This window comes from Streptosporangium sp. NPDC000396 (assembly GCF_042898655.1).
Taxonomy (GTDB): Bacteria; Actinomycetota; Actinomycetes; order Streptosporangiales; family Streptosporangiaceae; genus Streptosporangium.
This window is the reverse complement of sequence record NZ_JBIAZA010000017.1, coordinates 122,900-180,570: the sequence shown is the minus strand read 5'-3', so window position 1 is coordinate 180,570 and position 57,671 is coordinate 122,900. Positions and strand designations below refer to the sequence as shown.

The following is a 57,671-nucleotide window of genomic DNA, read 5'->3' as shown; positions in this document are numbered from 1 at the left end:
TGCGACGCGCCCTGGGTGGAGTCGTAGAGTGTCAGGCCGTCGCCGCTCCACACGGCGACCGTGGCGTGCGGCTCCATCGGGACGTTGTGCTCCGCCGGCGTGGTGTAGGTCGCCTTCACCACGACCGGGGCGGTGGCGAACGCGGCGTCCGGATCGCCCTGCTCGGTGTCGGTCGGATAGTTCGGGTTGACGTGGTCCGGCCGGTACATCTCCGGGTGGTCGGCGCGCAGCCCGACGTCGTGCGGCTCGGCGTCGTAATCCACCCGGAGCACCCGGGCCGCCTCCCTGGCGTCCTGGAGTGTCTCGGCCACCACGGCCGCGACGTACTGGCCGCGGTAGGCCACCCTCGGTGACTGCAGCACGGCCAGCTCGGCGTTTTCCGGCGGGGCCAGCACGGGCGCGTTGCCGTGCCAGATGGCGGCGATCACTCCGGGGAGCCTGAGCACGGCGTCGACGTCGACCGCGCGGATCTCGCCGCGGGCGATGGTGGCCTGCACCGGTACGGCGTAGGCCAGGTCGTCCGGGAAGTGCTCGAACGCGTATCGAGCCCGGCCCGTCACCTTCTCCATGCCCTCGACCCGATCCAACGCCGAGCCGGTGTACGGCGAAGCCGTGGTGGTCATGGCGTCTCCGCGAGGTCGACGAGGGTGCGGACCAGGACGTTGTGGACAAGGTGCACCTTGAACGCGTTCTGCCGCAGCGGGCGCGACTGGGCCAGCTCCGCGTCGGCCGCCCGCGCGAACTCCGCCGCGGTGGCCGCCGAACCGCGCAGCGCCGACTCGGCGCGCTCGGCCCGCCAGGGGATGTGCGCCACGCCGCCCAGCGCGATCCGGCAGTCCCGCACCACACCGCCTTCCACGTCGAGCGCCGCCGCCACCGACACCACCGCGAACGCGAACGACGCCCGATCCCGCACCTTGCGGTAGCGCGACCGGGTCGCGAACGGCAGCGCGGGCACCTCGACCGCGGTGATCAGGTCGCCCGGTTCCAGCACGGTGTCGCGCTCCGGCTCGTCGCCCGGCAGCCGGTGCAGTCCCGGCATCGGCACGGTGCGAGGCCCGCGTGCCCCCTCCACGTGGACGACCGCCCCGAGCGCGGCCAGCGCGACGGCCATGTCCGACGGGTGGGTGGCCACGCAGCTGCCGGAGTGCCCGAGGATCGCCAGGTTCCGGTGGTCACCCTCGCGGGCCGGGCAACCGGAGCCCGGTTGCCTTTTGTTGCACGGCTTGGTCACGTCCTGGAAGTAGGAGCAGCGGGTGCGCTGCAGCAGGTTGCCGCCGACCGTGGCCATGTTGCGGATCTGGCCCGAGGCTCCCGCCAGCACCGACTGGGCGAGCATCGGGTGGATCCGCCGTACCAGCGGGTCCGCGGCCAGGTCGCTGTTGCGCACGCCCGCGCCGATCATCAGGCCGCCGTCCTCGCTCTCCTCGATCGCGCCGCAGGAGATCCTGGTGACGTCCACCAGCGTCTCGGGCGAGACGACGCCGAGACGCATCAGGTCCACCAGATTCGTGCCGCCGCCGAGGTACATGGCGTCCGGCCGCCCGTCCAGGGCCGCCACCGCCGACCGCGCGTCGGTGGCTCGCCGGTAGTCGAAGGGCCTCATCGGGCCACCTGCCCTATGGCCGCGACGATGTTGACGTAGGCGCCGCAGCGGCACAGGTTGCCGCTCATCCGCTCGCGGATCTCGTCGTCGTCGAGCCAGGGCCCGGCGTTCAGATCCTCGGTGACCGCGCTGGGCCATCCCGCCGCGGCCTCGGCCAGCATGCCGACCGCCGAACAGAGCTGCCCGGGTGTGCAGTACCCGCATTGGAAGGCGTCGTGCTCGATGAACGCCGCCTGCAGGGGATGCGGTGTGTCGCCGTCGGCCAGCCCCTCGACCGTGGTGATCTCCCGATCGTCCAGGGTCACCGTCAGCGCCAGGCACGACTTCACCCGCCGGCCGTCCACCAGCACCGTGCACGCCCCGCACTGGCCGTGGTCGCAGCCTTTCTTCGCCCCGGTCAGGCCGAGCCGCTCGCGCAGCGTGTCCAGCAGTGTCTCGCGGGTGTCCACGGTGATCGGATGGCTGTCCCGGTTGACCGACAGGCGGATGTCCACCATGACCGGGACAACGGCCGGAGCGTCCGGTCCTGGGATGTTCGCTTCACCTTTCACGGGCGCTCCCCTACCCACCCGTTCGCCCGGCTTACCTCCGCGTTTGACGACAAGCGCTTGACCGTTCCCCGACCCGTTCCGGGGCCGGCCTCACGGCTTGGGGGGATGTTCACCTGCCGCGGAAGGCCGGACGTTCACGCACGGGCAGGCCCGGAGGGCAGCCTCCTCGCCCTTTGACCGAAACCATCAACAAGGTTCACTAAGTCCCGTTAGGGTTATTCCACATCCATTAAGGTCGCCCTCGATCACCATCCCCCGCCGTGGAGCTTCTCCCCCACGGCCGCCACACCGGAGCCACATCGGCCCTCGCCCCGCTCGCCTGCCTCCCCGTGCCGGCGGGGACGGCGTGGCGGTCTCCCGGCGCCGGAGCCCGAGCCGGCACGGGCGGGCGGCGAGCCCGCGAAGGGGCCTCCCCCCGCGGCCCCACCCAAGCCCGCGAGACCGGCTACGGCGATCGCCCTGCCGCCCGCATCGGACCACGCGCCCGGTTCCAGGCCTGGCGACACTCAGATAATGCGCATATAACCGCTAATTCCTAAGCCATTCAGATAAAAAACTAAGCGCTTACTTATTTCGGCTTGACATGGCGTTCCCGAGGGAAGAGTTACGCAGGTGAAGACTCCGTCAGATGATGGGCGGCTGGCCGATCAGCTGTCGATCGGCGTTCTCACATCCATCTTCCCGATGTCGCTGATCGATGAGGTCGTGCGGATCAGCGGGTGCGCGGACAGGCGGCGACGGGCACTGCCGGCTCGCCTGACGATCTACTACGTCCTGGCCCTCTGCCTGTTCTTCGACAAGAACTACGACCAGGTCATGCGCCTGCTGCTGAACGGATTGTCATGGCGCTCGCGCTGGGTCCACACGTGGGAGCCGCCCAGCGTCTCGGCGATCAGCCGGGCCCGCGCGCGGCTCGGCGCCGAGCCGTTGCGGGTCCTCTTCTGCCAGGTGGCCGGCCCCGTGGCGGAGCCTGCGGCCCCCAGATCGTGGCTGGGCGGCCTCCGGCTGGTCACGATGGACGGCACGGCGCTGGCCGTCCCGGAGACCCGTGACAACTCGGCGTTCGGCTACCCGGACGAAGCCGCCCGGTTTCCGTGCGTCCGGGTGGTGGCCGTCGCCGAGAACGGCACCCACGCGTTGATCGACGCGACGTTCGCCGGCTCGGCCGTGGAGCATCACACGCTGGCGCGGAGGCTCCTGCGCTGCCTGGAGTCGAACATGCTGCTGCTCGCCAGCTTCGGCTCCAAAGGGTTCGAGCTGTGGCACCAGGCGGTCGAGACCGGCACACACCTGCTGTGGGGAATCACCGGAGCCGACGAACTTCCCATAGGGCGCAGCTTCGGGGACGGCTCCTACCTGTCCAGGCCGGCCGGCCTGGGGGGCGCGACCCTTCGCGTCATCCCCCTTCCGGGCGCGGAGTGGCTGATCACAACGCTGATCGATCCGGGGCAGGCGTCCGCGTCCGAACTGGCGGCGCGATACGCGGAGCGATGGGCCATGGACAGCGCGCTGGCCTGGCTGCGATCCGACCGGCATGGTCCCGTGGCGGCGCTGCGATCCCGGAGCCCGGAGATGGTGGCGCAGGAGGTCTGGGCCCTGCTCTGCACCTACCAGGCCATCCGCGCGCTGACGTGCCAGGCCACGGGCCGCGTGGAGGTCTCGTGCGCCTGCGCCTGGCGCGGCCGTCACAGCCCCTGCGCCAGGTCCGCGCCCCGGCGCTGAAACCGGATGCGCCGTCCGCCCCGAGACGGCGCGCTCCCCCACCGGTCCGGAGCGGACGCCACCGGTTCGGAGCGGACGCCACCGGTCCGGAGCGGACGCCACCGGTTCGGAGCGGACGCCGTTGGCAGCCCGTACGGCCCGCAGACGCCGAGACCCGCCTCCCCGGGTGTGCGCCGGAGAGGCGGGCCTGCTCCCTGATGAGCGCGGGAGCCTTTTCAGGAGGTTCCTTCGGGATGTGATCCTCAGGAGGTGACGTGGAGCTTCTGGTTGTAGACGCCCGAGTTCGCGGTGGTCTCGCCCAGAATCTGGAAGGTGGCGCTGAAGGTGGCCGAGCCGGGGCAAAGGAAGCTGCCGCCGGTCTTGACGAGGCTGTAGTTGGTGGCCCTCGCCTGGGCCTGGGCTATCGAGGGAAGCGGGCGGTTGGGGTTGTCGGAGTTGAAGCCGTCCATGACGATGCTGTCTCCGGCCCCGGAACCCCGGTAGGTGCAGGTGATGGTGCCGAACCAGCCGGTGGTCACCGCCGAGACCCTGACGTTGCTGATGGTCAGGGTGCCGTCGCGCCCGCCGCTCACCGGGCCGTAGGTGACGTTGCCGCCGTTCCACGGCAGCGAGACCGCGCTCACCGTGGAGCTGCCGCCGGCGCTGTTCGGGCAGGCCGGGCCGGGAACGTTGCTGAAGCTGAAGACCGAGACGTTCAGGCCGGTGCCGTTCGACTGAACGGTGCCGTCGATGTTGCCGGTGTTGCAGGTGCCGGTGCCGAGTGACGTCGAGACCTGCACGGGGGCGATCAATGTCGCGCGGACTTTACCCGAGTAAGCGGCACCGGCCGCGTTGTCCCGGTGAATCGTGGTGGTGGCCGCCCACGCAGGCGCCGAAACGAGAGTAAATGCGACGGTGCTGACGACTGCGGCGGCGGCGGCGAGGTTTCGGATAAGTTTCATCGGCCACTCCCATGTAATTTGCCGGACATCGCGAGAGTAGATATCCGCATATTTCCAGTCAACGCCTGAGCGCCAAACATTTTTGCCGGACGGCATTTTTTCATCGCAAGCACATGAAAGCCCTGTTGAGATAAGCGCTTCATCGACGGCGGCGCCGACCTGTTGATTCCACACAATTCAGCGCCACCGGGACACAGCGCACGGAGCATCCCCAGAAGTCCGTTACTCCAGCTCAGAACATGACAACGTCGAACGCGAGAGGGATGCGGGTCAAATCCAAAATCGCGATCACAGGATCCCGCCGAACCATCCGAGGTGAAATTGACACCGACCCCGGCAAGTGCACCAGTTCGTCGACCACGGCCGGGGCAACCGGCCCACAGAATGCCGATCCCGCCATAAAAGTCTTCCAGCTCGCCGACGAAGAATGCGAACAACAAAGATCCGCTCCGGCTACATCCGAGCGCCGCCCGCCGCAAAAGAATTCCTCGGCGTAAAATGAAATCGACCAAGCGCTTGAGTCAACAGCGCTCCCTGGCGGGAAGCCGTCACCACACGGGTCCGGCGGGGGCGCCCCGGCCGGGGGCCGGGGTCACCGGCCGGGCGGGCGTCGGCAGCCCCCTTCCGAGACCGCCGCCTCCCCCTCGGGCCGGCCGGAAAGCCCTATGGGGCCGAAAATCCGAAACCCCGGCCCGGCGCGCGGCCGTACCAGCCGATCGGGACAGCACATCGTTCACCACCGGCGGAGACACGGCGGTCACCATGGAGCGCCGGGGTCATGCCGCCCATGGCCCCGGCGCGAGCTCTCGCCGCAGCCCTCGACGCGCCCACCGGCCGGTCCGCGGCGTGGGCGAAGATCCGCGAAACAGATCTAGGGCCGATTCTCGCCGTGTTCGAAGGGCTCGGAGGGACCGGCTTCCTCGAAGAGGTCGGCCTCGTCGAGCGGATCGTCCTCCGGCTCAGCCTCGTCGAAGAGATCGACGTCATCGAAGAGGTCGACGTCGTCGAAGGACTCACGGTTCTCCACCAGGTCGGCCAGCTCGATCAGCTGCCGCACGGCGGGGCTGTCCAGGAACGCGGCGAAGACGCCGGCCACTCCCTCACCCAGAGGACGGAACACCTCCACCACGGCTTGCGTCTGCGTGCCGAGACGGGCGCCGACCTCCTGCAGGAAATCCTCCACGATCTGCGGCAGAGGCGGTATCGGCAGCGAGAACTGCGGCTTCGGCGGAATCTTCTCGGGTGGTGCCCAGCGCATGGAGTCTTCGCTCATGGCGAGCCACTCGTCAACGACTCCGTCGATGGAGTCCAACACGTGATCGGGATCGCTTGGCATAGCGGCCCCCTCGTGGCTGAGGTTCTATAAGACGACGGTACCGCGCCCAGGCCGGAGAGGGGATCCCGCGCCCGCGGCGCGAGATCGTTTTACGGGCGCGGCCACCCGGGAACCCTCGGGCACCCACCCCCACCACCCGGGCAGCCCGGAATAAGCGCAGGTGAAACGGGGTAAGAGCCCTCCCGCCAGGGTCGGTAGCGGGTCAGGAGTCCGCTGCAGTCGTGCGAAAGGGATGCGCCATGGCCAGACTGCGGGCGGGATCGGGCATATTTCGCCGTAAACCCATCGAGCACATCGAAGAACCGGAAGGCGCCGTGAGCGAGCAGCTCACCCGTGCGCTGGGACTGGGGCAGCTCACCGCCATCGGGGTGGGCGGCATCATCGGCGCGGGCATCTTCGCTCTCGCCGGCGCCGTGGCCAACGGCGTGGCAGGGCCTGCCGTCGTGCTGTCGTTCCTGATCGCCGGAGTCGCGAGCGCCGCGGCGGCGTTCTCCTACGCGGAGTTCGCGGGGCTCATCCCGAAGGCCGGGTCGGCGTACACCTACGGATACGCGGTCCTCGGCGAGCTGGCGGGCTGGTTCATCGGCTGGGACCTGCTGCTGGAGTACACCGCGATCGTCGCGGTCGTCGCCATCGGCATCTCCGGCTACTTCTCGTTCCTGCTGACCAATCTGGGCATCCAGCTGCCCGCCTGGATGCTGGGGGCGCCGGGGACGGGCGAGGGGCACCGGGTGGACCTGTTCGCCGCCTTGTTGTGCCTGCTGATCGCCTATCTGCTGACTCTCGGCATCAAGAACGCGGCCCGGTTCGAGGTGACCGTCGTCACGATAAAGGTCGTCGTGGTGCTCGTGGTCATCGTCGTCGGCGCCTTCTTCATCAATCCCGGCAACTACGTCCCCTTCTTCCCCTACGGCCTCGGCGGCGCGTTCACGGGCGCGGCCACGGTCTTCTTCGCCGTCTTCGGCTACGACGCCATGAGCACCGCGGCGGAGGAGTCCAAGGACGCCAAGCGCCACATGCCGAAGGCGATCGTTTACTCGCTCGCCATCTCGATGGTGCTCTACGTCCTGGCCTGCCTGGTGCTGACGGGCATGCAGAAGTACTCGGAGATCGACAAGGAGAGCGGTTTCTCCACGGCGTTCAAGTCGGTTGGGCTGAGCGGCCTGGCGAACGTGATCGCGATCGGGGCGATCGTCGGCATCCTCACCGTCATGTTCACGTTCATGCTCGGCGTGACCCGCGTGTGGTTCTCGATGAGCCGCGACGGGCTGCTGCCGCACTGGTTCGCCAAGACGCACCCGGTACGGCACGTGCCGATACGCGTGACGTGGATCGCCGGTGTCGTCTCCGCGTTCCTCGCCGGGTTCCTTCCCATCGTCCAGGCGGCGGAGCTGACCAACATCGGCATCCTGCTCGCCTTCGTGGTCGTGTGCGCGGCGGTGATCGTTCTGCACTACCGGCAGCCCGACCTGCCGCGGACCTTCCACTGCCCCGGCAAGCCGGTCGTTCCCGCGATCGGCATCGTCTTCTCGCTCTGGCTGATCAGCTTCCTGCAGTGGCAGACCTGGGTGCGCTTCGCGGTGTGGTTCGTGATCGGCCTGATCGTGTACTTCGGATACTCCTACCGGCACTCCGCGCTGGCCGGGACGGAGGCCGGAGCGCACAGAAGGACGTCGGCGGACGAGGGCTGACGGTCAGCCGGCAGTCGGCCTGGGAGAAGACCAGCCGGGGCGGCGCTGAAGCTCAGGCCCGCCACCAGCGCCGCGGGCCCGGCCAGGCGGGTTTGACAGTGAGCCCGGCCGGGCGTGGGGCTTCCCGACCCGGCCGGGCCACTACGGTCCCGTCAGGTTCCGGCGTTCGAGTTGCCGGCCAGCTTCACACTCGCGACGTCGTGCCCCAGGATCGCGGTTTCCACCGCGGCCACCGACGAACCCGAGCTCACACCCGGCAGCGTCGCGGTGTCCACGGCGTACAGCGTGAACTCATACCTGTGCGTGGATCCGCCAGGACACGGCCCGAAGTACTGCAGGGCCTTGTTTCCGCTGCCCATCGCCTTCTGCTTGGCACCGGCCACCTCCGGCACGGTGAAGCCGAGGCCGAGCCCTTCGGGCAGTGACAGCCTGTCGGCGGGAATGTCCCAGATCACCCAGTGCTTGCCGCCGTTGGCGGTGTCGATGAACGTGATCGCGTAGCTCTGCGCGGCCGCCGGCGCCCCGGACCAGGCCAGCGGCGGCGAGATGTCGTTGCCGGACACGCCGTCCTGCGCGCAGGTGTGCCTGGCGGGGATGGTGCCGTTGCCGGCGAACGCGCCGCTGGTCAGTGAGAAGGGCTGACCGGCGAACCTCAGCCGGACGATGTCGTTGTCGATCGTCGACGGCGTTCCTCCGTTCTTGTCGTTGTTGGTCGAGGTCAGCCAGAGCCCGCCGTCGGGGGTCTTGACGACCGTGCGCAGCCTGCCCCAGCGGCCGTTGAAGAACGCCCTGGGCGTGTCGGTCGTGTTGCCGGTGATCTTCATGACCCACAGGCGCGCGCCGCGGACCGCGGCCATGTAGATCCAGTCGTTGACGATCTCGATGCCGCTCGGCGAGGCGGAGGACACGCTCCACTGCTGCACCGGGTTGACGTAGGCGCTGTTGCTGCACCGGCCCTCGCAGTTCGGCCAGCCGTAGTTCCTGCCGGCCTGGATGAGGTTCAGCTCGTCCCAGGTGCCGTCGCCGAACTCCGACGACCACAGACGGCCCTGGGAGTCCCAGGCGATGCCCTGCGGGTTGCGGTGGCCGAGACTGTAGACGCGCGGCGCGTTCGGGAACGGGTTGCCCGGCGCCCCGGCGCCGGTCGGGGTGACCCGGAGGATCTTGCCGTTGAGCGAGCCGAGGTTCTGCGCCCGGGTGCCTTCCAGCGCGTCACCGGTGGTGATGTAGAGCATCCCGTCGGGGCCGAACTTGATCCGGCCGCCGTTGTGGAACTTGGCCTTGGAGATACCGGTCACGATCGGCTCCCGGGGGCCGATCTGCCCGTTTTCGAACTTGAAGCGCACCACCCGGTTGTCGGAGGAGGACGTGTGGTAGGCGTAGACGTAGTGGTCGGCGGCGAAGTTCGGTGAGAGGGCCAGGCCCAGAAGGCCGCCCTCACCGACGGTGGTGACCGCCTCGGTGATCTTGCCGACCACGGTCTTCTGCCCGTTCAGCGTGACCCGGACGATCTCGAACCGGTCGCGTTCGGCGACCAGGGCGCTGTTGTCCGGAAGGAATGCCACGCCCCAGGGCAGGTCGAGTTTGGCGACGTCCTTGTCGTAGACCGGGTCGCCGCCGCCCGCCTGCCCGGTCGTCCTGACCGGCAGGGGCGCGCTCCTGGCCGAGGTGTTGCCGTTGGCGTCGAACGCCTCGACGGTGAACGAGTAGGCCGTGTTCGGCGTCAGCCCGTCCGCGGTGGCGGTCAGGTCCGGGACGGTCGCGAACTTCGTGCCGTCGCGATAGACGTTGTAGCCGGTCACCCCGATGTTGTCGGTGGAGGCGTTCCACGCCAGCGTCACGCTGGTCGCCGCCACGCTCACGGCCCGCAGGCCGGCCGGGACGGTCGGCGGCTGCGTGTCGTCGCTGGGCGGCGTGGTGATGTCCACGTTGTTGCTCCCCGGCGAGGCGTTTCCCGCCCCGTCGCGGGCGAGCACGCTCAGCACGTACCTGGTGTTGGGGGTGAGGTTGGTGACCTCGGCGGTGGTGACGTTGCCGCCGACCGTCTTGATCACGTTGCCGCCGTTGTAGATCTCGTACAGCGCGACGCCCACGTTGTCGGTGGACGCCTCCCACGCCAGCTCGACCGAGGTCGGTTTGACCTCGCCGACGACGCGCAGGTTCGCCGGCGTGGTGGGGGGCACGGAGTCGGCCGGCGCCGAGGCGCTCAACCGGTCGAGGTTGGGGCCGCCGTTCGCGGTGGTCGCGCCGGCCCGGACCCTGTTGGCTCCGGCGACGAGGCCCGCGGTGACGGACTTCTCCACCCAGGTGGTCCACGCGCCGGTGCCGGGGAAGGACAGCCCGGCGGAGACCGGCGTGCCGTTGACGGAGATGTCCATCGGCCGGTCGGTCGTGGTGCCGTTGGCGAAACGGAACGTCAGGCTGTAGTTGCCGGCGGTCGCGGCGTTGACGGTGAACTCGACGTAGGAGCCGGCGACGTTGTCGTAGTTGACGAATCCGGTGCCGGTGTACCCGGCGTGGTTGGACTCGACGGCCCCCTGGGAGATGGTGGCGTTCTCCGCCTGGTAGTCGCTGCTCGGCGCGGCCACCTCCACGTCGACGAAGTCGAGGTTGGGAGCGCCCCCCGCGGTCGTGGCCGTGATCCGGACGGTGTTGGATCCGGCGTTCAGCGGGGCGGTCAGGGTGGAGGTCGCCCAGGTACTCCAGGAGCCGGTGCCGTTGAAGGCCCTCCCGGCCGAGACGACGGTGCCGTTGACGGCGACGTCGGCGGGGCGGTTGATGGTCGTGCCGTTGGCGTAGCGGATGGCGACGGCGGCCGTTCCGGCGGTCGCGGCGTTGACGGTGAACTCGACGTAGGAGCCGGCGGCGTTGTCCGTGTTGACGAACCCGGTTCCGGAGAATCCCGGGTGGTTGGACTCCACCGCGCCCTGGGAGATGGTGGCGTTTTCCGCCTCGTACCGGGTGGGCGCGGCGGCGGCGGGGAGGGCCGCCAGCACGCTGAGCAGCAACCCGGCAACGAGCACGCCGGCCAGCGAGCGCGCTCGGGTAGGAGATCTCATCGATCCTCCTGCTGTCTTGGGGGGAGAGACGGGCAAGAGAGCTAGTTAGGAAGGGTTCCTAACTATGAAATTGATAGGATCATTAGATACAGTTCTTTGTCAATAGAGCCGACAGGCGATGCGGGCGCCCCAAAATCCCTCGACAGCGAGGGGATTTTCATCAGGATGAATCGCGCCCGCGCCCCTCAGCCCACGATGCCGCGTTCCAAAGATCCTACCTTTACGGCTGAGCGAGCGGACGGAGCACGGGATCGGCGTGAAGGAGCCTCACGCCTTGCCGCGGGTGGGCACCACGGCGACGGGACAGCGGGCGTGATGCAGCACCCCGTGGCTCACCGAGCCCAGAACCGCCGCGCTCAACGCTCCCAGTCCCCGGGAACCGACCACCACCAGATCCGCCGACTCCGAGGCGTCACGCAACGCGACGACCGGGTGCTCGCAGATCGCCGTCTTCTCGACCTCCACCTGCGGATACTTCTCCTGCCAGGAAGCGAGCGCCTCCTCGACCACTCTCTTGCCGGTAACGGAGATCTCCTCCACCAGCGGCGTGTAGACCGGCGCGTAGGGCCCCAGTACCGGCATCTCCCAGGCGTAAACCGCGTGCAACCGCGCCTCCCGGCGCGCCGCCTCCTCGAAGGCGTACCGCAGCACCACCGCCGAATGCGCCGACCCTTCGACCCCGACCACGACCTCCCCGTGCTCCTGCTCCAGCGCGCCCTTGACGACCACGACGGGCACCGGCACGTGACCGGCCAGCCTCAGCGGGACCGACCCCAGCAGCAACCCGGTGAACCCTCCCCGGCCGCGCCCGCCGACCACGAGCTGCTCGGCGTCCTCGGCTTCCCGCCGCAGGACCTCCACCACCCGGCCGGTCTCCAGGGAGATCTCGACCTCCAGTCCGGGGGCGCGATCGCGCACCAGATCAGCCGCCGCGTCCAGCACCCCCTGGCAGTATTCCGACACCGAGTCGCGAAACCCCGGCGGCGTCTGCAGCGGGATGTCGTAACCCAGGTCCTCGCACACGTGCACGATCCGAAGAGCACAACCACGCCGCATGGCGTCATCGGCCGCCCATTCGACGGCCGCCCGCGAGGAAGGTGAGTCGTCGGCACCCACCACCGCATGCGTCGCCATGTCATTCCCCTCCCGCTCTCACATTCGATCTGTTCCCCTCGGCGGTCACACCAGTCAAAAGATCCGGTCAGCAACGACCTTCGATCTCTTTGCCGACGGCTCCCGCGGCATGCCGGCGGCTCCTCCGGCGACGCTCCGCGAGGACACGGCGGATCGCCCGTTCCTCGGCGGGTTAGGGGCGGGCCTGGGCGGGGAGGCCCGGAAGTGATCCGAACCAGGACGCGGAAACCACCGCCTCCTCGAACCCGGCGACACTCGTCTTCCCGTTGGGAGAGCCCCATGACCGAACGCGCAGCGGCCCCGGGCGGCGGGCCGGGCCCGTGGACCTCCGGGCACGCCCGGTGATCCCCGCCGAGATGGACGCCTGGGTGGTCGCCCGCCCGGGACCGATCGGCTCGCACCCCCTGGAGCGGGTCCGGATCCCGGTCCCCGTGCCTGCCCCCGGCGAGGTGCTGGTCCAGGTCGAGGTGTGCGCCGTCTGCCGTACCGACCTCCACCTCGCCGAAGGCGACCTGTCCCCGCGGCGCCCGAGGACCGTGCCCGGTCACGAGGTCGTGGGGCGGGTGGTGGCGTGCGGCCCGGAGACGGTACGGCTCGCACCCGGCGCGCGCGTGGGCGTGGCCTGGCTCCGCTCGACCTGCGGGCGCTGCCGCTACTGCCGCCGGGGAGCGGAGAACCTCTGTCCCGCCTCCACCTACACCGGCTGGGACGCCGACGGCGGCTACGCCGAATACCTCACCGCCCGCGAGGACTACGTCTACCCGCTTCCCGAGGAGGCCCCGGCCGCGAAGCTGGCGCCTCTGCTGTGCGCCGGAATCATCGGATACCGCGCCCTGCTCCGCTGCGATCTGCCGCCCGGCGGCCGCCTGGGCATCTACGGCTTCGGCGCCTCGGCCCATCTGACCGCGCAGGTCGCCGTCGCCCAGGGCGCGAGCGTGCACGTCCTCACCCGGTCGGCCAAGGCTCGTGAGCTGGCCAGGGCGCTGGGAGCGGCCTCGACCGCGGGCGCGGCCGAGGCCCCGCCCGAACCGCTGGACGCCGCGATCCTGTTCGCGCCGGTGGGCGAGCTGGTGCCGGTCGCGTTGACCGCCCTGGACCGGGGCGGCACCCTCGCCGTGGCGGGCATCCACCTCAGCGACATCCCCGCGCTGAACTACCAGCGCCATCTGTTCCAGGAGCGGACGCTGCGCAGCGTCACCGCCAACACCCGCGCCGACGGCCGGGCATATCTGGAGTTCACCTCTGTCCATCCCCCGCGGGTCACGACCGTGCCCTACCCCTTCGAGGCGGCGGACCGGGCGCTGGACGACCTCGCCGGCGACCGCGTCGAAGGCGCCGCCGTACTCATGATCCGGCCCTGACCCCGCCGCGACCGGCGGAGGGCTCCGCACCGCCCCGGAGGCGGAATCAGGGATCGAGATCGTCCGTGGGACGCAGGAGAAGCAAGGCGATGTCGTCGCTGCGACGGCTGGTCTGCTGCGCGTGCCGGATCAAGGCGTCGGCCACCTCCTCCAGAGACCGGTCGCCGGTGCGCGCCAGCTCCGTGCCGAGGTCGGCCAGGGCGTCGTCGATGTCGATCCCGGGGGTCTCGATCAGACCGTCGGTGTAGAGAGCCAGAACGGAGCCGGCCTGGAGGGGGATCTCCGTGTGCGGATACTCGATTTCGGGGTCGATGCCCAGCAGCAGGCCGCCGGGTACGTCCAGCACCTGCACGTCACCGCCGGGGTGGCGCAGGAGAGGCTGGGGGTGACCCGCGCGAGCCATGCACGCCGTACGGCGGCGCATGTCGAGGCGGAGGTAGACGCAGCTGGCGAACATGCCGGGGTCCAGGTCCGCCAGGAGGTGGTTGGTGCGGGCCAGGACTTCGCCGGGATCGGCGCCGGCCGTGGCGTAGGCGCGCACCGCGGTGCGCAACTGGCCCATGAGGGCCGCCGCGGTGACGTTGTGCCCCTGGACGTCGCCGATCACGGCGGCGACGGTGTCGTCGTCGAGCCGGATGACGTCGTAGAAATCTCCCCCGATGTCCATGCCTTCGGTGCCGGGAAGGTAGCGGACGGCCGCGGTCAGGCCGGGCAGATGCGGAAGGGCGTGGGGCAGCAGGCCTTCCTGCAGGCCGTGGGCGAGCTCCAGCTTGGCGTCGTAGAGGCGCGCGCGTTCCAGGGCCTGGGCGATCAGGCCGCCGAGCGAGGTCAGCACGGCGCGTTCCTCGACGCTGAAGCGATGCGGCTGGGTGAAAGCGAGCACGCAGGTGCCGATGGGCCGGCCTGAGGCGATCAGCGGCAGGAACGCCCAGGCGGCCATTCCGTCGTCCGGGGCGACGGCCAAGGGGTAGACCTGGTCCATTTCCTCCCGGGACTCGAAGAAGCTCGGCACTCCGGTGACCATCGTCCGCGCGCTCGGCGTGGGCGAGGTCAGGGGAAGGCGGTCGTACTGCTTTATGACGTTGGGCGAGTAGCCCCGATGACCGACGACGCGCAGCCGGCCCTCCTCGGCCATGAGCAGGGCCAGCGCCTGCCCGCCGAAGGCCGGCATCATCTGGTCGGCGACCAGGTCCACCACGTCCTGCACTCCGGCGGCCTCGGTCAACGCGCTCGCCAGGTGCAGGACATGGTAGATCGCCCCGAGCTTGGTGGGTACCGCCGAGTCGACCGCCAACGTGGGCTGCGGGACAGTGTCGGCCTCCACCAGGGCCGGGGCGATGCGCACGGTGATGCCGGAGATCGCGGGATACAGGTTGAACGACAGCCACCGGTCCGGAGGGCGCAGCGCCACGAACGAGGTCGGCTGCTGGCTGATCATCGCCGCGCGGTAACGGTCCTCGTAGACCGGGTCGTTCAGCCAGGGCAGCACCGTCCAGGGCTGGGCGCCGATCAACCGCCAGGCCGGCTCACCGAGCAGGTCGGCCCCCTGCGGGCTGATGAAAGTGAGGCGGCCTCGGCTGTCCATGGTGCATATCCCCTCCGGCAGGCGCGACACCATCGCCTCAAGGGCCTCCGCCGGGCTCACACTGGGTGGGGCGAGCACGCGTGGTTCCGGGCGCGCCCGTACCGGCCTGCCGGCCTGAGCGGCCTCTTCCAGCCTCCGCGCCAGGTCGGCGACGGCCGTCGCCAGGCGATCGTCTTCGCCGGAGGACAGCCGGGAGGCATGGGAGCCGGACCAGATGACGTACATCGCCCCGTAGTCGGCCGTGGCGGTGGCCAGCGGCAGCGCGGCCATCGCGAACTCGTACGGCATGGCGAGTGCCGTACCCGGGTAGCGGCGCACCATGTCCTCCTCGCCGCTCACCCACACCAGCCGGCTCTCCCGTAACGCGTCGGCCACCGGAAGCGAAGCGGTCAGGCTCACCCGCTCCCACGGCCGGACGAACTCCTGCGGCACCCCCTTCAGCACCGCCATCTCCAGCACCTGGGCATCGGGGGTCAGGAGGTAGATCGCGCCCGTATGCGCGCCGACCTCCTCCAGCGCCGCAGCGAGGCCCTCGGCCAGCGCGTCGAGACCGTCTTCGGCGAGCCGGTCGTCTGAGGAAAGAGACTGTTCCGTCACGGCCGGCGCCCTATGCCTCGGCTCGCAGCCGCAATGCCGCACGCCGCACTGCCCCCGCGCACCGGTCCCCCCGTCCTGCCATTCGGCACGACCTCCTGCACATATATGGACGATACCCCCGCTGACCAGGAGTTTTGAAATATCTCGTACAAGGAGGGTTTCCCGGCTCCGCGCCCGCCGGTCGATGGAGTAGAACGCCTTCATGGCAGATCTCAGCCGTGTCACCACATGGATCGACGGCTACGTCCAGGCGTGGAACTCCAACGATCCGGCACACATCGGCGCCCTCTTCACCGAGGACGCCGAGTACTGCACGGCACCGTTCCGGCCGCCCTGGCGCGGCCGCGACCGAATCGTCGAGTGGTGGATGGAGCACCCCGCCGCCCCGGCCGGGTGACGCCTCAGCGTCCGGCGCCCGCGCCGGCGATCCGGTCCGCGAGGTCGCCGTGCCGCTCCCTGAGCTCACGCTTGAGGATCTTGCCGCTCGGGTTCTTCGGGAGCGCGTCGACGAACGCGAACGCCTTCGGCACCTTGAACGTCGCCAGCCGTTCACGGGCGTGCGCCCGCAGTTCCTCCTCGGTGACGGCCGCGCCGGGCTTGGTCACCACGATCGCGACGACCGCCTCGATCCAGCTCGGATGCCTGACCCCGACGACCGCCACCTCGGCGACGGCGGGGTGCTCGTAGATCGCCTCTTCGACCTCGCGGCTGGCGACGTTCTCGCCACCGGACTTGATCATGTCCTTGATCCGGTCGACGACCGTGAGGTACCCCTCCTCGTCCATCGTCCCCAGATCGCCCGAGTGGAACCAGCCGCCCCGGAACGCCTCGGCGGTCTTCTCGGGGTCGTCGAGGTATTCGAGGATGGCGTGCGGGCTCCGGTGGACGATCTCACCGATCTCACCGGCGGGTACGTCCCGGCCCTCCGCGTCCACGACCCGGGTCTCCACGTTCAGGGCGGCCCGGCCCGCGGATCCGGCCTTGCGGATCTGGTCCTCGGGCTGGAGCATGACGGCGACGGGCGCCATCTCCGTCTGGCCGTAGAAGTTCCACAGGCGCACGTCGGGCAGCCGCTCGCCGAGCTCGCGGAGCACCTCCACGGGCATGATCGCCGCCCCGTAGTAGCCCTTGCGCAGCGAGGAGAGGTCGCGCTTGTCGAAGTCCGGGTGGCGCAGCAGGCCGATCCAGACCGTCGGCGGGGCGAAGAACTTGGTCACCCGGTGAGTTTCGATGGCGGCGAGCACCGCGGCGGGGTCGGGTCCGGGCAGGATGACACTGGAGGCTCCGAGCTGTATGTCGGGCACCAGGAAGCAGTGCTGCTGCGCGCAGTGGAACAGCGGCATCGAGTGCAGCTCGACGTCGTCGCGGTCCATGCCGCCGTCGATGATGCAGCTGCCGTATTGGGCGATCAGCGCCGCATGGGACAGGACCGCGCCCTTGGGGCGCGACTCGGTCCCCGAAGTGTAGAGGATCTGGGCCGGGTCGTCCGGCGCGATGGGCACCGCGGGCTCTCGGGAGTCGTCGTGGCCCAGCAGGGCCGAGAACGGCTCCCAGTCCCCCGCCGCCTCGCCGTACACGATCCGTGTCCGCAGGCGGTCCGTCGCCTTGATCGCCTCTTCCGCGACCGGCAGGAGCGCGTCCTGCACGAGCAGGGCCACGGCCGAGGAGTGACCGACGACGTATCCGACCTCCTCGCCGCGGAGCATGAAGTTGATCGGCACCAGTACGGCGCCCGCCCGGGCGACGGCGAAGATCGTCTGGACGTACTCGACGGTGTTCCGTGAGAGCACCGCCACCCGGTCGCCGACCCTCACCCCTCTTGCGAGGAGCGCGTTGGCGATCCTGCCGGCATCCTCGTCGAGCTGGGCGTAGGTCCGGGCGTTCACGCCGTCGGACACGGCGAGGCGGTCGGGGTGACGCCGAGCGGATCGGCGGAGCAGGTCGGCCAACGATTGACGACGGGCAAGCGCGACATCCGCCTGCTCCGGGGCTCCGGCAAGAGACACGGGCTTCTCCAGAATTGCTACCACAGAGGAAACTTCTGGCAAGCGTAGTGATGTTCGCCCTTCCGGGGGAGAGCCCCGGCGCTCCTCCGAGGCCGCCCGCCCCACGCGAGGGAGCGGGCGGCGGCGTCACGGCCGGGCGCCGCCGGGGCGCCCGCGGTGGGAGGAAACCCGCGGAGCACGCCCTAGGAGGGGAGGGCGTCGCGTTCGGTGTCGACGTAGGCGGCGAGTTCCCGCACTGTGGGGAACTCGAAGACCGCGCGAACCGGGATCTCCACCTCGAAGACCTCGGCGACCGCCGCGGTGATGCGGACGGCGAGCATGGAGTGGCCGTCGAGGGCGAAGAAGTCGTCTTCCGGGTCCACGTGATCCCGGTTGAGGACTTCGCACCAGATGTCCGCCAGTTTCTTCTCGGTCTCCGTGGTGAAGGCCGCGGGTTCCTGGGCCGGGCCGGCGGGCTTGGAGAGGGACCGGGGGTCGGGAAGCCGCTGCCGGTCCACCTTGCCCGTCGAGGTGAGCGGCAGTTTCTCCAGAACGACGTAGGCGGCGGGCACCATGTAGGCGGGCAGGGTGCCGGCCAGCCTGCGGTGGAGAACCTTCACGTCGACCGAACCGCCCTGGTGGGGTTCGAGGTAGGCGGCGGGATGTGTGGTCCCGGTCTCGTCGCCGAAGACGCCCACGGCCGCCTGGGCCACCGCGGGGTCGGACAGCAGCACCGACTCGATCTCGCCCAGCTCGACGCGGGCGCCTCTGATCTTCACCTGGCCGTCGCGGCGGCCGGCGAAGGTCAGCGTGCCGTCGGGCAGGCGGCGGCCGAGGTCTCCGGTGCGGTAGATCCGCGGCGCGGGGCCGTCACCGTCGAGCCGCGTCGCCGGGTCGCCGTCGTCGGGCAGGAAGACCTCGTCGGTCTCCTTCTGCCTGCGCAGGTAGCCGTGGGCGAGATACCGGCTGCGGATGCAGATCTCGCCCTCCTCCCCGTCGGCGACCGGCGCCCCCTGTGCGTCGCGGAGCAGGATCTCGATCCCCGGGATGTCCGTGCCGATCGGCACGGCGCCGTCGTAGTCGTCGGGCACGCGGTAGAAGGTGGCGACCGTCGACTCGGTCGGGCCGTACATGTTGTAGACCACCGTGCCGGGGAAGTGCCGCCGGACGCTCCCGACCAGCGACCCGTGCAGCGGCTCGCCGAAGAGGGTGACCGACCGCATGTGGCCGGCGGGGGCGGCGCTCGCCTCGTCCCTGGCGTTCAGCAGCCTGCGGAACAGCGTCGGGACGGTGAACACGTGGCTGACCTCGTGGGTGGCGACCCACTCTCGCATCCGGACGCCGTCGGGCTTGACCTCGGGCGGAGGGACGACGAGCGTCGCCCCGGCGTGCACCGCACCGAGGATCTCGACGTAGGCGGCGTCGTAGCTGGGCCTGGCCCACTGCAGCATCCGGGCTCCGGGGGCCAGGCCCACCTCTCCGGCGAACCAGGACGCGAAGTGCATCAGGTTTCCCGACCGCTGGACGATGCCTTTGGGCGCGCCGGTCGACCCCGAGGTGTAGACCAGGCAGCTCGTGTCCGCGGGCACCTCGGAACCGGCCTCGCCGCTCGCGCCGGAGAAGACGGTCGCCTCGTCACCCGCCACGACCACCACGGCCGGGCTGCGGGTCAGGTCGGCGGCCATGGCCGCGCCCTCGGGGGTGGTGACGATCCCGCGCGGCCGGCAGTCGTCGACGATGGCACGGTGCCGCACCGCGGGCTGGTCGCCGTCCAGCCACACGAACGGGGTCCCGGCGACGAAGGCGGCGAGCAGGGCGGCCGTCGCGTCCGCGCCGTCGGCCATGGTCATCGCCACGACATCACCTGGCCGCAGCCCCGCGGAGACGAGCGCGCCGCGGTAGCGGTCGACGCGGAGAGCCAGGTCGCGATAGGTGAGCATGCCTGTGGCCGACACCACGGCCGGTCTGTCCGGCTCCTCCTCGGCGTGGCGGGCGAGGGCACGGCCGATATCCGAATCGCTTTTCATCAGGAATCCTCCGGTGCGAGAAGGCGGGTGATCACCCGTGTCGAGTGCGCGCCTCCGGTCTGGACGACAAGGTGGCCTGCGGGGATGCGGGAGAGGGAGAAGGCGCCCGTGGTGTAGGCGGCCCATTCGCCCATGTCGTCGGCGCTCACCCCGGGATCGGCGGACCCGGACAGCGCGTGCAGCGGGCAGCCGAGCTTCGGCTCCGGCCGGTAGGCGTATCCGCGGAACAGGGCGAAGTCCTCCCACAGTCCGGCCAGCATGACCTGCCGCAGCCTGGGGTCGTCGAGCGCGGCCGAGACCTCCTCGTTTCCGTCCCGCAGGAAGGCGACGAAGCCCTGGAGCAGGTCGGGCATGGCGCTGCCGAAAGCCGGCACGCCGTCGGCCAGGAGCTTCTCCACCGCGGGGAGCCAGCGGTGGGGCGCCTGCAGCGAGGCCAGCACCACGGCCGCGGGCGGCCTGCCCGCGGCCGTCGCCGCGCGTGCCACCTCGTACGCGATCAGCCCGCCCAGGCTCTGGCCGAGCAGGGCGTACGGTCCCGGCAGGGTGAGGATGTCCTCGGTGACCTTGTCGACCAGATCCTGGAGACCGGTGGCCCGCGGCTCGGTGCTCGATCCGCCCCGGCCCGGCATGCGCAGCGCGTGCACCTCGACGGTCTCGGGGAGTTCGCGGGCGAGCCCGGCGTAGGAGGGGGCGTCGCCCCCCGCGTGCGGGAAGCAGCACAGGCGCAGCGCGGCGCCGGGCCGCCGCCGTGGCACCCAGAACCACGGTGAGGTCACCGGGCGTCCCCGAACGCGTCCGGCGTGACGATGAAGACCAGTGGCTCGTCCGGCGGCGGGGGTTCCTCGCCCTCCCACTCGAACGTGGCGGGCACCAGGAAGGGCGGCAGCCGGCGGCGCAGGCGGGCGCGCAGGTCGGCGTCGGCGGGCCGGGGGGCGCCGGGCTTCGCCGGGGTGAGGTGGGCGGCCAGGCCGGTGTCGGCGTTCCTGACCCGGGCGGTCGCCACGTCGGGCTCCTGGACGATCGCGTCCTCGACGACCTTGGCCGGTACGCGGCAGCCGCGCATGTGCAGTTCCGCGTCCGCCGCGCCGTACAGTTCGAGCTCGCCGTCGCCCCGCATCCGGGCGAGCAGTCCCGTCCGCTCCGGCCCGGCGACCCCGGTGATCCAGAGCTCGCCGACCACCCCGCGGGGCAGGACGACGCCGTCGCCGTCTCTTACGGTCACCTGCGCGTCGGCCGGGGCGCCGCCCAGTTCGCGGTGGATGTGAGAGAGCGGCAGGTCCGGGTTCGCGCACACCGCGGCCAGCAGCCTGCGGTAGGTGTCGGCGAGGCCCTCGGCGGTCGCGCGGTCGAACAGGTCGGTGTTGTAGCAGACCAGCATGTCCAGGTCGGCGTCGGCGAGCTCGGGAGCCTCCGAGAGATGGACCTCAAGGTCGAAGCGGGTCGCGGGCTGGGTGACCTCCCTGCCCCAGCCGTGGACCTCCAGGTCGTGCCAGCGCAGCTGCACGCCGTACGGCGGGGCGTGCAGCATGTTGAAGACGATCTGGACCAGCGGGTTGTAGGAGAGGTCCCGCTCGGCGCCGAGCCGGTCGACGAGGATGTCGAAAGGGAGCAGGTCGTGCTCCAGTGCCCCGAACAGCGCGTTGCGGGCGCGTTTCATGATCGTGCGGAAGGACGGGTCGTCGGCGAGCCGGGTGCGCACGGGCAGAGTGCTGATGAAGAAGCCGACGGTGGAGGCGAACTCGGGACGCGACCGGCCGGCCATGGTCACGCCGGTGACCACGTCCGCCGTGCGCGCGTAGCGCCCGATGAGCACGGCGAAGGCGGCGTAGGCGGCCTGGAAGAGCGTGACCCGCTCGGCGCGGGCCAGATCCCGCAGAGACCGGCCCAGTTCGTACGAGATGGGAAAGGACACCTCGGCGCCGTTGAACGTCTGGACCCGCGGGCGGGGCCGGTCGATCGGCAGGGTGATCAGCTCAGGAGCCCCGTCGAGATGCTCGCGCCAGTAGCGGAGGTTCTTCTCGACCTTGGGCGAGCCGAGCATCTCACGCTGCCAGACGGCGTAGTCGGCGTAGCCGGCCTTCGGGAGTGGCAGCTCCACCGGCACGCCGCTGACTTCGGCGCTGTAGAACTCGCCGATCTCCACGTCGATGATCTGGGCCGACCAGGCGTCCACGACCATGTGGTGGACGACGAGCAGGAAGATGTGGCGGTCGGGGCCGACGCGCAGCAACTGGGCCTTGAGCAGGGGATCCCGGGCGATGTCGAAAGGCCTGGCCGCCCATTCGATCGCGTACTCGGTGGCCGCGCGTTCCCATCCGCCGGGATCGTCGCCGGACCAGGTCAGCTCTTCGAGCGGGATCTCGGCCGAGTAGGGGGTGTCATGGATCACCACCCGGGGGCGGCCCGCCTCGGTGAGGAAGTTCATCCTGAGCGCGTCGTGGCGGTCGTGGACGCGTGACAGGGCCCGCCGCAGCGCCTCGACGTCCAGGGGGCCGCGCAGGTCGTAGCCGAAGGCGACGTTGTACTGAGGCGATCCGGGAGCGAACTGCTCCAGGAACCACAGCCTCTGCTGAGCGAGCGACAGGACCGGATCCGGGTTTTCAGACATGACAATTACCACCCACATCAAGGGTGTTCACATTGCATCACTTTCATCCGGACGACGATTTCCGAAAAGTTCGCGCACGTTTTTCAAACGGCTGTCCGCACAGGAGAACGTAAACTCCGGCACGAACCACGTCAAGGGGAGGTCGTTTTTCTCGGACCCGTCAATTTAAATGACATTCAGTTTGAGAATCTGACGTTGGGTCGCCGGGTTACAGCGGAGCGAAATCGACCGAGAGACCCCTTGACTACATTCCGTTGATCATCAAACATGAATGAATCGCGAGGCCACCTCTATTTCTTCGGCTCTCCGGCAGAGCAGGCCTATCCCATGTCTATGACGTCTACGGCGCTCATTTTGCGCGGGCGCGGGAGGTAAGTCGTCGTGAGTTCCCCCATGACCGTGTGGCGCGCGCTTGAGCGTCACGCGGCGGCTCATCCCGACCGGGTGGCCTTCACCTACCTGCGGTTCGGCGCGCCGACCCCCGACGGCCGCGACAACGTCCGCGCCGAGGACGTCACCTATGGCGACCTGCGCGACCGTGCGATCGACTACGCCGAACGGCTCGGCACGCTGGACCGTCCCGCCGGGGCCGTGCTCCTGCTGTACGCCAGCGGCCTCGACTTCGTCTCGACTTTCCTCGGCTGCCTGCTCGCGGGGGTGCCGTCCGTACCCGCTCCCCCGCCGCGCAGGCCGTATGCCCGGATCGCCGAGCGGCTGACCGGGATCATCGAGGACGCCGGCGTGTGGGTCGGCACCGCGGCGGCGAACGTGTCGGTGCGGGAACTGGCCTTCCTGACTCCGAGACTGACCGAGCTGGCCTGGCTCGACCCTCCCGCCCCGGCCGACCGCGGGCGGCGGGGGCCCGTGACGGAGCGGATCACCGAAGGCGCGGCCTACCTGCAGTACACCTCGGGCTCGACCTCCGCCCCCAAGGGCGTCGAGGTCACCCACGCCAACCTGATCGAGCAGGTGAACGCGCTCGACGAGAGATTCGGGCACGACTCCACCAGCGTGATGGTGAGCTGGCTGCCGGTCTTCCACGACATGGGCCTCATCTACTCCGTGGTGACCCCGCTGGTGCTGGGCTTCCGCTCGGTCCTCATGCTGCCCGAGGACTTCGCCGCCCGGCCGATCCGCTGGTTGCGCGCGATCCAGGACTACCGGGGCACCCACTCCATGGCCCCCAACTTCGGCTTCGACCTGTGCGTGCGCAAGGTGGCCGAATCCGAGCGCCAAGGCCTCGACCTCAGCTCGTGGCAGGTCTCCGCCGACGCCTCGGAACCGATCCGGGCCCGCACCGTCACCGCGTTCGAGCGGGTCTACGGGTCGTACGGCCTGGCCCCGACCGCGCACCGCCCGGCGTACGGCCTGGCCGAGGCCACGCTGATCGTGACCGGCGGCGGCCCGGAGCACCGGGCGAAGTGGCTGCCCGTCAAGCGTGACTCCCTGGGCAACGGCCAGATCGAGCTGCACACCGAGGACGTCTGGGACGTGGTGTCCTGCGGACCGCCCTTCGACGGGTTCGACCTGAGGATCGTCGATCCCGAGACCCATCTGGAGGTGCCGCACCGGGTCGAGGGCGAGATCTGGGTGTCGGGGCCGTGCGTGGCCGACGGGTACTACGGCAAGGCGGAGGCGACCGAGGAGACGTTCCGCGCCCGCCTCTCCGGCGATCACAGCCAGGTTCCCTACCTGCGCACGGGCGACCTGGGCTTCCTCGACGACGGCGAGCTGTACGTGACCGGCCGCCGCAAGGACATCATCATCGTGCGGGGCCAGAACCACTACCCCCAGGACATCGAGCAGGTGGCGGAGAGCGCCCACCCCGGCCTGCGCCAGGGCTGCGGCGCCGCGTTCGCGCTGGACGCGTACGACGAGCGGATCGGGCTCGCCTTCGAGGTCCGCGAGGACGTCGCCGGTGAGAGCCTGGCCGAGGTGGCGGACGCGGCGCGGCGGGCGGTGGCGGAGACGTTCGGCATCACGCTCGACACGATCGCCCTCATGCCCACCGGCACGATCCCGAAGACCTCCAGCGGCAAGATCCGCCGGTCGGAATGCCGCCGCCGCCTTCTCGCGGGGGTTCTCGAAGTCCACCGGGTCTTCGGCGGCGCCTCACCCGCGACCGGCCCGGCCGACACGACGGGCACGACGGGCACGACGGGCACGACGGGCACGACGGCCGCGATGCCCCCGGCTCTGCTCGTCCCCGCCCTGCGGCTGGCCGCCGCCCGCATCATCGGCGTCGATCCCGGTGGCATCGACGACCACGCGCCGTTCGCCCAGTACGGCCTGGACTCCCTGGGCGCCGAGGAACTCGCCGGTGTCTGCGCCCAGCTGCTGCGGATCGAGGTCCCGGCGACCGTCGTCTACGACAATCCCACCCTGCACGGCCTGGCCACGGCTCTGGCGCGGCTCCAGTGAGCGGAACCGACATCGCGATCGTCGGGATGGCCTGCCGGTTTCCCGGCTCGGCCAACTCCCCCGAGGAGTTCTGGGACCTGCTGGACACCGGGCGCGACGCCGTACGAGAGGTGCCGCCGGAGCGCTGGAGCGTCCCCGGCCTCTACTCCCCCGACCGTGACCTGCCGGGACGCATCAGCACCCGCTGGGCCGGGTGCGTGGACGACATCGACCTGTTCGACGCCGGATTCTTCGGCATCTCCCCCCACGAGGCCGCGCAGACCGATCCCCAGCAGCGGATGCTGCTCGAGGTCGCCCACGAGGCACTGGAACGGGCGGGAATCCCGGTCGGCGGCCCCGAACTCGCCAGGGGCGGCGTCTTCACCGGTGTCAGCGGCAGCGACTACGGGCGCCTGCTCGGCAGGGATCTGAACCCGCTGGACGCCTACTACAGCACCGGGCAGGCCGCGTCGATCACCTCCGGCCGCCTGTCCTACCAGTTCGACATGCGCGGCCCGAGCGTGGCGACCGACACGGCCTGCTCCTCCTCGCTGACCGCGGTGCACCTCGCGGTGCGCGCCCTGCGCGCCGGGGAGTGCGACCTCGCGCTCGTCGGCGGCGTCAACCTCGTCCTCGCCCCCGACCTGTGGGTGTCGTTCTCCAAGTTCGGCATGATGTCCCCCCGCGGCCGATGTCACGCGTTCGGCGCCGAGGCCGACGGTTACGTCCGCAGCGACGGCTGCGGCGTTCTCGTGCTCCGCCCGCTGGCCGACGCCGAGCGGGCCGGCCAGGAGATCCTCGCCGTCATCCGCGGCTCGGCGGCCAACTCCGACGGCCGCAGCAACGGCCTCACCGCCCCCAACGGCTCGGCCCAGGAGGCCGTGATCCGCCAGGCCCTGGCCGACGCGGGCACCTCGCCGGACGAGATCGGCTACGTCGAGGCGCACGGTTCCGGCACCCCGCTCGGGGACCCCATCGAGTTCGGCGCCCTGGCCCGCACGTACGGCGCCGCCCGCCACGCCGCGGGCCACCGCTGCCACGTCGGCTCGGTCAAGTCCAACATCGGCCACGCGGAGGCCGCCGCCGGGATCGCCGGGCTCATCAAGCTCGTCCTCTGCCTGCGCCACGGCCGGATCCCGGCCACGCTGCACGCCGAACCGCCCAACCCGCGGCTGCCCCGCGCCGAGGGGCTGGCGGTCGCCACGGAGCCGCGCCCATGGCCCGGTCCCCGGGTCGGAGCGGTCAGCTCCTTCGGATTCGGCGGCAGCAACGCCCACGTCGTCGTGGCCGCAGCGCCGGACCGGCCGGAGACCGTGACGCCGCCCGGCGAGGACGGCGCCCTGCTGCTGCCGCTGTCCGCGCGCACCCCGGAGGCGCTGCACGCCCTGGCCGGGCGCTACGCGCGGTGGCTGGCCCGGGGACCGGTCGATCTCACGGCCGCGTGCGCCGGGGCGGCCCTGCGGCGCACCCATCACGAGGTGCGCGCCGCGTTCGCCGCGGCCGGCCAGGAGGGCCTCCGCGCCGAGCTGGAGGCCTACGCGGCTCGGCCGCCCGAACCGGCCAGGACGACACGGTGGCGCGACACCGTCATGGTCTTCTCCGGGCAGGGCCGCGAGTTCCCCGGCATGGGACGGCGCCTGCTGGCCGATCCCGTCTTCGAGGAGCATGCCCTGGCCTGCGACGCCGCCTTCCGCGACGTTCTCGGCGCCTCCGTGCTCGACCTGCTCCGCGAGGACACCGGCGGGGACGCGGGCGGAGACGCGGGCAAGGACCGCCTGCGCCGTACCGACCTGGCACAGGCGGTCCTGTTCACCCTGCAGACCGGTCTGGCGCGCGTGTGGCGCGCCTTCGGCGTGGTCCCCTCGGCCGTGCTCGGGCACAGTGCCGGGGAGGCCGCCGCCGCCCATACGGCCGGAATCCTCGACCTCGACGAGGCCGTGCGGCTCGTCGCCGCCCGCGGTACCGCGATGCAGGCGGCGAGCGGGCTCGGCCGGATGGCCGCCGTCGCCGCGTCCGCGGCGTCGGTGGAGGGAATGCTGCCCGACGGCGTGGTGGTGGCGGCCGACAACGGCCCGGCGAGCGTCGTCGTGTCGGGCCCCGAGCCCGAGCTGCGCGCCTGCCTCGCCGTGCTTTCGGCCGAAGGGGTGGAGTGCCGTCTGCTCGACGGCGAGTTCGCCTTCCACCACCCGGTCATGGGCGCCGCCGCCGATCGGCTCGCCAAGGAGCTTGAGGGCCTTCGCCTCAGGCCGGGGCTCGTCCCGTTCTTCTCCTCGGTCACCGGCGGCCTGCTGCATCACGCACAGGCGGACGCCGGGCACTGGGCTCGCGGGCTGACCGGCAGGGTGCGCTTCCGCGAGGCGGTCGAAACCCTCGCCAGGGCGGGCCTGGACAGCTTCCTCGAACTGGGGCCGCGCCCCACGCACGGCCCCGGTGTCATCACCTCGGCCGCGGCGGCGGGGGCGAGCGCGCAGACCGTGCACGGCTTCTCCCCCGACGGACCCGCCGGGATGCGCTCGCTGCTCGGCGAGCTGTACGCCAGGGGTGCCGCCATCGACTGGACGGCGCTCTACACCCCGCGCCGCCTCCCGCCCGGCATGCCGCTCTACCCCTGGCAGCACGCCAGGTTCTGGGCCCTGCCCGAACCCGCCCTGCCTGAAGCACCGTCTTCACCCTCACCGGAACGAGGCACCACCGTGTCCGCTGCGCCGTCCCCCGAGCCGTCCCCGATAGGGCAGATCATCAAGACCGAACTCGCCGGGCTGCTGGGCAGCGACCCCGGAGGCATCGGCGAGCTGACCCGGTTCGTCGAGCTCGGTGCCGACAGCCTGACGATGATGCGGCTGGTCACCGCGGTGAACCGGCGGTTCTCCACCGATCTGAGGGCGCCTGACCTGTTCGAGCGTTACCCGACCGTGGCGGCACTCGCCGGGCGCGTGCGCGAGCTCGCCGGTGAGGCGCCCGCCGAGCCGGGCATGCCGCCCGCGGCCGGGCCCGTCACGGCCGTGGCAGGGCCCGGAACGGCCGTGGCAGGGCCCGGAACGGCCGTGGCAGGGCCCGGAACGGCCGTGACGGCCGGTGGGCCGGCGGCGGCCCCCGACGGCCCCCTCGCCGGCATCATCCAGGCCCAGCTGGAGATCATGCGTGAGCAGCTCAGAGCGCTCAACGGCGGCCCTGCGCCGGCGGCGCCCGCCGTCCCGGAAAGCCCGGTACGGCAGGCGGTCCCCGAGAGCGCGGGCGCGCCGGCGAGCCCGCCGCTCACCGCCGACCAGCGGCGCTACGTCGGCGAGCTCGCCGAGCGGCTGGAGCGCCGCAGCCCCACGTCCAAGCGCCTGGCCGCGCGCCACCGCCGTCACCTCGCCGAGAGCCGCCCCTGGGCGAACTTCAGGCCGGAGGTCAAGGAGCTGATCTTCCCGCTGGTCACCGAGCGCGGCGAGGGCTCAAGGATCTGGGACGTGGACGGCGCCGAGTACACCGACTACTGCCTCGGGTTCGGCGTGCACCTGTTCGGCCACAACCCTGACTTCGTCGTCGACGCGGTCCAGGCCCAGGTGCGCAGGCTCCACTCGATCGGGACCCAGGTCGAGCTGGCCTACCGGGTGGCCGAACGGCTGTGCCGGATCACCGGCTACGAGCGGGTCACCTTCTGCACCACCGGGTCCGAGGCGGTGATGGGCGCGCTGCGGCTGGCCCGGCTGGCCACCGGCCGGGACCGTGTCGTGTATTTCGCCAGGTCCTACCACGGGACCACCGATTCCGTGCTCGGCCGCCCGACCGGCGGGCTCGGCGAGGCCGGGCCCATCGCGCCGGGCGTCTCGGCGAGGGCCGTCGAGGACGCCATCGTGCTGCCGTACGGCGATCCCGCCGCCCTCGACCACATCAGGGAGCACGCCGACCGGATCGCCGCGGTCCTGGTGGAGCCGGTGCAGAGCCGCAACCCCGCCGAGCAGCCGGGCGAGTTCCTGGCCGATCTGCGGCGGCTGACCCGCCGGCACGGCATCGTCCTCGTCTTCGACGAGATGATCACGGGATTCCGGATCGGCCTGCGCGGGGCGCAGGGATACTTCGGCATCCGCCCCGACATGACCACCTACGGAAAGATCATCGGAGGTGGTCTTCCCCTGTCGGTGATCGCGGGCAGCGCCGAGCTGCTCGCCGGGATGGACGGCGGAGCCTGGACCTACGGCGACGCCAGCGCCCCGGCCTCTCCCACGACGCTCTTCGGCGGCACCTTCCAGAAGCACCCGCTCTCCCTGGCCGCCGCCGATGCCGTGCTCACCCACCTGGAGGAGCGCGGGGAGGATCTCTACGCCGACCTCAACGCCCGCGCGGAACGCACGACGTCGGCGCTCGGCGAGATCCTGCGGAGCGCCGGGCTGCCCTACACCGTCGCGTCCTTCGGCTCCATGTGGCGGTTCCAATATCGCGGCATGGCCAACCTCTACCAGCCGCTCCAGCTGGAGATGCTCTACTACAGCCTGCTCGCCGAAGGGCTCCACGTGTGGGAGGGCCGCACGTTCTTCCTGTCCACGGCGCACGACGACGGGGACGTGGACCGGCTGCTGAAGGCCGTGGAGACCAGTGTCCGGCGGCTGCGCGAGGTGGGCTTCGCCGAACCGGCACCCTCGGCTCCCGGGGAGCCCGCACCGGCCCTGCCCGCCACCGCGCAGCAGCGGGATCTGCGGCGGCTGTGCCGCCGGCTCGGCCCCGGCTCGACCGCGTACAACGAGGCCGTGGTCGTCGAGCTGGACGGCCCGCTCGATCCGGCGGCCCTACGCCGGGCCCTCGACGTCATGCGCCGCCGCCACACGGCGCTGGGCTCGACGTTCGACGAGAGCGGCGAGTGGATGCGGGCACAGCCGTACGGCCCGGTGGAGTTGCCGGTCATCGACCTGGCCGGTGAGACGGCGGACGGGTACGACGCGGCCATCGGGGCCTGGGTGAACGCCCCCTACGACCTGTCGGGGGGCCCGCTGTTCCGCCCCACGCTCGTCCGGCGCGGCGAGGACCGGCACGCGCTGGTGCTCGCCGCCCACCATCTCGTCCTCGACGGCCAGTCGTACGCCGTGCTGATCCCGCAGATCGCCGAGGCGTATGCCCGGATCGTCGCGGGGCAGGAGGTTCCGGTCCGCGTGCCGGAGTGGCCGCGCTCGCTCCCGCGGGAGGCGGACGCCGGCCTCGTCGCCTACTGGCGCGACCGGCTGAGCGGCTATGACATACCGGCGGCGCCCGACGGCGAAGCACCGGACGGCCCGGGTCACGACCGCCTCCGGAACGCCGGCGAACCCGGCGTGCGGACCACGCTCGGGCTGGCCCCCGGCATGTGGCACCTGCTGCGCGAGCGGGCCACCGCGCGGGGCTGCACGCCGTTCATGCTCGCCTTCTGCGCCTTCGCCTACGTGCTGCACGAGGCCGTCGGACGAGACGACCTGCTCATCGGCGCCTCGACGGACCGGCGGGCCGATCTGCCCGATGACGCCCTCGACCGGGTCGGGCACTTCGCCGACGTCATCCCGGTACGCAGCCGTCGCGAGCCCGGGGAGGAGTTCGCCTTCTACCTCGATCGCACGCGTGACCACCTCGTCCACGACCTGTCCCACGGGCGCCTGCCGCTCGCGGAGATCGCCGAGCTCGCCGGGACGTCGCCGGAGAACCTGGTCACGGTGGTGTTCGACGTCAACCCGCCGCTGGAAGTGGGCGAATGGCCCGGCCTGTCGGCGAGGATCGCGATGGCCCCGCTCGGCGAGGCCAAGCACGACCTGTTCTTCGACGTCATCCCCACCGGGGACGGCGCGATGCTGGACGTGACCTACCGGGCCCCGTTCGACGCGCCCGCGGTCGAGCGGATCTGCGCGCGATGGCGGGACCTGCTCGACTCGCTGTCCTGAGGCGTGCCGCCCGGCGGCGGGGCCTTCCGGCCCGCCGCCGGGCCTACTTGTGTGCCGTCTCCTCGCAGGGCAGCACCCGGATCCGGTGCGGGCGCTCGGCCCTCAGCAGCTGCCCGAGAAGGCCGGCCTTGGCCTGCCGTACGGCCTCACCCGAAACGTCGCGCACGTAGAGGTCGAGGTCGAAGCGGGCCTCCCCGCCTTCGCCCGGGTAGGCCCGCGTCGCGGCCCTGACCACTCCCGGCAGCGAGGCGGCGAGCCTCCGCACCGAGGCGAGCGACACCTTGCTGCCGTTGACCACCATGAAGTCCGTCAGGCGGCCTTCGAAGTAGAGGTAGCCGTCCTCGTCCATCCGGAACAGATCACCGGTCGCGATCCGGCCGGGACCGGTGAAGCAGTCCGCGGCGCGTCCCTCGGGCACGCCGACCCGGCGCACGAGCACCGTGTCGGAGGCGACCAGCAGTTCCCCCACCCCGTCGGCGACGTCGCGCAGCGACACCGTGACACCGTCGAGCGGGCGCCCCGCCGAGGCGTGCCTGCCGGGCGGCTCCGCGTGGGCGGCGAGAGTGCTCACCCTGGGGCCCGCCTCGGTCAGCCCGTAGGTCAGGTAGAGCTCACGGCCCGGCATCCGCGCGAGAAGGCCCGCGACCAGGCCGGGATCGAGGAAGTCGCCGCCCACGGTGAGCATGCGCAACCCCTCGGGCGGGGACCAGTCGCGCGAAAGGAGGCTCCGCACGAGGAAAGGCGTCAGCGAGGAGCTCGTCACCCCGTGGCGGCCGATCGTCTCGTGGTACCCGGCGGGGGTGAACGGCGGGCCGTCGATCACCAGGCGGGCGCCGGTGACCAGCGCGGCCAGCGCTTGCGCGACAAGCGCGTAGGAGAAGTTCAGCGGGAGGTTCACCAGCACCGTGTCGGCGGACGTGAGACCGACCGCGGCGGCGTGCCGCGCGGCGTTGCGCACCAGCGAGGACACGCGGTGCAGGCAGCCGCTGGAGATCCCCGACGTGCCCGAGGTGAGGATGACCGCTTCGCCCGGCCGATGGCGGTGGTGCGGGCCGGGCAGGCGTGCCGCTTCCGTCCCCCGGTGCTCCCGGGGGACTCCGTACGGCCGGGCCCGCCCGTGGGGCGCGATGACGAGGCTCGCGCCGAGCCGTGCGGCGATCTCCCTGACCCGCGGCGCCGGGGTCGCCGGGGCGACGAGGACCGGGACCGCCCCGCCGTACAGGGTGCCGAAGAAGTGGCGCAGGAGCGTGGAGCCACTCGGCAGCGCGAGGAGCACCACCGCGCCCGGCTCGGGCAGCAGCCCGGAGACCAGTTCGGCGATCTCCGTGACCGACGCCGGCGACGCGGGCCACGGCTCCACGTCGACGACGGTCTCCAGATAGGCCTCCACCTCGGCACGGCCGAACGGCAGCCCGAGCGGCACCTCTGCGGCCACCGCCCGTCAGCCCTCGTGCCGCCGGACGATGAGGCCGGCGACCCGGTGTTCCGCGCCGTGCGCCTCGTGCTCGGCCACGACGACGTGGCGGCACTTGCCCGCGCGCAGCCACGAGAGCGTGATGGCGGACGCCACCGGCCGGGCCGCGTACGGGGACATGCACAACATCAGGCTGGGTCCTCTGAACCCGAAGACGACGCACGCGAGCCCGGCGAGCGAGCCGGGGCTGGCCCCGGCGAAGCGCAGCGGCGACACCACGCCCCTGGCCGTGCCCGCGGCCACCGCGCGCATCGTGTGCGCGGTGCCGTGGTCGCTGACGGACAGGACGCCCACGTCGGGCCCTGCCCGGACGTCGTCACCGGCGAGATCGAGCGCCGCCTGGACGGCGTCCACGACGAGCCAGGCGGCCGGGTCGGCGTAGAACGAGGCGGTGCGCCGCCCCGCCGAGGGCAGGTCGCCGGTCGCCGCCCGGCCTCGGGCGACGACGACCAGCCGCGGGTCCTCATCCCACACCGCGGTCTCCCCTCGAAAGGACCAGGCAGGTGTTGAAGCCGCCGAAGCCGAGCGTGAGGCTGAGCCCGGCGCCCGGGCCGATTCGCAGGGGGCCGCCGACGGGCAGGGGCAGCGGGAAGCCCTCGGCGACGTGTTCGAGGCCGCTCACCGGGGGGACGCAGCCGTGGCGCAGGGCGAGCGCCAGCGCGATGGCCTCCAGGGCCCCGGTGGCGCCGAGGCTGTGGCCGAAGGCGGGCTTCGTGGCGAACACGGCCGGGCGGTGGGCCCCGGGGAACAGCCGGGTGAAGCTCCGGGTCTCCACGGCGTCGTTGGCCGGGGTGCCCGAGCCGTGGGCGTTGATCACGGCGATGTCCGCGGTGGCCAGGCCGCCTTCGGCCAGGGCGCGCTCCACCGCCAGGACCACGCTGTCGCCCGAGGGGTCGGGCGCGGTCATTCCGGCGGCGTCGTTGGCGGCGCCCGTGCCGCGCAGTACGGCGTGCGAGAAGACACCCCGCCTCCGCATCGACTCCTCGGCCTCCAGCACCACGAAGCCCGCGCCCTCCCCGAGGAGCGTGCCGTCGGCCCGCCGGTCGAAGGGGCGCAGCCTCGTGCTCGACATCGTGCCGAGGGCGGTGTGCCCGAGCCGTTTGGCCGGGGTGAGCACGTCCACCCCGCCGCACACGCAGATCGGCGCCGCGCCGGACCGGATCAGGTCCGCGCCCACGGCGATCGCGTCGGAGCCCGACGAGCACGCCGTGCTGAGCACCACTGGCGCCCTGCGCAGGCCCGTCGCCGCGGCCACCTCTCCGGCCCACCGGTGCAGGGCCGCCGTGTCGTCGTCGAGATACGCGCCGAAGCTGGTCCCGATGACCGCGAACGCGTCGGCCTCCTCCGTCAGCTTGGCGTCGGCCAGGGCGCGGGCGAGGGTCTCGCGGGCGAGCGCCCGCAGGCGCGAGCCGGGCTCCATGACGTGGGGCGGGTCGTCGACCACGGCGGCCCACGTGTTGCGGAGGCGGTGCTCCGAGGGGAGGTCGCGCAGGCCGTGCTCTCCGGCGAGCAGCCGGTCCCACACCTCCGGCAGCCCGGTGCCCAGCGCCGTCGTCCACGCCATGCCGGTGACGCAGACGGCGTCTTTCACCACAGCTGGCGTCCCAGCTCGTCCACCTTGACCCGGACGAGCGACCCGCGGAACGCCGCCACCTGCGCCCCTTCCACCGTCGCCTTGCAGGAGAAGTGGAAGGAGGTGCCGAGCAGCCGGTCGGCCCGGACGTCGAAGATCACCTGATCGCCGGGGACCACGATGCGGAAGAACCTCGTGTGCACCGAGCCGATGAGCGTCAGCTCGTCGTCCTCCAGCGGGGAGGTGCTCATCTGGTAGAGGATGATGCCGGACTGGGCGAACGCCTGGATGAGATGACTGCCGGGGAAGATCGCCCGTTCGGGGAAGTGCCCGGCGATCGCGTCCATCGTCCCGGAGACCAGCAGCATGCTGCGGAGCGACTCTCCCGGCCGATGGTCGAGGATGCGGTCCACATAGATCATCGGGTGGCGGTGGCGGAGCCACTGCTTGATCTCGGTGAAGCCGAGCGTGGTGTCAGTCATCGCCGTCTCCGTTCAGGCGGCCGCGGAGCGCTGTGCGCGCCTGGGCGGGAAGCGCGGTCGCGACGCCGCGAGCGCCGTCCACCGCGCACAGCATCAGCGTCCCGCTCGCGAGCAGTGTCGAAGATCCCTCGTTCAGCCGGTGGATCTGGCCGGACACCTGGCACGAGGCGCCTCCCACGTGGTCGATGTGAACGCTCACCCGGATCTGGTCGTAGAACCGCGCGGGCGCGACGAACTTCATGCGCAGCTCCGAAACGGCGAGCTCAAGGCCATGCTCGCCGAACAGGCGGAGACCGACGCCGAGATGCTCCAGGTTCTCCAGCACGGCGGTCTCAAGCAGCGAGGCGTAACGGGAGAAATGCACCACGCCCGCGGCGTCGGTGTCGACGTGCTCGACGCGTCGCCGCACGTCGAGGGGGAGGTTCACGTGAGCGTCCCGAGGAACGCCGCCGAGCCTTCCCTGATCCGGCCGACCATCTCCTCGGCCTCCTCCACCGTCGTGACCAGGGCCGGCGCGATCCGCATCGTGGGATGGACGTAGCGCAGGCCGTGGGAACGGCGCCCGGCACCCGCCATGAACTCCACGTAGACGCCCGCCCTGATCACACGTTGCCGCAGCTCGGCGAGACGCTCGGCGGCCCGTTCCGTGAGTTCGAGACCGTGCATCACGCCCCGGCCTCGCGCCTCCCGGTACAGCTCGGGGAACGCCTCGACCAGCTCGCCGCGCAGCAGGTCGCCCAGCCGGGCGCCCAGCCTGGCGGAGCGGTCGAGCAGCTCGCCGGCCACGATGAACCGGACGCCCGCGCCGATCACCGCGCAGGTCAGCGGGCGGAGATCGGAGGTGGCCACCGCGCCCGAGGCCCGTACGGTGAGACCGCGCCTGGCGATCACCATCGCGGTGGACACCGCCCCCATGCCCAGGCTTTTGCCGATGACCGTGACATCGGTGGGGATCGGGCCGGTCTCGTCGGCCATGGCGAAGAAACGGCCGGTCTTGGCGAAGGTCAGGACCTCGTCGGCGACCAGCAGCGCGCCGCCGTCCTGGCAGAGCGCCGCCAGCCCGCGCAGATAGCCTTCGGGCGGCACCAGGATTCCCGCGTCTCCCTGGACGGGCTCCACGAAGACGGCCAGCAGCCGCTCGCCGTACTCGGCGAAGTAGGACTTGAGCGCCCCCTCGTCGCCGAACGGCAGGTGGTCGACCGTCAGCCCGTACGGCCTCTCCGCCGGAAGCGGCGGGAGCCCCACGCGGTAGTGGCGGCGGTTGAGCAGCGGAACCAGCCCGCTCGTCCACCCGTGCCAGGCGCCTTCGAAGGCGAGGATCCGGTCGCGGGCCTCCCGGCCGCGCGCGGGCCGCAGGGTCCGCTGGTCGAACCTGGACTCCAGGACCAGCCGGAGCGCGAGCTCCATTCCCTCGGAGCCCGAGTTGCGGCCCGAGACGTGGTAGTCCCCGGCCGGGAAATGGTCGGTCCACAGGCCGTCCGGCCCGAAGAGCCCGGTGAGAAGCCTGGACCGCTCAAGGGAGGCGATCTCGTCGGTGGCGTGGCCCAGGTCGTCGACCGCGCGGCGCAGGGCGTCGCGGACCACCGCGTGGCCCGCCCCGAGACAGGCGCTGGCATAGCCTCCGCTCGCGTCGAGCACCTCGAAGACGGTGCCCGCGCGCTCGCCTTCGAGCTCGGCGAGCCGCTGGCGCAGCCCCTGCCCGCCCAGGGAGGCGAACGGCGGGCGGCCGCCCCGGTAGTGGTCCAGGTGGAGATCACGGCCGGTCCTGAGAGAGAGCAGGTCCGTCTCCGTCAGGCTCACGTCGTCTCCGCCCGCAGACGGCGGACGAGATCCGCGACCGCGCGGACGGATCTGAAGTTGTCCGGGCTGAAATCCTCATCGGATATCCGCACGCCGAAAATGTCCTCGCACTGCACGCGGAGCTCGACGAATCCCAGGGAGTCCAGTCCGTGGACATTTCGCAGGCTCTCGTCGAGGCCGATCAGCTCCGTTGGGGCCTCGACGAAAAGTTCGGTCGCCATGACTTTTTTGATGGTGTCTTCAATTTCCATATTCTCCCCAGGGGACCCTTGGGTCGGAGAATCAAATAGGAAAAAGAGCATTTTTCTGAATAAAAGCGCTTTGTGCGGACGATCGTAATCTTGATCGTCCCGATATGTCAACCATCCGATTCTTTGGAATTCACAATTACGGCCGACACCTATTCGGGGATTCCGGGAGTGCGGTGATGACACCAAAGAAAATGAGCCGTCAGGAATTGCGGTTCGATTTGCTCAATCAGCCCGCCCGGATGTGGAGCGGGCCCGGGACCGCACGATTCACCGGGCCCGGCGGCGGCGCGCCCGCGGCCCGGCCCCGCCTACGACTTGAGCTTGCGCCAGATCCCCTCGAGGGCGGCGAGGTCGGCCGCCGAAAGCTTGCCGGTGGTCGAAAGGCCGCCTGATCACCGTCACCAGCGTGGGCGGCGTCGTCGGGCAGCCGTTCGCCGAGGCGTACTGCGCGGCCAAGTTCGCGGTCGAGGGATGGATGGAGAGCCTGGCCCCGGTCATCGGGAAGCTGGGCGTCGACGTCAGCGTCATAGAGCCGGGCGCGGTCGCCACCGAGTTCGTGGCCAACGTGCGCGCCGGCCGCGACATCGAGGCGCTGATCGCCGAGGCGGGGGACTACGGGCCGATGATGCTGAACTACATCGCGCGGACCGAAGAATCCTTCCGCAGCGCGCAGACCCCGCCGGAGGTGGCCGCGGTGGTCGTGGCGGCCCTCACCGACGACAAGCCCCGCTTCCGCTACGTCACTTCGGAGTGGGCGGACTGGTTCACCGGCGTCAAGCTGGCCGACCGGACGGCTCCGCCGTACAGGAGATGACCTCCGCCTGGATCACCTCCTGATCCCACGGTCGCGCGGTCAGTGGCCGAGCGCCTCGGTCCACGTGCGGATCTGACCGGCCAGCGGGCCCGCCGCGCGCGTCCAGCGGAAGTGGCCCAGATCCGGTCGCCCGGCGGCCTCGGCCGAGTAGTGCCGCCGGTCGACCGCGATCCGGGACAGCTTCGCCACCAGGCCGTCGACCGCGCCGGGCGGAGCGTAGAAGTCGGCGTCCACGGAGAACGCCAGAACCGGCACGTCCACCTCCGCGAGGGCCGCCTCAAGGTCCCGGCCCGCGCCGACCGGGAGGAACTTCCCGGTGCGCACCAGGCGTGACCACTCCCGCATGAGCATCGCGGGCTGCCTGCCGCCGAAGCCCAGCCGATGCCCCGGCCAGTGGCCGACGAGCCGCACGACGAGCGAGGCGAACGCCCCGAACAGGTACAGGCCCGCTCCCCTGCCCCGCCCGAAAACCCGATGGTGGGCGGTGCCGGAGGCGACCAGGACGAGCCCGGCGACGCCGTGTCGCTCGTGCGCGGCCAGGTGCAGGGCGCCGATCTGGCCCCCGAGGCTGTGGCCCAGCAGGAGAAGGGAACGTCCCGGATACCGTTTCCGCACGGCCTCAACGGCCACGGGCACGTCCCCGACGAGGTCGAGGTAGCCATGACGGGATGCGCGGGGTGTCGATTTCCCCTGCCCGCGCAGGTCCAGCACGGCCACCGCGAAACCCCGTTCCGTCAACGTCTCGACGAAGGGACCGTAGTAGGCGGCCGGCACCCCCATCGCGGGCAGGATCAGCACCACCGGTCCCCCGCTGCCCGGCTCGTGGTGGTGGAGGGCGAGCCTCGCGCCCTCTCCCGTCTCCAGAAACTCCAACTCGGCGTTCATGGCGGCCAGCGTAACTTACTCATTGGTAACAAACGTCAGACCGTCCGGCCACCCCGGGATCCACCTCTCCCTGCGGGCTCCTTTTTGGGCCTTGTTGACATGTCTACCCGGAAGTAACTTCCGGTCGTGACCCAGACGATCATTCGCCGCGATTTCTTCAAGATCGCGGCCGCAGGCACGGGCGTCGCTCTCGCCGGGATCCCCGGCGCGGCCGTGGCCGGCTCCTCGCCCTTCCAGCACGGCGTCGCCTCGGGTGATCCCCTGCCCGACGCCGTCATCATCTGGACCCGCGTCACCCCCGCGCCCGACGCGGTCCCCGGCTCCGGCACCGGGCCCTCGTCCATGGTGACCTGGCAGGTCGCCGAGGACCCCGGCTTCCAGCGGATCGCCGCGTCCGGATCGCTCACGACGGGCCCCGAGCGGGACCACACGGTGAAGGCCGACGTCAGGGGCCTGACCCCGGACACGGCGTACCACTACCGCTTCCTGCTGGGCGACCAGGCCTCGCCGACCGGGCTGACCCGCACCGCGCCGGCCGGGAACGCGGACGTCGCGGCGCTCCGGTTCGGCGTGGTCTCCTGCTCCAACTGGGAGGCGGGGCACTTCTCCCCCTACCGGCACCTGGCCGCGCGTGACGACCTGTTCGGCGTCATCCATCTGGGCGACTATCTCTACGAGTACGGCTCGGGCGAGTTCGGCGGCCGTGGCGAGGTCGTGCGGCCGCACGTGCCCGCCCACGAGATCCTCACGCTGGCCGATTACCGGGCCAGGCACGGGCAGTACAAGACCGACCCCGACCTGCGGGCCCTGCACGCCGCCCGCCCCTGGATGATCGTCTGGGACGATCACGAGGTGGCCAACGACGCATGGTCGGACGGAGCCCAGAACCACGACCCGGCGACCGAAGGCCCCTACGCGGCACGGCTCGCGGCCTCCCGGCAGGCCTACTTCGAGTGGATGCCGGTGCGCACGGGACCGGCCGGGGAGATATACCGCACCCTGCGCTTCGGCACCCTCGCCGACCTGACCATGCTCGACCTGCGCAGCTATCGCTCGCAGCAGGCTTCGGGCGCCGCCGTCGACGATCCGGCGCGCACGCTGACCGGCGACGCCCAGATGGCCTGGCTCAAGAACGGCCTGTCGAGCAGCGACACCCGATGGCGGCTGGTCGGGAACTCCGTGATGATCGCCCCGCTCACGATCGGCTCCCTGCCCGCCCACCTGTTCGAGCCGCTGGCCAGGCTGCTCGGCATTCCCGAAGGCGGAATCACTGTGAACAGCGACCAGTGGGACGGCTACACGGCGGACCGGAAGGAACTGCTCGGCCACCTGACGTCCAACGGCATCCGCAACACCGTCTTCCTCACCGGCGACATCCACACCTCCTGGGCCAACGACGTCCCCCTCAAGGCCGCCACGTACCCCCTCTCCCCCTCCGCCGCCGTCGAGTTCGTGGTGCCCTCGATCACCAGTGACAACATCGACGACTTCCTCCGTGTGGCACCCCGTACGCTCTCCCTGACCGCCGAGGGGATCATCCGCGCCGCCAACCGGCACGTGCGCGGCGTGGAGCTGGACTCCCACGGGTACGGCGTCCTCGACGTGCGGCCGGAGCGGGTCCAGATGGACTGGTTCACGATCTCCGACCGGACCGATCCCGGCGCCCGCTCCTCCTGGCTGGCCTCGTTCGCGACCACCAGCGGCAGCCAGAAGGTCCGGCGGGTTCACAGCCCCGCGGGGTAGGCCGCCGACCGGCACGGAAAACGGCCCCGGAGGTGGAGCGCGGCGGTGGAGATGCCGTACCGTCCTGGCATGTGCCGGAGTATCAAAACCCTTCGTGAGCCGTACACCGTCGACGTGACGGACGAGGACGTGCGCGCCGCCGCGCTCCAGTATGTCCGCAAGATCTCCGGGTTCCGTTCGCCTTCGGCGCGCAACGCGGAGACCTTCGACCGGGCCGTGGACGCCGTCGCCGCCGCGACGCAGGATCTTCTCGACGACCTCCGGGCGGGCAGCCGGCGCACCTGACCCGCCCCGGGCCCGCCACGAGGCCGGAGGCGAAGGGACCGGCCGCGGCAGGCCTGACGGCACCGTACGGCCCCGCCGGAGCGAGGCCGGGCCGTACGGACGTCGCCGGGGGCTCCGCCAGGAGTGTCCGTTGGATCCTCGCCACGGCAAAGATCCAAAGGACACTCCCTAGGACATGACGCGGCGAGCGATCTTCGCGGCCGGCATCGCGACCACCGGGGTCAGCAGCCAGGCGAGAGGCACGCCGTCGACCAGCCAGGTCAACCCGGCGGTGATCAGCCAGAAGACGGCGATCACGATCAGCCTGACCGCGTGGATCCGCAGCCGCGTCACATCCGCGCCGGGCCGCAGCACGCCACCGCGGACGGCGGCGATGAGCAGGGCCGCCTGAGACAGCAGCAGTCCCGCCTCCGATCCCGCGAACAGGGCGACCGACAGCGGGTTGACGGAGTTCTCTCCGATCAGCGCGGTCGGGTAGGGCAGCAGGACGACGAAGATCAGCAGCGGGACGTGGAGGAGCATCATCCCGGGGGTCGCCCGGGTGATCTGGTCGAAGGTCGTGTGGTGCTGGCGCCAGGCGACCCACAGCACCATGAACGCGATGAAGAACGCCAGGAACTCGCCGGAGTGCTCGCCGAGGAAGTGCCAGAGCGCGCCGGCCATGGCCAGCCGGTCACCGCCCTCCTCGACGTGACCCTCCGGTCTCGGGAGCTCGATGACGAGCAGGGTGATGGCGATGGCGAAGACCGCGTCGGCGAACATCCCCACGCGTTCGTGGGTCAGCCCCGGCGGGGTTGCGGTCGTATCGTGCGAGTCGGTGACGGTCACCGGACCTCCGGGATCAAAAACGGTGATGGGGAGGAAAACAGCGCCGATCATCCTGGCACACGACTTCCCGCAGTTCATCCGCAGGCGGCTCGCACCGTCTCACGGAGCCCGGATCCCTGCTTCTCCGCGTGAGGCGCGAGCCGGGGCAGGCGCCTCACGCGGAGGTCAGCCCTTGACCGCGCCCGAGGTGAGACCCTCCACGATGTAGCGGCGCGCGAAGGAGAACAGCACGAGCGTGGGGATGACCGAGACCACCGTCGCCGCCGCCATCGGGCCCCAGTCGATGTCGTACTGCGTGATGAACGAGTTCATCGCGACCGGGATCGTCTTGGCCTCCTCGCTGTCGATGAAGGTGATCCCGAGGAAGAGCTCGTTCCAGCACTGCACGAAGCCGAAGATGAACGTGGCGGCGATCCCCGGCAGCATCACGGGCACGACCACGCGCACCATCGCCGTCAGCCGCGAGCAGCCGTCGACCATGGCGGCCTCTTCGAACGCGGCGGGGACGCGTTCGTAGAAGCCGCGCATGATGATCGTCGAGAACGGGACGAGCATCGCGACGTAGACCAGCATCAGCCCGCTCAACCGGTTGAGCAGGTCGAGCCCGGACATCATCAGGTACAGCGGGCCCAGCGCGATGAACAGCGGGATCATCTGGGTGATCAGGAAGGCGAGCATGAGCGCCCCGCGTCCCGGGAAGTGGAAGCGCGCCAGCACGTAGCCGCCCAGCACCCCGGTCGCGGTGACCACGGCGGCCGACGCCAGCGAGACGATCAGGCTGTTGAGAAGATAGGTGCCGAAGTTCGCGAAGGAGAACAGCTCGCGGTAGTGCTCCAGCGTGGCGCTGCCGGGAAGGTAGCGCAACGGCACCGCGAAGATCTCCGAGGTGGGCTTCAGCGAGGTGATCAGGATCCAGTAGAGCGGGAAGACGGTGATCAGCAGCCAGACGCCGAGAACGACGGCCTTCGCGATCCGGGCGGTCAGGGGAACCGGGCGGTCCACGGGTCAGTCCCTCGCCTTCTCGAACCGGGTGGCGTTGAGATAGAAGATGCTGAACGAGAGCAGGAGCCCGAGGACGAAGATCCCCACCGCGCCGGCCTTGCCGTAGTCACCGCTCTGCACCTGCTCGATGAGATAGGTCGTGGCGATGTGCGTGCTCCCGGCGGGACCGCCGCCGGTCATCGAGTAGATGAGATCGGGGAAGTTGAGGATCCAGATGACCCGCAGGAGCACGATGAGCACCAGCGTCGTGCGGATCGACGGCAGCGTCACGTGGAGGAACTGCCGGAAGCGGGAGGCGCCGTCGACGTCCGCCGCCTCGTAGAGCTCCCGCGGCACCGACTGGAGCGCAGCGGTGATCATGATGGCGAAGAACGTCACGCCGTACCAGACGTTGGCGATGATGACCGAGGCCATGGCCCAGCCCGGCGAGGAGAGAAAGCCGATCGGCTCGTCGATCAGGCCGGTTTTGGTCAGCAGGTCGTTGACGACGCCGAACTCCCCGTTGAACATCCAGCGCCACAGCATGCCGATGAGGAAGCCCGACATGGCCCAGGGGAAGAAGACCCACGCCTGGTAGAGCCCTCGCCCCCGGAAGTGGCGGCGGAGCAGCAGCGCGAGGCCGAAGCCGAGCACGAACTGGAACGTCAGGGACACGGCCACCCAGATCCCGGTGTTGCCGAGGGCGGTCCAGAACTGGTCGTCGGCGAGGACCGCGCGGAAGTTCTCCAGCCCGGCGAACGGCGTGGCGGTCAGGTCGAACAGGTTGTAGCGCTGGAAGGCGATCACGGCGCCCCGGATCATGGGGTAGTACGTGAACACCGCGACGAACACGACTCCGGGCAGCAGGCAGAGCAGGATGAAGCGGGCCCGCCGCAGGTCGAAGACGGGCCGGGCCGCGCGGGCGGTGGTCCGCCCGCGCGAGCCGGTCTCCCCGAGCACGGTCACGAGGTCTTCTTCCGCGCCTGGTCGGTCCAGAACGCGTCCCATCCGCTCAGGACGTCCTGGGCCGTCTTGTCACCGGTCAGCAGGGACTGGATGTCCTTGTCGGCGGCCTGCTGCCACTCGCTCCAGCCCGGGTAGTCGACCGGGCGGATCGTGATCACCTGCTTGTCGTCCCCCTGGGCGTCCAGGTAGGCCTTCCAGGCTCCCTGCGAGAACTGGGGGTCCTGCTGGGCGGCCTTCGCGATCGGGATCAGCGAGTTGCCCTTGGCGAACTTCGTGCTCTGCGCGCTCTCGCTGAGGAACTGGACGAGTTTGGTCGCCTCGCCCTTGTGCGTGCTGAAGGACGTCACGCCCCAGCCGGCGTACCCGACGGGCTGCAACGCGTGCCCGCCCGGTCCCTTGGGGATCGGAGCGGTGCTCCACCCGTCCTTCGGGAGGGCGCTCTCCTCGACCGTCTTGATCACTTCGGGGTCCTGGATGAGCATGCCGGTGACACCCGAGGTGAAGCCCTGCACCATCTCCGGATAGCTCCACGAGACCGAGTCGGCGGGGGAACCCTCCTTGAACAGCCGGACGAACAGGTCCAGGGCCTGGGCGGCCTCCGGCGTGGACCAGATCGTCTTGCCGTCCTTCAGGAAGAAGGACTTGTCCGGATCCACCTTGTCGCCGTTGAAAGCGCTGACGATCATGACGGCGTAGTCGGAGCCGCCCTTGCCGCCGCGGAAGGAGTAACCGTAGCGGCGCTTGCCCTTGTCGGTCAGCCGCTTGGCGGCGTCGTAGAGCTCCTGCCAGGTGGCGGGAGGCTGCGCGATGCCGGCCTCGCGCAACCAGTCCGACCGGTAGAAGAGCACCTTCTCGTAGAAACCGTAGGGGATGAGGTACGGCTTGCCGCCCACCTCGACGGCCTTCTTCCGGGTGAGATCGGTCAGCTCGTTCCAGCCGGGCCAGTTCCCTACCGGGAGCTCGGCCAGCCAGCCGTTGTTGGAGAACGACTTGGCGGTGAAGTCACGGACCTCCAGGACGTCGACTCCCTTTTTGGTCTGCAGCACCTGGGTGATCTTCTGGTCGGCGCTCTCCAGGGGCGGCGAGATCAACTCGACCTTGATCCCGGGGTTTTTCTGCTCGAAGTCGGTGATCAGGCTTTTGAGGAGCTTGGTGCGATCCGGGCTGGTCAGGCTTTCGATCATACGTAGTTTGACCGTCCCGGCGGCGTCGTCGGCGCCGCAGGAAGCCAGTGTCATGGTCAGCACGCCGGCCAGCAGAGCGGCGAGCCTGTGGGGTGTTCTCATGGTCTCCCCCGGGGGGTGGGGTCATCGGTGGACGGTGCTGCTGACAGCGCTGTCACAACCCTGAATGACCGGGATGCTACATCGGGCTGTCCGTAATCCGTCAAGATGTCCCCAGGGCGCTCGCGAGATCGGCGATCAGCGTCTCGGCGTCCTCCAGCCCCACAGAGAGGCGCACCAGCCCCACCGGGATCTCCATGGTGGCGCGCACGGACTCCTCCACGGTGAGCGCCGGCGCGATGGCCAGGCTCTCGTAGCCGCCCCACGAGACGCCGACGCGGAAGTGGCGCAGCGAGTCCACGAACCGGCCCGCCTCCACCCTGTCCTCGGTGTCCAGCTCGATGCTGAAGACGCTGGAGAAACCGGTCATCTGGGTGCGGGCGAGCTCGTGCCCCGGATGGCCGGGCAGACCGGGGTGGTTGACCGCCCGGACCGCGGGGTGCTTGGCCAGGAACTCCGCCACCTGGAGGCCGCGTTCCTGGTGCGCCCGCATGCGGACCGGCAGGGTCCGCAGCCCCTTGATCGCCTTGCTCGCCTCGTGGGCCGACAGGGCCGCGCCGTACAGCTGGTACTCGGTCAGCGCGAGCGGCCTGACGAGGCTCGCGGAGCCCGCCACGACGCCGCCGACGAGGTCGCTGTGGCCGCCGATGTACTTGGACAGGGAGTGCACGACCAGGTCGACCCCCATCGTCAGGGGTTTCTGGAAGATCGGCGTCGCCCAGGTGTTGTCCATCACCGTGGTCAGTCCTCGGTCACGCGCCCATCCCGCGAAGGCGCGGATGTCGATGATCCCGCAACGCATGTACGACGGTGACTCCAGGTACACGATCCGGGTGGAGGGTTTGACAACGCTGTCAAGCACGCCAGGATTATCGGTGTGCACAGTCGTATGCGACACTCCGAACTTCTCCAGGTATCGGAGGAACTGGGTGGTCGGGCCGTAGACCGCCCCGACCACGATCACGTGGTCGCCCGCGGACACCAGCGAGGAGATCGTCGCCGAGATGGCGCCCATGCCGGAGCCGAAGCACTTGGCCCGCTCCGCCCGCTCGAGCGCGGCGAGCTTGCGCTGAAGCAGGTCCACGGTGGGATTGGTGCCGCGCGAGTAGACGTACCTCTCGTCCTCGGCGGGTATGGCCCCCGACAGTGCCTCCATCGTGGGGAAGGTGAACAGGGAGTTCTCGAAAACCGGCGGGTTGACCGCGCCCAGCATCCAGGGCTCGTCCTCGCCGTAGCGGCCGCAGATCCAGTTGTCATCGATGTCTTCGTACATGACTGCGCAAGGTACAGCAGCCCGGGCAGCCCGAGGAAGAGCAGCCGTTGAACCGCCGCAGGACCACGATGGCCGATGTCGCCCGCCATGCCGGGGTCAGCCTCAAGACGGTCTCCCGGGTGGTCAACCAGGAGCCTCACGTGCGGCAGGATCTGGTCCGCCGCGTCCAGGAATCGATCACGGCGCTGGGGTTCCGGCGCAACGAGGCCGCCAGCCGGCTGGCACGGGGCGAGTCGGTTCTCACCCTCGGCCTGGTGATCGAGAACATCTCCAACGAGTTCTACTCCCGCCTGGCCAAGGCCGTGGAGTCAGCCGCCTCCGAACACTCGGCCCTGGTGGTGTTCGGCAGCTACGAGGAACGCGCCGACCGCGAGGTCATGCTCATCGACACGATGTACGGCCGGGGCGTGGACGCCATGGTGATCGTGCCGGCCTCCGGAGACCACGCCTGGCTGGCGGAGTATCTCGCCAGCGGGCTCACCGCGGTCTTCGTCGATCGCGTGCCCGAGGGGCTGCCGGATGTGGACGCCGTCCTGCTCGACGCCGGCGTGGGCGGCCGGATCGCCACCGAGCACCTGCTCGCGCACGGCCATCGGCGTATCGCCCTGATCTCGGACAACGACCCGTTGAGCTCGGTGCACGCCCGAGCCGAGGGGCACCGTACGGCACTGCGCGCCGCCGGAGTCGCCGTGGATCCGGCGCTGTGCGTGACCGGCGTGTTCGAGCCCTGGCGGGTGGAGCAGGAGGTGCTGCGGCTCCTCGCGCTGCCCGAGCCGCCCACCGCGTTCTTCGCGACCAACAACCGCGCCGCGATCGGTCTCATGCAGGCCCTGCGTGATCACCCCGGCCCCCGGCCGGCCTTCGTCGGCTTCGACGATTTCGAGATGGCGGGGGTGTTCACCCCCGGGGTCACCGTGGTGCGCTACGATATCGCGCGCCTCGGCGGCGCGGCGGTGGAGCTCCTGCTGGCCCGGGTCCGGGACCCGGCACGGCCGAAGCGGCACGTGACCGTCCCGGTCGAGCTCGTCGTCCGCGGTTCGGGAGAGTTACCTCCGCCGAAGACCTGAGCCGAGCGCGAGCCGAGCCGGGCGCGTGCGCGAGCCGGGCGCCGCAGCTCGGCATGGACGAAGTCCAGGTTGCCGCTTAAGGGCGTGATCCTCTGCATCAGATCGGGTCGGCAGGCTCCGGCAGCGTCAACCACCGGGCAATGATTCCCGCGCAGGGCATCATTGCGATTCGATTCTCCGTGTTATCCCAGCGGAAGCTTGTTCGATTCCGTGAACATCGACCTGTTCGATAGGGCCGCCATTCGTCCGCTTATCTTGACGAGAACTTCTGGCGCTCGGTCCATCAAACGGTCGACGTCAACGGCATTGTCGTGGTCAACACCTTCGGCTTGCCCTGGTATCTGCAAGAGAATCGTCGTGCGTCCATGGAGACACAGGCCGGCCGGCTCCCCGGTGATTTCTGGAAGCACGTCCATGTATTGCCCAGAAAATCCAACTAAACGTTGGTCGCGACCAACGGCCGGCGTGCCGATATGGATATAGGCGTCGAGGTGGATGCACCTCTGGGAAAGATGGACGCCGCCCTCGTCGGATTGCTGGCGATGTGGGCTCGAGCAGCCGTTTCTCTTTCTCCTGGGCCTGACACCCCAGGATCTCCGCTCATGGACGCCTAGGATGTGCTTGACACCTCACCGGCCCGGCCCAGGCGGTTCATCCGGCATTTCATGCCCGATGACGGGTCGAAGCGAAGCGGTTCACCGGCGCAATATTTTCGCAGTTTACCGAAGGATGAGGCTGCCGCCACGCGCCTGGTCCACCTTCTTCCGGAGAAAGATGAAGCGGCGGCAGCGTTTCTGCCTGTGCACTTCTCGTTCTACCATGCGGAAGCGCCCAACGATTATGAATGGTACCTGCGGTGGCTGGCGGCCAACATCGAGGAGTTCGACGCGAAGCATCCTGCATATGTGCGTTTTCATGCATTTCCGCACACCTCGCCGCGCTCGCACATCCAAAGGGTCCGCATACTTCATCAGTGGATCAACTTTTTGCAGCTCTCGATTATGTCGAAGCTCAGCCGTGACAGATGGTCGAGTATTCGACGTCTGCGCGGCGACACGCTGTCCGACCTCCGCCCTACGCTGTGCCTGTGACAACTGAACGCACGCGCGATGACGCGTCGCAGCCGGCCCCGGAAGCCGGCGGCCGGCTGCGAAAGATCGGCTGGGGGGCGCTCGCGCTGTTCCTGGCCTCGTTCGCGATTTTCGAGAGCGTCAAGTACGGTCTGCCGACCACGGCCGCCATGCTGGTGTTCTTCGCGCTACCCGACCTGACGCGGCTCGCCGGGGTCCGCCCGCCCGGGCCGCTCTACCAAGCCGTGCACCGCGTGTGGATCCCCCTCGTAGTGCTGGTCGGCTACACCGTCGGGCCGATCGTGTGGCCGCCGCTCTTCACCGCCGGCCTGGGTTGGCTTACCCGCATCGCCCTGGAGCGAACGTTCAGGCGCGGACTTCCGTTCAACATCGGCTCATGACGGTTCGTCGGACACCCCGCCCACGCGAAGTCCGCAACGTCGGCTTCTGACCAGATGATTGAGTTCAGCCGCGGCCTTCAGAGGACGTCCTCGCCCAGCTGCGGGAACACCTTGGAGACCTTGCCGAGGAGGTATTCGCCGTAGGTGCCGGTGAAGGCGCGCAGGTCCTGACCGTCCCACCGGGCGCGACCGCCTCCGGTGACGCCTCGCGAGGGCAGCGGGGGCACCTCGGCGTCCCAGCCGGGGTCGAAGAAGAAGGGGAATGACAGCCGCTCCCGGCCGCTCACGTTCCTGACCCGGTGCGGGGTCGACCGGTAGAAGCCTCCGGTGAGCTTGTCGAGCATGTCGCCGATGTTGCAGACGAAGGTGCCCGGGATCGGCGGAGCCTCGATCCAGCCCGTTCCGGCGTGCACCTGCAGGCCGCCGTTCCGATCCTGGGCCAGCAGGGTGAGCAGGCCGTAGTCGGTGTGCTCCCCCACGCCCCATTCCTCGGAGCCGGGCGAGGCCGGCGGGTAGTGGAAGATCCGGAACAGCACGGTGGGGTCGGCCGTGTAGCCGGTGGCGAAGTAGTCTTCGGCCAGCCCGAGGCTGAGCGCGACGCCGCGCATCACCGACTGGGCGAGACCGGTCAGCGTGCCGAGATACGCAAGGACCGCTTCGCCCAGCTCGGGCACCTGCGCCGGGAAGAGGTTGCGGCCGTGCAGCGGCAGCCGGGCGCGCGGGTCGTCCTCGGGCAGCTCGGCGCCGAAGTAGACGCCCTCCTTCAGGTCCGGGCGGCCGGAGGTGAGCTCGCCGCCCACCGGGAAGAACCCCCGCCAGGCGCGGCCCGCCCGGTCCATGGAGATCTCCATTTTCTCTTCGAGAGGAAGCGCGAAGAAGCGGCGGGCGGCCTCGTCGAGGCGGCCGAGCAGCGAAGCCGGGACACCGTGGCCGGAGATGTAGAAGAACCCGCTGTCGCGGCACGCCCGCTCGATCAGGCGGGCGGTCCGTTCCCGCCGGGCGCGGGGCCCGTCGTTCACCAGGGCACTGACGTCGATCACTGGCAGCCGGTCCACGCAGACGTTCTTTCCCGCTGGGGACGTCCGTAGGCGGCATGTGCGCGAATCCGGGGAATTTCGTCGTCACACCTGTATATGCCGGGGGTCGATCTCCTCATACGGCTCGGGCCGGGCGTCCGGCGGCGCGGTCGGAGGTCGAGCGCGGACGGAGGTCGAGCGCGGACGGCGCGGCCTCCAGCCGGTCGGCGGCTTTCCCGATGATCGTCGCCCGGGACATCGTTGGACCGGGTGGACACTGTTACGGCACGCTTGTCGATGCGCGGCGGTACGGCCGCGCCAAGTGACAGGAGCGGGAGAGACACGCATGACCGCGGCCGGAAGCATCGACGTGGACAAGGCACGCATCGACACCCCGGGCTGCGGCGACGTGGCGCACCTCAACAACGCGGGGGCGGCGTTGCCTCCCAGGCCGGTGATCGACGCGGTGGCGGGACATTTCGCACTCGAGGCGCGGATCGGCGGCTACGAGGCGTACGATCGCGCGATCGAGGAGGTCGAGCGGTTCTACGACGCGGTGGCCGGGCTGGTCAACGCCCACCGCGACGAGATCGCCTACGTGGAGAACGCGACCCGCGCCTGGGACATGGCGTTCTACGCGATCCCGTTCGCCCCCGGCGACCGGATCCTGACCACCACCAGCGAATACACCAGCAACGGCATCGCCTTCCAGCAGGTGGCGAAGGCCCGGGGGGCGAGCGTCGAGGTGGTGCCGGACGACGAGCACGGGCAGTTGTCCCTTGAGGCGCTCGCCGCCGAGCTGGACAGGGGCGGCGTACGGCTGGTCGCGATCAACCACATACCAACCCACAACGGCCTGGTCAACCCGGCCGCCGAGGTGGGCGGGCTGTGCCGGCGGGCCGGTGTGCTGTTCCTCCTGGACGCCTGCCAGTCGGTGGGCCAGTTGCCCGTCGACGTCGCGGAGATCGGCTGCGACATGCTGTCGGCGACCGGGCGCAAGTTCCTGCGCGGCCCGCGCGGGACCGGGTTCCTCTACGTCCGGCGGGACCTTCTCACGACTCTGGAGCCGCCCTTCCTCGACCTGCACTCGGCGACCTGGACCGCCCTGGATCGTTACGAGATCCGTGACGACGCACGGCGCTTCGAGACGTGGGAGCGCTATGTCGCCGGTCAGATCGGGCTGGGCGTCGCCGCCGGCTACGCGGCGTCCCTGGGCCTTGCGGCCATCGAGGAACGGGTGACCGGGCTCGCGAGCCGCCTTCGCGAGGAGCTCTCGGCCAGGCCCGGCGTCACGGTGCTGGATCGTGGCGCACGCCGTTCCGGCATCGTCACCTTCACCGTCCAGGGGCACGAGCCCGCCGGGATCAAGCAGGCGCTGCGCGCGCAGGGCATCCACGTCAGCGTCACCGACATCGCGCACCACCTCCTCGACCCGAGCGCCGTGCCCTCCGCCGTACGGGCTTCCGTGCACTACTACAACACCGACGACGAGATCGACCGCCTGCTCACAGCCGTGACGGGCGGGTTCTAGGTTCCGCCCGGCCGGGTTTCCGGAGCCCGGCCGGGTTCCGGCGGGCGTGGCTGCCCCTTACGGGGTAGAGGTGTTCTCGGTCCGGCGGAGGAGGGCTTTCGGCCTTTCGGCGGATGGAAAACCGCTCCGGTGTCGAGGAATCTGAACTTCAGGACTCGACCAGGGTTCTACCCCGGCGCGTGTCGGAGCCACGGGTGGACCCCGAAAAGCAGGGGGTGGTCATGGAACACGCATTCCGGCCGACGCGATGGCTGGGCGGAGCGGCCGTCGCGCTCGCCTCCGTCCTTCTCATCACCTCGTGCTCCAGCCGGGAACATCCGGCCGGCGCCCACCCTCCGAGCCCGGCCGCCGCCGGGGCTCACGGCGGCCACGGAAAACCCTTCGAGCCGCCGCCGGTGACACCGCTGCGGGCCTCCGAACGATTCGTCAATCTGACGCTGCCCCAGCCGTACGAACCGGTGGCTCCCAACGGGGGAACCGACGAGTATCGCTGCTTCCTGGTCGACCCCGGGTTGACCAGCCGGGCCTTTCTCACCGGCAGCCAGTTCCTCCCGCAGAACACCGACATCGTCCACCACGCGATCATCTTCCGGGTCAGCCCGGACGGGGCCAAGGCGGCCCGCGACCTCGACGCCAGAACACCGGGCGAGGGGTGGACCTGCTTCGGCGACGCCGGCATCGACGAGAGCGCCTGGGTCGGTCACTGGGCGCCGGGGGCGAACGAGACGCTGCTGACCCAGAACGTCGGCTACCCCATGCCGCCCGGCAGCCGACTGATCATGCAGGTGCACTACAACCTGCTCGCCACCGGGGGTAAAGCGACCGGCACCGACCAGTCCGCGATCCGGCTGCGACTCACCGACGGCAAGGCCGACCTCGACCCCCTGGAGACGAAGCAGCTGCCGGCACCGATCGAGCTGCCCTGCACGGCCGGGGAGTCCGGCCCGCTGTGCGACCGCAAGGCCGCGATCCGCGATGTCGTCCGCCGTTTCGGAGATCAGGCCGAGGCCACCGTGACCGGGCTCAACGAGTTCTGCAACAACGCCAGGCCCCCGGTCGCCGGTCCCACCCAGCACTGCGACCAGAAAGCCGGCAGGACCGGCACCGTGTACGCCGTCGCCGGGCACATGCACCTCCTCGGACGCTCGATCAAGGTGGAGCTCAATCCCGGCACGACCGGCGCGAAGACCCTGCTCGACATTCCCGCCTACAACTTCGACGAGCAGGCCATCCGCCCGCTGGCCAAGCCCGTCGCCGTCAAGGCCGGAGACACCCTCCGGGTGACCTGCACCCATGACGCCGGTCTTCGCAAGCTGCTCCCCGCGTTGCGCGACCTCCCGCCGCGCTACGTCGTCTGGGGAGAGGGCACCAGCGACGAGATGTGCCTGGGACTGCTCGTCTGGTCCCCGCAGGGCCGGCCCGCCGGCTGACACCGTACGGCCACGCGGGCCGCTCCCCCGGCCCGCGCCTGCCGATCACCGGATTGCTAACGTGCTCGCCGTGACCAACCGGACTCCTTCGAACACGTCTGGACGATAGATCTCATGGCCGGCATGCAGGGAAAACAGGAAAGCGAGCGGTCCGCCAGGAGCGGCGGACCGCAGCTCAAGGTCGAGGTGCACGGGCTCGACGTGATCGGCGACGCCGATCGCAAAGGTCGTCCTCGGCAGCTGTTCTGGCCGTGGTTCGGTGCCAACGTCTCGATCCTGGGGCTGAGCTACGGCTCTTTCGCCCTGGGTTTCGGGATCTCCTTCTGGCAGGCGCTCGTGGCCGGGGTCGTCGGGATCGTCTTCTCCTTCCTGCTGTGCGGATTCGTCGGCGTGGCCGGCAAGCGGGGATCGGCTCCGACGATGGTGCTGAGCCGGGCGGTGTTCGGCGTGCGTGGAAACCGGTTGCCGTCGGCGATCTCGTGGGTGCTGACGGTGGGCTGGGAGACGGTTCTCACCGCGCTGGCGACGTTGGCGACCTCGACCGTGTTCGAGCGGCTCGGCTGGGGCGGCGGCACCTCCACGAAGATCATCGCTCTGGTCATCGTGACCGCCCTGATCATCGCCGGCGGCGTCATGGGATTCGACCTGATCATGCGCATGCAGACGGTCATCACGGTCGTGACCGGGGTGCTGACGGTGGCCTACATCGCTCTGGTCACCGACCAGATCCACTGGGACGCGGTCATGCGGACCGGCTCCGGATCGGCCCAGGAGTTCATCGGGGCCCTGGTGTTCATGATGACCGGATTCGGGCTCGGCTGGGTCAACGCGGCGGCCGACTACTCCCGCTACCTGCCGAGGAGGTCGTCGAGCGCGGCAGTGGTGGGGTGGACGACGTTCGGGGCGTCGGTGGCACCGATCGTGCTGCTCGTTTTCGGCCTGCTGCTGGCCGGTTCGTCCGCGGACCTGAACAAGGCGATCGCGGCAGACCCGGTCGGAGCGCTGACGACCGTCCTGCCCACCTGGTTCCTCATCCCCTTCGCGGCCGTGGCCGTCCTCGGCCTGGTCGGGGGTGCCGTGCTCGACATCTACTCCTCCGGCCTGGCGTTGCTGGCGACCGGGCTGCGGGCGCCGCGCTACGTCGCCGCCCTGATCGACGGCGTGCTCATGGTCGCGGGGACGGTGTACATCGTCTTCGTCGCGGACAACTTCCTCGGCCAGTTCATCGGGTTCCTCACCACTCTGGGCGTCCCGATCGCCGCGTGGTGCGGGATCATGCTGGCCGACCTCGCGCTGCGCCGCCGTGACTACGACGAGGCCGATCTCTATCGCCTGTCGGGTCGCTACGGAAGCGTTCGGCTGCTGCCCGTCACGGTCATCGTCGTCAGCACGGCCCTCGGATGGGGGCTGGTCACCAACGCGGGCGCGAGCTGGCTCGGCTGGCAGGGCTACCTGCTGGGGCCCGCCGGGCTCGGCGGCACGTCGGGGTCGTGGGCCTACGCCAACCTGGGGGTGCTGGTCGCGCTCATCATCGGCTTCGTCGTCACTTTGGTGTTCAACCGGTCGAGGGTGCGCGCTCAGGAGGGCCTGGCGCCGTCAGAGCCCGAGGCGACCTCGGCGGGAGCGGTCCGGCCGTGACCGTCCCCGCCCCACGACGCGCGCCGCGGGGACGATGAGGTCCCCGAATACCCGAAGGCCCCGGAGCCGTGAAAGGCTCCGGGGCCGGGTGGTCGTCTCAGGAGGTCAGGAGAGCGGGCTGTCCTTGGTCTCCTTGAGCGCGAAGAGGTAGACCAGGGTCGAGATCAGGGCGATCGCCGACATGTACCAGGCGAACATCCCGGCGTTGCCGCCGTCGATCAGCGCCGTGCCCACGAGCGGAGCCGTGCCGCCGAACAGGGCGACGGTCAGGGAGTACGGGAAGCCTGCACCCGATGCCCTGACCCTGGTCGGGAAGAGCTCGGAGTTGACCGCCGCCGAGATCGACGTGAAGCCGCCGAGGAAGAGCATGCCGACACACTGGATGAGCAGCAGGCTGGCGAAGGAACTGGTCAGCATGCCCATCAGCGGCACCGGCAGCAGCACGAACGCCAGGCCGAAGGCGATCAGCATCGGCCTGCGCCCGATCCTGTCCGACAGCATGCCGAGCAGCGGCTGCAGCACCATGAAGAAGACCAGCGAGATCGTGCCCACCTCGAAGGCCTCGGCCTTGTCGAACTTGACCGTGAGCTGGGCGTAGGTGGGCAGGAACGTCGTCCAGGTGTAGTAGGCGACGGTGCCGGCCATCGTGATGCCGACGATCAGGAGTGCCTTGGTCGGGTAGCGGACCAGGAACTCGAAGAGCTTGGGCTTGTCGGCCACGCCGTTCTTGATGTCCTCGGCCAGGGTCGTGGTCTCCTCCGCGCCCTTGCGGATCCACAGCCCGACGAGGCTCGCCAGCGCGCCGACGACGAACGGGACGCGCCAGCCCCACGAGCCCATCTCGGCCTCGGTCAGACTGGCGGCCAGGAGGGCGGCGAGGCCGGAGGCGAGAAGCTGGCCGATGGTGGTGCTGACGTACTGGAAGCTGGAGTACAGGCCACGCCTGCCGGGCGGGGCGGACTCCACGAGGAACGTGGTGGCCGCGGCGAACTCCCCGCCGACCGAGAGCCCCTGAACCAGCCGGGCCAGCGTCAGGATCATCGGCGCGAGCACGCCGACCGATTCGTAGGTCGGCGTGATCGCGACCAGCAGCGATCCGACACCCATCAAGATGATCGTGAAGGTCATCGCGGCCTTGCGGCCGAACCGGTCGGCGAACGAGCCCACGAGCAGCCCGCCGAGCGGCCTCATGAAGAACCCGACCGCGAAGACCCCGTACGTGCTCAGCAACGGCACCAGGCTGTTGCCCGCGCTCTTCGGGAAGACCTGGGTCGAGAAGTAGATGGCCAGGAACGAATATGTGTACCAGTCGAACCATTCGACGACGTTGCCGACGCTGGCGGCCATCAACTGGCGCGCCCGGTTCCGTGGGATGCCGATGGGGGCCGGCCTAGGGGGAGCTGTGGCCACGGGGGGCTCCTTGCTTGGGGGTAAAGCACGATCTCTCAGGTGGCTTACTCTGCAACCGGATGATAGAAATAGTCAAACACCTAAAAATCTCTTTATATTTCCGACACTCAGACGAGCTCACGTGACCACTTTGGATGATCTTGACCGTCGCCTGATCGCCGCCCTCCAGATCAGCCCCCGTGCGACCTGGGGCGAAATCGGCGGCGCCGTCGGCGAGCACGAACGGACCGTGGCCCGTCGCCTCCAGCGGCTCCTGGCCATCGGGGCCGTGCGGGTCACCGCCATCCTCGACGAGCTGCGCTGCGAGCTCGGCACGCCGGTGCACCTGCATGTCCAGGTCCGTCCCTGCGCGGTGGAGCAGGTCGCCGGGGCCCTCTCCGCGCGACCCGACACCCGGTCGGTCTACGCGGTCACGGGAGCCGCCGACATCGGCTGCGAGCTGGTGGTCCCCTCCAGGGAGCTTCTGCACGAGACCCTGACCGCGCAGATCCCCGCCACGTCCGGCGTCACCCAGACCCGGACCCAGGTCGTGCTGCGCACGTTCCGGACGGTGGCCGAGTGGCACGCGCCGTACCTCACCGAGGAGGAGACCGCGCTGCTGAGGGCCACGGTCCCGTCCCCGGCCGGTCCGCCACCGGAACGCGTCGAGCTGACCGCGACCGAGAAGGACGTCGTCAGGCTGCTCGCCACCGACGGCCGCATCGGTTTCACCGCGATCTCCGACCAGCTGGACATGTCCGTGCCGACCGCCCGCCGCCGGGTCGCGGCGCTTCTCGAGCGCGGGGTCGTGCATCTGCGCGCGGAGGTGGAGCCCGTTCTGCTCGGCCTGGAGGTGGAGGCCCAGCTCTGGCTCTCGGTTCGCGCCCATGGCCTGGACACGGTGGGCCAGGCACTCGCCGCCCATCCGAGCGTGCGCTACTGCGCGGCCACCTCGGGCACCCACACCATGATCGTTCAGGTTGCCGTGGCTCACGAGATGGAGCTCTACCGCTTCCTCACCGCCGTCCTCGGCCCCCTCGACGACGTCACCGACGTCAACGTCACCCTCATCACCCGTGCCTACAAGCGTGGTCACCTGCGCAAGTCGGGCCTGCTCACCCTGGAGTACCGATGACCCCCGCCGAAACCGAGGTGGCCGAGCTCTGCGCCGAGCTCATCCGCGTCGACACCAGCAACTACGGAGACAACAGCGGCCCCGGCGAGCGCGCCGCCGCCGAGGTCGTCATGGCCAGGCTCGCCGAGGTCGGCCTCGAGGCGACCTACGTGGAGAGCGCGCCGTCCCGGGGCAATGTCGTGACCAGGATCGAGGGCACGGACCCCGGCCTGCCCGCACTGCTGGTCCACGGGCATCTGGACGTCGTGCCCGCCAACGCCGCCGACTGGACGGTCGACCCGTTCGCCGGCGAGATCCTGGACGGCTATATCTGGGGTCGCGGCGCGGTGGACATGAAGGACATGGACGCCATGATGCTGGCCGTCCTGCGGCAGATGGTGCGCCAGGGACGCAAGCCACGCCGCGACATCGTGTTCGCCTGGGTCGCGGACGAGGAGGCCGGCGGGAAGTACGGCGCCAAATTCCTCGCCGCCAAGCACCCCGAGCTGTTCGAGGGCTGCGATCACGCGATCAGCGAGGTGGGCGGCTACTCGCTGGAGGTCGACCAGTCCCTGCGGCTCTACCTGATCGAGACGGCCCAGAAGGGCCTGGCCTGGATGCGCCTGGTCGCCGACGGCACCGCGGGGCACGGCTCCATGCTCAACGACGACAACGCGGTGACCGAGGTCGCCAGGGCCGCGGCCCGGGTCGGGGCCCACAAGTGGCCGATCAGGCTGACCCCGACCGTGCACCGCTTCCTGGAGGAGGTCTCCGACGCCTTCGGCATCCCCTTCGACCCGGAGAATCCCGGCCCCGTCCTCGATCGCATCGGGCCGCTCGCCCGGTTCATCGGCGCGACCCTCCACCACACCGCCAACCCGACCCGGCTCACGGCGGGCTACAAGACCAACGTCATCCCCGGCCAGGCCGTGGCCGAGGTGGACGGCCGGTTCCTGCCCGGGCTGGAGGAGGACTTCCTCGCGACCGTGGACGGGCTGCTCGGCCCGAAGGTGCGTCGCGAGTTCGTCAATCACGACATCGCCCTGGAGACCACCTTCGACGGGGATCTGGTCGAATGCATGATCGCCTCGTTGAAGGCGGAGGATCCGGCCGCCCGGGCCGTGCCGTACTGCATGTCGGCCGGCACCGACAACAAGACCTTCTTCGCCGACCTCGGGATCCGGGGCTTCGGTTTCGTCCCGTTGCGGCTTCCGAAGGAGATGGACTTCGCGGCGATGTTCCACGGCGTGGACGAGCGGGTGCCCGTCGACGCGCTCCAGTTCGGCGTCCGCGTCCTCGACCGGCTCCTCATGACCTACTGACGGCGCGCGGGTACCCGGGACCCGTCCGGCGGTCCCGGGGAGCCCCGCCTCCGAGGCCGGAGCGCGAGGTCAGGCGACACCTCCACAACCGGGGTATGACCTCGCAAAAGACCAACGAGTGCGCCGCGGAGGCCGCCATGACCACCTATATCCTGTCGCTCGTCGAGGGGGACGCCGGACAGAACGCGATCGGTGAGGACATCTTCTCCCCGAACTCCCCGATCACCTACAGCGATCTCGACCCCGGCACCCTGATGTGGCTGGCGGAGCAGGGTTACGACCCCGAAAACCCGAACCAGCGGATCCTGGTCACCCCGGCGGGCCAGAACCCGGGCGCGGCCCATGTGATCGCCTCCCGCGACGTGGCCATGTGAGACCCGGCCCGCCAAGTGCAGGTCGCCCAGAGGCGCCACCTTGACCTCGCTCTCCCGGTACGGCGCGGGGGGGCGCCCCCCCCGCCCCCCCCCCGGGGGGGGGGGGGGGGGCCCCCCGGGGGGGGGGGCCGCCGCGCCCCCCCCCCGGGGGGAAACGGCGGGGGGGGGAGCCCGCCCAGGGGCGCAAAAAATA

Annotated in this window: 47 protein-coding genes (1 of these 47 cut by a window edge); 18 read left to right on the top strand and 29 right to left on the bottom strand. The window is 70.4% G+C overall.

Annotated features, from left to right (window positions below; genetic code table 11):
- The 3 genes in view from ACFY2X_RS27050 to ACFY2X_RS27040 are tightly spaced (each overlapping or abutting the next) and all read right to left on the bottom strand, a layout consistent with a single transcriptional unit that may run on beyond the window.
- A protein-coding gene (locus tag ACFY2X_RS27050) for a xanthine dehydrogenase family protein molybdopterin-binding subunit (protein ID WP_389942853.1) crosses the window boundary here: on the bottom strand, positions 1 to 623 show its 5' end (the start). It extends 1,465 nt beyond the left edge of the window; the window shows 623 of its 2,088 coding nt (coding positions 1-623); the start codon lies at positions 621 to 623; its stop codon lies beyond the left edge, outside the window.
- The gene (locus tag ACFY2X_RS27045) at positions 620 to 1,606 is read right to left on the bottom strand and encodes an FAD binding domain-containing protein (protein ID WP_389942850.1); all 987 of its coding nucleotides are present in this window, start codon (positions 1,604 to 1,606) and stop codon (positions 620 to 622) included. The genes ACFY2X_RS27050 and ACFY2X_RS27045 overlap by 4 nt, the downstream gene beginning before the upstream one ends.
- A complete protein-coding gene (locus tag ACFY2X_RS27040) occupies positions 1,603 to 2,103 on the bottom strand; it encodes a (2Fe-2S)-binding protein (protein WP_389942965.1) in 501 nt (166 codons plus the stop codon). The genes ACFY2X_RS27045 and ACFY2X_RS27040 overlap by 4 nt, the downstream gene beginning before the upstream one ends.
- Positions 2,104 to 2,769: 666 nt before the next feature.
- Between ACFY2X_RS27040 and ACFY2X_RS27035 the strand changes: the two genes are divergently transcribed.
- A complete protein-coding gene (locus ACFY2X_RS27035; RefSeq protein ID WP_389942847.1) occupies positions 2,770 to 3,879 on the top strand; it encodes a transposase domain-containing protein in 1,110 nt (369 codons plus the stop codon).
- A gap of 242 nt (positions 3,880 to 4,121) precedes the next feature.
- Here ACFY2X_RS27035 and ACFY2X_RS27030 read toward each other — a convergent pair whose 3' ends face one another.
- From ACFY2X_RS27030 to ACFY2X_RS27020, 3 genes are all read right to left on the bottom strand, one after another.
- Positions 4,122 to 4,820, bottom strand: a complete 699-nt coding sequence (locus tag ACFY2X_RS27030; protein ID WP_389942844.1) for a hypothetical protein — start codon at positions 4,818 to 4,820, stop codon at positions 4,122 to 4,124.
- Positions 4,817 to 5,332: a hypothetical protein gene (locus ACFY2X_RS27025; RefSeq protein ID WP_389942841.1), complete on the bottom strand. Its 516-nt coding sequence runs from the start codon at positions 5,330 to 5,332 to the stop codon at positions 4,817 to 4,819. Before ACFY2X_RS27025 ends, ACFY2X_RS27030 begins: the two co-directional genes overlap by 4 nt.
- 359 nt (positions 5,333 to 5,691) lie before the next feature.
- Entirely contained in the window at positions 5,692 to 6,156 is a 465-nt protein-coding gene (locus ACFY2X_RS27020; RefSeq protein WP_389942838.1) for a hypothetical protein, read from the bottom strand.
- Between the two features lie 239 nt (positions 6,157 to 6,395).
- Here ACFY2X_RS27020 and ACFY2X_RS27015 point away from each other — a divergent pair, with 239 nt between their 5' ends.
- Positions 6,396 to 7,847, top strand: a complete 1,452-nt coding sequence (locus ACFY2X_RS27015) for an amino acid permease (RefSeq protein ID WP_389942835.1) — start codon at positions 6,396 to 6,398, stop codon at positions 7,845 to 7,847.
- A 152-nt stretch (positions 7,848 to 7,999) separates the two neighbouring features.
- Here ACFY2X_RS27015 and ACFY2X_RS27010 read toward each other — a convergent pair whose 3' ends face one another.
- Both ACFY2X_RS27010 and ACFY2X_RS27005 read right to left on the bottom strand, forming a co-directional pair.
- Positions 8,000 to 10,906: a YbhB/YbcL family Raf kinase inhibitor-like protein gene (locus ACFY2X_RS27010; protein ID WP_389942832.1), complete on the bottom strand. Its 2,907-nt coding sequence runs from the start codon at positions 10,904 to 10,906 to the stop codon at positions 8,000 to 8,002.
- Positions 10,907 to 11,173: 267 nt separating this feature from the next.
- Complete coding sequence (locus ACFY2X_RS27005) at positions 11,174 to 12,040, bottom strand: universal stress protein (RefSeq protein ID WP_389942829.1); 867 nt, start codon at positions 12,038 to 12,040, stop codon at positions 11,174 to 11,176.
- A gap of 320 nt (positions 12,041 to 12,360) precedes the next feature.
- On the opposite strand from ACFY2X_RS27005, the gene ACFY2X_RS27000 reads away from it, so the two are divergent.
- Positions 12,361 to 13,401 (top strand): zinc-dependent alcohol dehydrogenase family protein, encoded by a 1,041-nt coding sequence (locus tag ACFY2X_RS27000; RefSeq protein WP_389942827.1) that lies wholly within the window; start codon positions 12,361 to 12,363, stop codon positions 13,399 to 13,401.
- Between the two features lie 46 nt (positions 13,402 to 13,447).
- Here ACFY2X_RS27000 and ACFY2X_RS26995 read toward each other — a convergent pair whose 3' ends face one another.
- On the bottom strand, positions 13,448 to 15,583 hold the full coding sequence (locus ACFY2X_RS26995; RefSeq protein ID WP_389942824.1) for a SpoIIE family protein phosphatase: 2,136 nt from the start codon (positions 15,581 to 15,583) through the stop codon (positions 13,448 to 13,450).
- Between the two features lie 202 nt (positions 15,584 to 15,785).
- Here ACFY2X_RS26995 and ACFY2X_RS26990 point away from each other — a divergent pair, with 202 nt between their 5' ends.
- Positions 15,786 to 15,980 carry a nuclear transport factor 2 family protein gene (locus ACFY2X_RS26990; RefSeq protein WP_389942821.1) on the top strand — a complete coding sequence of 65 codons (195 nt, stop codon included), beginning with the start codon at positions 15,786 to 15,788 and terminating at the stop codon, positions 15,978 to 15,980.
- Positions 15,981 to 15,984: 4 nt separating this feature from the next.
- Here ACFY2X_RS26990 and ACFY2X_RS26985 read toward each other — a convergent pair whose 3' ends face one another.
- The 4 genes from ACFY2X_RS26985 to ACFY2X_RS26970 form a co-directional block, all read right to left on the bottom strand.
- A complete protein-coding gene (locus tag ACFY2X_RS26985) occupies positions 15,985 to 17,589 on the bottom strand; it encodes a fatty acyl-CoA synthetase (protein ID WP_389942818.1) in 1,605 nt (534 codons plus the stop codon).
- Between the two features lie 182 nt (positions 17,590 to 17,771).
- Positions 17,772 to 19,595: an amino acid adenylation domain-containing protein gene (locus tag ACFY2X_RS26980; protein WP_389942815.1), complete on the bottom strand. Its 1,824-nt coding sequence runs from the start codon at positions 19,593 to 19,595 to the stop codon at positions 17,772 to 17,774.
- The gene (locus tag ACFY2X_RS26975) at positions 19,595 to 20,371 is read right to left on the bottom strand and encodes a thioesterase II family protein (RefSeq protein ID WP_389942812.1); all 777 of its coding nucleotides are present in this window, start codon (positions 20,369 to 20,371) and stop codon (positions 19,595 to 19,597) included. The genes ACFY2X_RS26980 and ACFY2X_RS26975 overlap by 1 nt, the downstream gene beginning before the upstream one ends.
- Complete coding sequence (locus tag ACFY2X_RS26970; protein WP_389942808.1) at positions 20,368 to 22,203, bottom strand: condensation domain-containing protein; 1,836 nt, start codon at positions 22,201 to 22,203, stop codon at positions 20,368 to 20,370. Before ACFY2X_RS26970 ends, ACFY2X_RS26975 begins: the two co-directional genes overlap by 4 nt.
- 381 nt (positions 22,204 to 22,584) lie before the next feature.
- On the opposite strand from ACFY2X_RS26970, the gene ACFY2X_RS26965 reads away from it, so the two are divergent.
- Both ACFY2X_RS26965 and ACFY2X_RS26960 read left to right on the top strand, forming a co-directional pair.
- The gene (locus tag ACFY2X_RS26965) at positions 22,585 to 24,624 is read left to right on the top strand and encodes an AMP-binding protein (protein ID WP_389942805.1); all 2,040 of its coding nucleotides are present in this window, start codon (positions 22,585 to 22,587) and stop codon (positions 24,622 to 24,624) included.
- Complete coding sequence (locus ACFY2X_RS26960; protein ID WP_389942802.1) at positions 24,621 to 30,488, top strand: aminotransferase class III-fold pyridoxal phosphate-dependent enzyme; 5,868 nt, start codon at positions 24,621 to 24,623, stop codon at positions 30,486 to 30,488. Before ACFY2X_RS26965 ends, ACFY2X_RS26960 begins: the two co-directional genes overlap by 4 nt.
- Before the next feature lie 43 nt (positions 30,489 to 30,531).
- On the opposite strand, the gene ACFY2X_RS26955 is transcribed toward ACFY2X_RS26960, so the two are convergent.
- Genes ACFY2X_RS26955 through ACFY2X_RS26925 form a run of 7 tightly spaced genes read right to left on the bottom strand, consistent with a single transcriptional unit; the run spans position 30,532 to position 36,068 of the window.
- Positions 30,532 to 31,923 (bottom strand): class I adenylate-forming enzyme family protein, encoded by a 1,392-nt coding sequence (locus tag ACFY2X_RS26955; RefSeq protein ID WP_389942799.1) that lies wholly within the window; start codon positions 31,921 to 31,923, stop codon positions 30,532 to 30,534.
- A 6-nt stretch (positions 31,924 to 31,929) separates the two neighbouring features.
- Entirely contained in the window at positions 31,930 to 32,436 is a 507-nt protein-coding gene (locus ACFY2X_RS26950; protein WP_389942796.1) for a hypothetical protein, read from the bottom strand.
- The gene (locus ACFY2X_RS26945) at positions 32,426 to 33,556 is read right to left on the bottom strand and encodes a beta-ketoacyl synthase N-terminal-like domain-containing protein (protein ID WP_389942793.1); all 1,131 of its coding nucleotides are present in this window, start codon (positions 33,554 to 33,556) and stop codon (positions 32,426 to 32,428) included. The genes ACFY2X_RS26950 and ACFY2X_RS26945 overlap by 11 nt, the downstream gene beginning before the upstream one ends.
- Positions 33,550 to 34,017, bottom strand: coding sequence for a 3-hydroxyacyl-ACP dehydratase FabZ family protein (locus ACFY2X_RS26940; protein ID WP_389942790.1), 468 nt, complete (start codon positions 34,015 to 34,017; stop codon positions 33,550 to 33,552). The genes ACFY2X_RS26945 and ACFY2X_RS26940 overlap by 7 nt, the downstream gene beginning before the upstream one ends.
- Positions 34,010 to 34,444, bottom strand: a complete 435-nt coding sequence (locus ACFY2X_RS26935) for an acyl-CoA thioesterase (protein ID WP_389942787.1) — start codon at positions 34,442 to 34,444, stop codon at positions 34,010 to 34,012. Before ACFY2X_RS26935 ends, ACFY2X_RS26940 begins: the two co-directional genes overlap by 8 nt.
- Positions 34,441 to 35,817, bottom strand: a complete 1,377-nt coding sequence (locus ACFY2X_RS26930) for an aminotransferase class III-fold pyridoxal phosphate-dependent enzyme (protein WP_389942784.1) — start codon at positions 35,815 to 35,817, stop codon at positions 34,441 to 34,443. The genes ACFY2X_RS26935 and ACFY2X_RS26930 overlap by 4 nt, the downstream gene beginning before the upstream one ends.
- Complete coding sequence (locus tag ACFY2X_RS26925; protein WP_389942962.1) at positions 35,814 to 36,068, bottom strand: acyl carrier protein; 255 nt, start codon at positions 36,066 to 36,068, stop codon at positions 35,814 to 35,816. The genes ACFY2X_RS26930 and ACFY2X_RS26925 overlap by 4 nt, the downstream gene beginning before the upstream one ends.
- Positions 36,069 to 36,456: 388 nt before the next feature.
- Here ACFY2X_RS26925 and ACFY2X_RS26920 point away from each other — a divergent pair, with 388 nt between their 5' ends.
- The gene (locus ACFY2X_RS26920) at positions 36,457 to 36,882 is read left to right on the top strand and encodes an SDR family NAD(P)-dependent oxidoreductase (RefSeq protein WP_389942959.1); all 426 of its coding nucleotides are present in this window, start codon (positions 36,457 to 36,459) and stop codon (positions 36,880 to 36,882) included.
- A gap of 39 nt (positions 36,883 to 36,921) precedes the next feature.
- Here ACFY2X_RS26920 and ACFY2X_RS26915 read toward each other — a convergent pair whose 3' ends face one another.
- Positions 36,922 to 37,767: an alpha/beta fold hydrolase gene (locus ACFY2X_RS26915; RefSeq protein WP_389942782.1), complete on the bottom strand. Its 846-nt coding sequence runs from the start codon at positions 37,765 to 37,767 to the stop codon at positions 36,922 to 36,924.
- 126 nt (positions 37,768 to 37,893) lie between these two features.
- Between ACFY2X_RS26915 and ACFY2X_RS26910 the strand changes: the two genes are divergently transcribed.
- A complete protein-coding gene (locus tag ACFY2X_RS26910) occupies positions 37,894 to 39,510 on the top strand; it encodes an alkaline phosphatase D family protein (protein WP_389942779.1) in 1,617 nt (538 codons plus the stop codon).
- Positions 39,511 to 39,579: 69 nt separating this feature from the next.
- On the top strand, positions 39,580 to 39,795 hold the full coding sequence (locus tag ACFY2X_RS26905) for a DUF2277 domain-containing protein (RefSeq protein WP_389942776.1): 216 nt from the start codon (positions 39,580 to 39,582) through the stop codon (positions 39,793 to 39,795).
- 168 nt (positions 39,796 to 39,963) lie between these two features.
- On the opposite strand, the gene ACFY2X_RS26900 is transcribed toward ACFY2X_RS26905, so the two are convergent.
- From ACFY2X_RS26900 to ACFY2X_RS26880, 5 genes are all read right to left on the bottom strand, one after another.
- Positions 39,964 to 40,623, bottom strand: a complete 660-nt coding sequence (locus ACFY2X_RS26900; RefSeq protein ID WP_389942773.1) for a TMEM175 family protein — start codon at positions 40,621 to 40,623, stop codon at positions 39,964 to 39,966.
- A 165-nt stretch (positions 40,624 to 40,788) separates the two neighbouring features.
- On the bottom strand, positions 40,789 to 41,625 hold the full coding sequence (locus ACFY2X_RS26895; protein WP_389942770.1) for a carbohydrate ABC transporter permease: 837 nt from the start codon (positions 41,623 to 41,625) through the stop codon (positions 40,789 to 40,791).
- A 3-nt stretch (positions 41,626 to 41,628) separates the two neighbouring features.
- On the bottom strand, positions 41,629 to 42,570 hold the full coding sequence (locus ACFY2X_RS26890) for a carbohydrate ABC transporter permease (RefSeq protein ID WP_389942767.1): 942 nt from the start codon (positions 42,568 to 42,570) through the stop codon (positions 41,629 to 41,631).
- The gene (locus ACFY2X_RS26885) at positions 42,567 to 43,856 is read right to left on the bottom strand and encodes an ABC transporter substrate-binding protein (protein ID WP_389942764.1); all 1,290 of its coding nucleotides are present in this window, start codon (positions 43,854 to 43,856) and stop codon (positions 42,567 to 42,569) included. Before ACFY2X_RS26885 ends, ACFY2X_RS26890 begins: the two co-directional genes overlap by 4 nt.
- Positions 43,857 to 43,956: 100 nt before the next feature.
- Complete coding sequence (locus tag ACFY2X_RS26880) at positions 43,957 to 45,126, bottom strand: trans-sulfuration enzyme family protein (protein WP_389942761.1); 1,170 nt, start codon at positions 45,124 to 45,126, stop codon at positions 43,957 to 43,959.
- 47 nt (positions 45,127 to 45,173) lie between these two features.
- Between ACFY2X_RS26880 and ACFY2X_RS26875 the strand changes: the two genes are divergently transcribed.
- The 3 genes from ACFY2X_RS26875 (at position 45,174) to ACFY2X_RS26865 (ending at position 47,664) form a co-directional block, all read left to right on the top strand.
- Positions 45,174 to 46,193, top strand: coding sequence for a LacI family DNA-binding transcriptional regulator (locus ACFY2X_RS26875; RefSeq protein ID WP_389942759.1), 1,020 nt, complete (start codon positions 45,174 to 45,176; stop codon positions 46,191 to 46,193).
- 665 nt (positions 46,194 to 46,858) lie between these two features.
- Positions 46,859 to 47,284, top strand: a complete 426-nt coding sequence (locus ACFY2X_RS26870) for a hypothetical protein (RefSeq protein ID WP_389942756.1) — start codon at positions 46,859 to 46,861, stop codon at positions 47,282 to 47,284.
- Complete coding sequence (locus ACFY2X_RS26865; RefSeq protein ID WP_389942754.1) at positions 47,281 to 47,664, top strand: hypothetical protein; 384 nt, start codon at positions 47,281 to 47,283, stop codon at positions 47,662 to 47,664. The genes ACFY2X_RS26870 and ACFY2X_RS26865 overlap by 4 nt, the downstream gene beginning before the upstream one ends.
- A gap of 77 nt (positions 47,665 to 47,741) precedes the next feature.
- On the opposite strand, the gene ACFY2X_RS26860 is transcribed toward ACFY2X_RS26865, so the two are convergent.
- Together ACFY2X_RS26860 and ACFY2X_RS26855 are read right to left on the bottom strand one after the other, a co-directional pair.
- Entirely contained in the window at positions 47,742 to 48,719 is a 978-nt protein-coding gene (locus ACFY2X_RS26860; protein WP_389942752.1) for an isopenicillin N synthase family dioxygenase, read from the bottom strand.
- Between the two features lie 97 nt (positions 48,720 to 48,816).
- Positions 48,817 to 48,939, bottom strand: a complete 123-nt coding sequence (locus ACFY2X_RS26855; RefSeq protein ID WP_389942749.1) for a hypothetical protein — start codon at positions 48,937 to 48,939, stop codon at positions 48,817 to 48,819.
- A gap of 87 nt (positions 48,940 to 49,026) precedes the next feature.
- On the opposite strand from ACFY2X_RS26855, the gene ACFY2X_RS26850 reads away from it, so the two are divergent.
- The 3 genes from ACFY2X_RS26850 to ACFY2X_RS26840 all read left to right on the top strand — a co-directional run bounded on the left by ACFY2X_RS26850 (position 49,027) and on the right by ACFY2X_RS26840 (position 53,279).
- The gene (locus ACFY2X_RS26850) at positions 49,027 to 50,211 is read left to right on the top strand and encodes an aminotransferase class V-fold PLP-dependent enzyme (protein ID WP_389942746.1); all 1,185 of its coding nucleotides are present in this window, start codon (positions 49,027 to 49,029) and stop codon (positions 50,209 to 50,211) included.
- Between the two features lie 221 nt (positions 50,212 to 50,432).
- On the top strand, positions 50,433 to 51,641 hold the full coding sequence (locus tag ACFY2X_RS26845; protein WP_389942743.1) for a monooxygenase: 1,209 nt from the start codon (positions 50,433 to 50,435) through the stop codon (positions 51,639 to 51,641).
- A 114-nt stretch (positions 51,642 to 51,755) separates the two neighbouring features.
- Positions 51,756 to 53,279 (top strand): purine-cytosine permease family protein, encoded by a 1,524-nt coding sequence (locus ACFY2X_RS26840; protein ID WP_389942740.1) that lies wholly within the window; start codon positions 51,756 to 51,758, stop codon positions 53,277 to 53,279.
- A gap of 105 nt (positions 53,280 to 53,384) precedes the next feature.
- Here ACFY2X_RS26840 and ACFY2X_RS26835 read toward each other — a convergent pair whose 3' ends face one another.
- A complete protein-coding gene (locus ACFY2X_RS26835) occupies positions 53,385 to 54,689 on the bottom strand; it encodes an MFS transporter (RefSeq protein WP_389942737.1) in 1,305 nt (434 codons plus the stop codon).
- Positions 54,690 to 54,810: 121 nt separating this feature from the next.
- Between ACFY2X_RS26835 and ACFY2X_RS26830 the strand changes: the two genes are divergently transcribed.
- The 3 genes from ACFY2X_RS26830 to ACFY2X_RS26820 all read left to right on the top strand — a co-directional run bounded on the left by ACFY2X_RS26830 (position 54,811) and on the right by ACFY2X_RS26820 (position 57,478).
- Entirely contained in the window at positions 54,811 to 55,803 is a 993-nt protein-coding gene (locus ACFY2X_RS26830) for an Lrp/AsnC family transcriptional regulator (RefSeq protein ID WP_389942735.1), read from the top strand.
- Positions 55,800 to 57,104, top strand: a complete 1,305-nt coding sequence (locus ACFY2X_RS26825) for a M20/M25/M40 family metallo-hydrolase (protein ID WP_389942733.1) — start codon at positions 55,800 to 55,802, stop codon at positions 57,102 to 57,104. The genes ACFY2X_RS26830 and ACFY2X_RS26825 overlap by 4 nt, the downstream gene beginning before the upstream one ends.
- Before the next feature lie 95 nt (positions 57,105 to 57,199).
- Positions 57,200 to 57,478, top strand: coding sequence for a hypothetical protein (locus tag ACFY2X_RS26820; protein ID WP_389942730.1), 279 nt, complete (start codon positions 57,200 to 57,202; stop codon positions 57,476 to 57,478).
- The last annotated feature ends 193 nt before the right edge of the window (positions 57,479 to 57,671 follow it).

What these genes read in the sequence shown, in the direction of transcription:
- ACFY2X_RS27045 (WP_389942850.1), bottom strand. Translation starts at nt 1,606, where the DNA reads ATGAGGCCCTTCGACTACCGGCGAGCCACCGACGCGCGGTCGGCGGTG.
- ACFY2X_RS27040 (WP_389942965.1), bottom strand. Translation starts at nt 2,103, where the DNA reads ATGGTGGACATCCGCCTGTCGGTCAACCGGGACAGCCATCCGATCACC.
- ACFY2X_RS27030 (WP_389942844.1), bottom strand. Translation starts at nt 4,820, where the DNA reads ATGAAACTTATCCGAAACCTCGCCGCCGCCGCCGCAGTCGTCAGCACC.
- ACFY2X_RS27020 (WP_389942838.1), bottom strand. Translation starts at nt 6,156, where the DNA reads ATGCCAAGCGATCCCGATCACGTGTTGGACTCCATCGACGGAGTCGTT.
- ACFY2X_RS27015 (WP_389942835.1), top strand. Translation starts at nt 6,396, where the DNA reads ATGGCCAGACTGCGGGCGGGATCGGGCATATTTCGCCGTAAACCCATC.
- ACFY2X_RS27010 (WP_389942832.1), bottom strand. Translation starts at nt 10,906, where the DNA reads ATGAGATCTCCTACCCGAGCGCGCTCGCTGGCCGGCGTGCTCGTTGCC.
- ACFY2X_RS27005 (WP_389942829.1), bottom strand. Translation starts at nt 12,040, where the DNA reads ATGGCGACGCATGCGGTGGTGGGTGCCGACGACTCACCTTCCTCGCGG.
- ACFY2X_RS26990 (WP_389942821.1), top strand. Translation starts at nt 15,786, where the DNA reads ATGGCAGATCTCAGCCGTGTCACCACATGGATCGACGGCTACGTCCAG.
- ACFY2X_RS26980 (WP_389942815.1), bottom strand. Translation starts at nt 19,595, where the DNA reads ATGAAAAGCGATTCGGATATCGGCCGTGCCCTCGCCCGCCACGCCGAG.
- ACFY2X_RS26970 (WP_389942808.1), bottom strand. Translation starts at nt 22,203, where the DNA reads ATGTCTGAAAACCCGGATCCGGTCCTGTCGCTCGCTCAGCAGAGGCTG.
- ACFY2X_RS26940 (WP_389942790.1), bottom strand. Translation starts at nt 34,017, where the DNA reads ATGACTGACACCACGCTCGGCTTCACCGAGATCAAGCAGTGGCTCCGC.
- ACFY2X_RS26925 (WP_389942962.1), bottom strand. Translation starts at nt 36,068, where the DNA reads ATGGAAATTGAAGACACCATCAAAAAAGTCATGGCGACCGAACTTTTC.
- ACFY2X_RS26915 (WP_389942782.1), bottom strand. Translation starts at nt 37,767, where the DNA reads ATGAACGCCGAGTTGGAGTTTCTGGAGACGGGAGAGGGCGCGAGGCTC.
- ACFY2X_RS26905 (WP_389942776.1), top strand. Translation starts at nt 39,580, where the DNA reads ATGTGCCGGAGTATCAAAACCCTTCGTGAGCCGTACACCGTCGACGTG.
- ACFY2X_RS26885 (WP_389942764.1), bottom strand. Translation starts at nt 43,856, where the DNA reads ATGAGAACACCCCACAGGCTCGCCGCTCTGCTGGCCGGCGTGCTGACC.
- ACFY2X_RS26880 (WP_389942761.1), bottom strand. Translation starts at nt 45,126, where the DNA reads ATGTACGAAGACATCGATGACAACTGGATCTGCGGCCGCTACGGCGAG.
- ACFY2X_RS26870 (WP_389942756.1), top strand. Translation starts at nt 46,859, where the DNA reads ATGCCCGATGACGGGTCGAAGCGAAGCGGTTCACCGGCGCAATATTTT.
- ACFY2X_RS26855 (WP_389942749.1), bottom strand. Translation starts at nt 48,939, where the DNA reads ATGTCCCGGGCGACGATCATCGGGAAAGCCGCCGACCGGCTGGAGGCC.
- ACFY2X_RS26850 (WP_389942746.1), top strand. Translation starts at nt 49,027, where the DNA reads ATGACCGCGGCCGGAAGCATCGACGTGGACAAGGCACGCATCGACACC.
- ACFY2X_RS26845 (WP_389942743.1), top strand. Translation starts at nt 50,433, where the DNA reads ATGGAACACGCATTCCGGCCGACGCGATGGCTGGGCGGAGCGGCCGTC.
- ACFY2X_RS26840 (WP_389942740.1), top strand. Translation starts at nt 51,756, where the DNA reads ATGGCCGGCATGCAGGGAAAACAGGAAAGCGAGCGGTCCGCCAGGAGC.
- ACFY2X_RS26825 (WP_389942733.1), top strand. Translation starts at nt 55,800, where the DNA reads ATGACCCCCGCCGAAACCGAGGTGGCCGAGCTCTGCGCCGAGCTCATC.
- ACFY2X_RS26820 (WP_389942730.1), top strand. Translation starts at nt 57,200, where the DNA reads ATGACCTCGCAAAAGACCAACGAGTGCGCCGCGGAGGCCGCCATGACC.